General features: G+C 56.4%; 57 protein-coding genes, 1 tRNA gene, 1 other RNA gene, 2 pseudogenes and 1 riboswitch (2 of these 62 only partly in view). Of the genes and pseudogenes, 44 read left to right on the forward strand and 17 right to left on the reverse strand.

Annotated elements, in window-relative coordinates:
• The 8 genes from AC0L7S_RS07690 to AC0L7S_RS07725 form a co-directional block, all read left to right on the forward strand.
• Positions 1-300, forward strand: the end of a protein-coding gene (locus tag AC0L7S_RS07690; RefSeq protein WP_473474222.1) for a S41 family peptidase. The gene continues 1,026 nt to the left of window position 1, outside the view; 300 of the gene's 1,326 nt are visible here — the last part of the coding sequence; its start codon lies beyond the left edge, outside the window; it ends in the stop codon at positions 298-300.
• Positions 301-406: 106 nt separating this feature from the next.
• Positions 407-1,594 (forward strand): divergent polysaccharide deacetylase family protein, encoded by a 1,188-nt coding sequence (locus AC0L7S_RS07695; RefSeq protein WP_473473789.1) that lies wholly within the window; start codon positions 407-409, stop codon positions 1,592-1,594.
• A gap of 3 nt (positions 1,595-1,597) precedes the next feature.
• Positions 1,598-2,119, forward strand: a complete 522-nt coding sequence (locus tag AC0L7S_RS07700) for an RNA pyrophosphohydrolase (protein ID WP_473473790.1) — start codon at positions 1,598-1,600, stop codon at positions 2,117-2,119.
• A gap of 83 nt (positions 2,120-2,202) precedes the next feature.
• The gene (alr, locus tag AC0L7S_RS07705; RefSeq protein ID WP_473473791.1) at positions 2,203-3,201 is read left to right on the forward strand and encodes an alanine racemase; all 999 of its coding nucleotides are present in this window, start codon (positions 2,203-2,205) and stop codon (positions 3,199-3,201) included.
• Between the two features lie 50 nt (positions 3,202-3,251).
• On the forward strand, positions 3,252-3,335 hold the full coding sequence (locus AC0L7S_RS07710) for a hypothetical protein (RefSeq protein ID WP_473474223.1): 84 nt from the start codon (positions 3,252-3,254) through the stop codon (positions 3,333-3,335).
• 339 nt (positions 3,336-3,674) lie between these two features.
• Positions 3,675-4,094 (forward strand): nucleoside diphosphate kinase regulator, encoded by a 420-nt coding sequence (rnk, locus tag AC0L7S_RS07715; protein WP_473473792.1) that lies wholly within the window; start codon positions 3,675-3,677, stop codon positions 4,092-4,094.
• Entirely contained in the window at positions 4,091-4,663 is a 573-nt protein-coding gene (locus tag AC0L7S_RS07720) for a GreA/GreB family elongation factor (RefSeq protein ID WP_473473793.1), read from the forward strand. Before rnk ends, AC0L7S_RS07720 begins: the two co-directional genes overlap by 4 nt.
• A 20-nt stretch (positions 4,664-4,683) precedes the next feature.
• A complete protein-coding gene (locus AC0L7S_RS07725) occupies positions 4,684-5,937 on the forward strand; it encodes a D-amino acid dehydrogenase (protein ID WP_473473794.1) in 1,254 nt (417 codons plus the stop codon).
• A gap of 296 nt (positions 5,938-6,233) precedes the next feature.
• Here the strand turns inward: AC0L7S_RS07725 and AC0L7S_RS07730 are convergent, their stop codons facing one another.
• Positions 6,234-7,115, reverse strand: coding sequence for an HpcH/HpaI aldolase/citrate lyase family protein (locus AC0L7S_RS07730; protein WP_473473795.1), 882 nt, complete (start codon positions 7,113-7,115; stop codon positions 6,234-6,236).
• 98 nt (positions 7,116-7,213) lie between these two features.
• On the opposite strand from AC0L7S_RS07730, the gene AC0L7S_RS07735 reads away from it, so the two are divergent.
• Entirely contained in the window at positions 7,214-8,383 is a 1,170-nt protein-coding gene (locus AC0L7S_RS07735; protein ID WP_473473796.1) for an NAD(P)/FAD-dependent oxidoreductase, read from the forward strand.
• 31 nt (positions 8,384-8,414) lie between these two features.
• Here AC0L7S_RS07735 and AC0L7S_RS07740 read toward each other — a convergent pair whose 3' ends face one another.
• The 4 genes from AC0L7S_RS07740 to AC0L7S_RS07755 form a co-directional block, all read right to left on the reverse strand.
• The gene (locus AC0L7S_RS07740) at positions 8,415-9,239 is read right to left on the reverse strand and encodes a TIGR00282 family metallophosphoesterase (protein ID WP_473473797.1); all 825 of its coding nucleotides are present in this window, start codon (positions 9,237-9,239) and stop codon (positions 8,415-8,417) included.
• Positions 9,240-9,299: 60 nt separating this feature from the next.
• Positions 9,300-9,890 carry a 5-formyltetrahydrofolate cyclo-ligase gene (locus AC0L7S_RS07745; protein WP_473473798.1) on the reverse strand — a complete coding sequence of 197 codons (591 nt, stop codon included), beginning with the start codon at positions 9,888-9,890 and terminating at the stop codon, positions 9,300-9,302.
• A gap of 114 nt (positions 9,891-10,004) precedes the next feature.
• Positions 10,005-10,159: non-coding RNA, 6S RNA (gene ssrS / locus AC0L7S_RS07750), on the reverse strand.
• 28 nt (positions 10,160-10,187) lie between these two features.
• Positions 10,188-10,598, reverse strand: coding sequence for a DUF4345 domain-containing protein (locus tag AC0L7S_RS07755; protein ID WP_473473799.1), 411 nt, complete (start codon positions 10,596-10,598; stop codon positions 10,188-10,190).
• A gap of 187 nt (positions 10,599-10,785) precedes the next feature.
• Here AC0L7S_RS07755 and AC0L7S_RS07760 point away from each other — a divergent pair, with 187 nt between their 5' ends.
• The 4 genes from AC0L7S_RS07760 (at position 10,786) to msrB (ending at position 13,880) form a co-directional block, all read left to right on the forward strand.
• Positions 10,786-11,625: an AAA family ATPase gene (locus AC0L7S_RS07760; RefSeq protein ID WP_473473800.1), complete on the forward strand. Its 840-nt coding sequence runs from the start codon at positions 10,786-10,788 to the stop codon at positions 11,623-11,625.
• A gap of 110 nt (positions 11,626-11,735) precedes the next feature.
• Positions 11,736-12,182 carry a GNAT family N-acetyltransferase gene (locus AC0L7S_RS07765; RefSeq protein WP_473473801.1) on the forward strand — a complete coding sequence of 149 codons (447 nt, stop codon included), beginning with the start codon at positions 11,736-11,738 and terminating at the stop codon, positions 12,180-12,182.
• Between the two features lie 5 nt (positions 12,183-12,187).
• A complete protein-coding gene (locus tag AC0L7S_RS07770) occupies positions 12,188-13,378 on the forward strand; it encodes a vWA domain-containing protein (protein WP_473473802.1) in 1,191 nt (396 codons plus the stop codon).
• Between the two features lie 100 nt (positions 13,379-13,478).
• Positions 13,479-13,880: a peptide-methionine (R)-S-oxide reductase MsrB gene (gene msrB, locus AC0L7S_RS07775; RefSeq protein ID WP_473473803.1), complete on the forward strand. Its 402-nt coding sequence runs from the start codon at positions 13,479-13,481 to the stop codon at positions 13,878-13,880.
• Positions 13,881-14,419: 539 nt separating this feature from the next.
• On the opposite strand, the gene AC0L7S_RS07780 is transcribed toward msrB, so the two are convergent.
• Positions 14,420-15,466 (reverse strand): lysozyme inhibitor LprI family protein, encoded by a 1,047-nt coding sequence (locus AC0L7S_RS07780; RefSeq protein ID WP_473473804.1) that lies wholly within the window; start codon positions 15,464-15,466, stop codon positions 14,420-14,422.
• Positions 15,467-15,922: 456 nt separating this feature from the next.
• Between AC0L7S_RS07780 and AC0L7S_RS07785 the strand changes: the two genes are divergently transcribed.
• From AC0L7S_RS07785 to AC0L7S_RS07825, 9 genes are all read left to right on the forward strand, one after another.
• Positions 15,923-16,369 carry a YtoQ family protein gene (locus AC0L7S_RS07785; RefSeq protein WP_473473805.1) on the forward strand — a complete coding sequence of 149 codons (447 nt, stop codon included), beginning with the start codon at positions 15,923-15,925 and terminating at the stop codon, positions 16,367-16,369.
• A gap of 697 nt (positions 16,370-17,066) precedes the next feature.
• Positions 17,067-18,941 carry a S1C family serine protease gene (locus AC0L7S_RS07790; RefSeq protein ID WP_473473806.1) on the forward strand — a complete coding sequence of 625 codons (1,875 nt, stop codon included), beginning with the start codon at positions 17,067-17,069 and terminating at the stop codon, positions 18,939-18,941.
• A 445-nt stretch (positions 18,942-19,386) separates the two neighbouring features.
• Positions 19,387-19,602 (forward strand): hypothetical protein, encoded by a 216-nt coding sequence (locus tag AC0L7S_RS07795; protein ID WP_473473807.1) that lies wholly within the window; start codon positions 19,387-19,389, stop codon positions 19,600-19,602.
• A gap of 187 nt (positions 19,603-19,789) precedes the next feature.
• The gene (locus AC0L7S_RS07800; RefSeq protein ID WP_473473808.1) at positions 19,790-19,993 is read left to right on the forward strand and encodes a hypothetical protein; all 204 of its coding nucleotides are present in this window, start codon (positions 19,790-19,792) and stop codon (positions 19,991-19,993) included.
• A complete protein-coding gene (locus AC0L7S_RS07805; RefSeq protein ID WP_473473809.1) occupies positions 19,990-20,358 on the forward strand; it encodes a DNA-primase RepB domain-containing protein in 369 nt (122 codons plus the stop codon). Before AC0L7S_RS07800 ends, AC0L7S_RS07805 begins: the two co-directional genes overlap by 4 nt.
• Complete coding sequence (locus tag AC0L7S_RS07810; protein ID WP_473473810.1) at positions 20,355-21,980, forward strand: virulence-associated E family protein; 1,626 nt, start codon at positions 20,355-20,357, stop codon at positions 21,978-21,980. The genes AC0L7S_RS07805 and AC0L7S_RS07810 overlap by 4 nt, the downstream gene beginning before the upstream one ends.
• A 1,017-nt stretch (positions 21,981-22,997) precedes the next feature.
• On the forward strand, positions 22,998-24,056 hold the full coding sequence (locus AC0L7S_RS07815) for a hypothetical protein (protein WP_473473811.1): 1,059 nt from the start codon (positions 22,998-23,000) through the stop codon (positions 24,054-24,056).
• Positions 23,987-24,235 carry a tyrosine-type recombinase/integrase gene (locus tag AC0L7S_RS07820; RefSeq protein WP_473473812.1) on the forward strand — a complete coding sequence of 83 codons (249 nt, stop codon included), beginning with the start codon at positions 23,987-23,989 and terminating at the stop codon, positions 24,233-24,235. Before AC0L7S_RS07815 ends, AC0L7S_RS07820 begins: the two co-directional genes overlap by 70 nt.
• 273 nt (positions 24,236-24,508) lie before the next feature.
• A complete protein-coding gene (locus AC0L7S_RS07825; protein WP_473473813.1) occupies positions 24,509-24,670 on the forward strand; it encodes a hypothetical protein in 162 nt (53 codons plus the stop codon).
• A gap of 184 nt (positions 24,671-24,854) precedes the next feature.
• Here the strand turns inward: AC0L7S_RS07825 and AC0L7S_RS07830 are convergent, their stop codons facing one another.
• On the reverse strand, positions 24,855-25,415 hold the full coding sequence (locus AC0L7S_RS07830; RefSeq protein WP_473473814.1) for a hypothetical protein: 561 nt from the start codon (positions 25,413-25,415) through the stop codon (positions 24,855-24,857).
• 67 nt (positions 25,416-25,482) lie between these two features.
• The gene (locus AC0L7S_RS07835; RefSeq protein ID WP_473473815.1) at positions 25,483-26,214 is read right to left on the reverse strand and encodes a hypothetical protein; all 732 of its coding nucleotides are present in this window, start codon (positions 26,212-26,214) and stop codon (positions 25,483-25,485) included.
• Between the two features lie 155 nt (positions 26,215-26,369).
• Here AC0L7S_RS07835 and AC0L7S_RS07840 point away from each other — a divergent pair, with 155 nt between their 5' ends.
• Positions 26,370-26,555 (forward strand): helix-turn-helix domain-containing protein, encoded by a 186-nt coding sequence (locus AC0L7S_RS07840; RefSeq protein WP_473474224.1) that lies wholly within the window; start codon positions 26,370-26,372, stop codon positions 26,553-26,555.
• A 125-nt stretch (positions 26,556-26,680) separates the two neighbouring features.
• On the opposite strand, the gene AC0L7S_RS07845 is transcribed toward AC0L7S_RS07840, so the two are convergent.
• From AC0L7S_RS07845 to AC0L7S_RS07855, 3 genes are all read right to left on the reverse strand, one after another.
• Complete coding sequence (locus tag AC0L7S_RS07845) at positions 26,681-27,520, reverse strand: DUF6615 family protein (protein ID WP_473473816.1); 840 nt, start codon at positions 27,518-27,520, stop codon at positions 26,681-26,683.
• A 55-nt stretch (positions 27,521-27,575) separates the two neighbouring features.
• A complete protein-coding gene (locus AC0L7S_RS07850) occupies positions 27,576-28,307 on the reverse strand; it encodes a hypothetical protein (protein WP_473473817.1) in 732 nt (243 codons plus the stop codon).
• Positions 28,308-28,592: 285 nt separating this feature from the next.
• Positions 28,593-28,667 (reverse strand) — tRNA-Gly (locus AC0L7S_RS07855).
• A 220-nt stretch (positions 28,668-28,887) separates the two neighbouring features.
• Between AC0L7S_RS07855 and AC0L7S_RS07860 the strand changes: the two genes are divergently transcribed.
• From AC0L7S_RS07860 to AC0L7S_RS07875, 4 genes are all read left to right on the forward strand, one after another.
• The gene (locus AC0L7S_RS07860) at positions 28,888-29,385 is read left to right on the forward strand and encodes a prolyl-tRNA synthetase associated domain-containing protein (protein WP_473473818.1); all 498 of its coding nucleotides are present in this window, start codon (positions 28,888-28,890) and stop codon (positions 29,383-29,385) included.
• An 86-nt stretch (positions 29,386-29,471) separates the two neighbouring features.
• The gene (trxA, locus tag AC0L7S_RS07865) at positions 29,472-30,449 is read left to right on the forward strand and encodes a thioredoxin (RefSeq protein ID WP_473473819.1); all 978 of its coding nucleotides are present in this window, start codon (positions 29,472-29,474) and stop codon (positions 30,447-30,449) included.
• A gap of 108 nt (positions 30,450-30,557) precedes the next feature.
• On the forward strand, positions 30,558-31,229 hold the full coding sequence (locus tag AC0L7S_RS07870) for an LON peptidase substrate-binding domain-containing protein (RefSeq protein ID WP_473473820.1): 672 nt from the start codon (positions 30,558-30,560) through the stop codon (positions 31,227-31,229).
• Between the two features lie 212 nt (positions 31,230-31,441).
• Entirely contained in the window at positions 31,442-32,644 is a 1,203-nt protein-coding gene (locus tag AC0L7S_RS07875) for an aromatic ring-hydroxylating oxygenase subunit alpha (RefSeq protein WP_473473821.1), read from the forward strand.
• A 144-nt stretch (positions 32,645-32,788) separates the two neighbouring features.
• Here AC0L7S_RS07875 and AC0L7S_RS07880 read toward each other — a convergent pair whose 3' ends face one another.
• Entirely contained in the window at positions 32,789-33,007 is a 219-nt protein-coding gene (locus AC0L7S_RS07880; RefSeq protein ID WP_473473822.1) for a DUF3329 domain-containing protein, read from the reverse strand.
• 139 nt (positions 33,008-33,146) lie between these two features.
• On the reverse strand, positions 33,147-34,565 hold the full coding sequence (locus AC0L7S_RS07885; protein ID WP_473474225.1) for an aminotransferase: 1,419 nt from the start codon (positions 34,563-34,565) through the stop codon (positions 33,147-33,149).
• Between the two features lie 260 nt (positions 34,566-34,825).
• Between AC0L7S_RS07885 and AC0L7S_RS07890 the strand changes: the two genes are divergently transcribed.
• Genes AC0L7S_RS07890 through AC0L7S_RS07900 form a run of 3 tightly spaced genes read left to right on the forward strand, consistent with a single transcriptional unit; the run spans position 34,826 to position 37,663 of the window.
• Positions 34,826-35,743 (forward strand): ABC transporter permease, encoded by a 918-nt coding sequence (locus AC0L7S_RS07890; RefSeq protein WP_473473823.1) that lies wholly within the window; start codon positions 34,826-34,828, stop codon positions 35,741-35,743.
• Positions 35,740-36,567 carry an ABC transporter permease gene (locus AC0L7S_RS07895; RefSeq protein ID WP_473473824.1) on the forward strand — a complete coding sequence of 276 codons (828 nt, stop codon included), beginning with the start codon at positions 35,740-35,742 and terminating at the stop codon, positions 36,565-36,567. The genes AC0L7S_RS07890 and AC0L7S_RS07895 overlap by 4 nt, the downstream gene beginning before the upstream one ends.
• A 22-nt stretch (positions 36,568-36,589) precedes the next feature.
• A complete protein-coding gene (locus AC0L7S_RS07900; RefSeq protein ID WP_473474226.1) occupies positions 36,590-37,663 on the forward strand; it encodes an ABC transporter ATP-binding protein in 1,074 nt (357 codons plus the stop codon).
• A 157-nt stretch (positions 37,664-37,820) separates the two neighbouring features.
• On the opposite strand, the gene AC0L7S_RS07905 is transcribed toward AC0L7S_RS07900, so the two are convergent.
• Positions 37,821-38,690, reverse strand: coding sequence for a LysR substrate-binding domain-containing protein (locus tag AC0L7S_RS07905; RefSeq protein WP_473473825.1), 870 nt, complete (start codon positions 38,688-38,690; stop codon positions 37,821-37,823).
• A 111-nt stretch (positions 38,691-38,801) separates the two neighbouring features.
• Between AC0L7S_RS07905 and psrA the strand changes: the two genes are divergently transcribed.
• The 7 genes from psrA (at position 38,802) to phnY (ending at position 46,212) form a co-directional block, all read left to right on the forward strand.
• Positions 38,802-39,908 (forward strand): iron-containing alcohol dehydrogenase PsrA, encoded by a 1,107-nt coding sequence (gene psrA, locus AC0L7S_RS07910; protein ID WP_473473826.1) that lies wholly within the window; start codon positions 38,802-38,804, stop codon positions 39,906-39,908.
• 69 nt (positions 39,909-39,977) lie between these two features.
• Entirely contained in the window at positions 39,978-40,874 is an 897-nt protein-coding gene (locus AC0L7S_RS07915; RefSeq protein ID WP_473473827.1) for a phosphate/phosphite/phosphonate ABC transporter substrate-binding protein, read from the forward strand.
• A 93-nt stretch (positions 40,875-40,967) separates the two neighbouring features.
• Positions 40,968-41,720 (forward strand): phosphonate ABC transporter ATP-binding protein, encoded by a 753-nt coding sequence (gene phnC / locus AC0L7S_RS07920; protein WP_473473828.1) that lies wholly within the window; start codon positions 40,968-40,970, stop codon positions 41,718-41,720.
• A 3-nt stretch (positions 41,721-41,723) separates the two neighbouring features.
• The gene (gene phnE, locus AC0L7S_RS07925; RefSeq protein WP_473473829.1) at positions 41,724-42,545 is read left to right on the forward strand and encodes a phosphonate ABC transporter, permease protein PhnE; all 822 of its coding nucleotides are present in this window, start codon (positions 41,724-41,726) and stop codon (positions 42,543-42,545) included.
• Positions 42,546-42,555: 10 nt separating this feature from the next.
• Positions 42,556-43,401 (forward strand): phosphonate ABC transporter, permease protein PhnE, encoded by an 846-nt coding sequence (gene phnE / locus AC0L7S_RS07930; protein ID WP_473473830.1) that lies wholly within the window; start codon positions 42,556-42,558, stop codon positions 43,399-43,401.
• A 93-nt stretch (positions 43,402-43,494) separates the two neighbouring features.
• The gene (gene phnA / locus AC0L7S_RS07935; RefSeq protein ID WP_473473831.1) at positions 43,495-44,745 is read left to right on the forward strand and encodes a phosphonoacetate hydrolase; all 1,251 of its coding nucleotides are present in this window, start codon (positions 43,495-43,497) and stop codon (positions 44,743-44,745) included.
• Between the two features lie 9 nt (positions 44,746-44,754).
• On the forward strand, positions 44,755-46,212 hold the full coding sequence (gene phnY, locus AC0L7S_RS07940) for a phosphonoacetaldehyde dehydrogenase (RefSeq protein WP_473473832.1): 1,458 nt from the start codon (positions 44,755-44,757) through the stop codon (positions 46,210-46,212).
• 84 nt (positions 46,213-46,296) lie between these two features.
• Here the strand turns inward: phnY and AC0L7S_RS07945 are convergent.
• Positions 46,297-47,668: pseudogene (locus AC0L7S_RS07945) on the reverse strand (HD-GYP domain-containing protein).
• 258 nt (positions 47,669-47,926) lie between these two features.
• Positions 47,927-48,135, forward strand: a riboswitch (cobalamin riboswitch).
• 241 nt (positions 48,136-48,376) lie between these two features.
• Here AC0L7S_RS07945 and AC0L7S_RS07950 point away from each other — a divergent pair.
• The 5 genes and pseudogenes from AC0L7S_RS07950 (at position 48,377) to AC0L7S_RS07970 (ending at position 52,889) form a co-directional block, all read left to right on the forward strand.
• On the forward strand, positions 48,377-48,805 hold the full coding sequence (locus AC0L7S_RS07950) for a TonB-dependent receptor (protein ID WP_473474227.1): 429 nt from the start codon (positions 48,377-48,379) through the stop codon (positions 48,803-48,805).
• A 29-nt stretch (positions 48,806-48,834) separates the two neighbouring features.
• Positions 48,835-50,199, forward strand: coding sequence for a TonB-dependent receptor plug domain-containing protein (locus tag AC0L7S_RS07955; RefSeq protein ID WP_473473833.1), 1,365 nt, complete (start codon positions 48,835-48,837; stop codon positions 50,197-50,199).
• Between the two features lie 104 nt (positions 50,200-50,303).
• Positions 50,304-51,125 (forward strand): ABC transporter substrate-binding protein, encoded by an 822-nt coding sequence (locus tag AC0L7S_RS07960; RefSeq protein WP_473473834.1) that lies wholly within the window; start codon positions 50,304-50,306, stop codon positions 51,123-51,125.
• A complete protein-coding gene (locus tag AC0L7S_RS07965) occupies positions 51,122-52,123 on the forward strand; it encodes a FecCD family ABC transporter permease (protein ID WP_473473835.1) in 1,002 nt (333 codons plus the stop codon). Before AC0L7S_RS07960 ends, AC0L7S_RS07965 begins: the two co-directional genes overlap by 4 nt.
• Positions 52,120-52,889 (forward strand): annotated as a pseudogene (locus AC0L7S_RS07970) (ABC transporter ATP-binding protein). The gene AC0L7S_RS07965 and the pseudogene AC0L7S_RS07970 overlap by 4 nt, the downstream one beginning before the upstream one ends.
• Before the next feature lie 25 nt (positions 52,890-52,914).
• Here AC0L7S_RS07970 and AC0L7S_RS07975 read toward each other — a convergent pair.
• Both AC0L7S_RS07975 and AC0L7S_RS07980 read right to left on the reverse strand, forming a co-directional pair.
• Positions 52,915-54,051, reverse strand: coding sequence for a patatin-like phospholipase family protein (locus AC0L7S_RS07975; RefSeq protein WP_473473836.1), 1,137 nt, complete (start codon positions 54,049-54,051; stop codon positions 52,915-52,917).
• 59 nt (positions 54,052-54,110) lie between these two features.
• Entirely contained in the window at positions 54,111-54,893 is a 783-nt protein-coding gene (locus AC0L7S_RS07980; RefSeq protein WP_473473837.1) for a 3-hydroxybutyrate dehydrogenase, read from the reverse strand.
• Positions 54,894-55,159: 266 nt separating this feature from the next.
• Between AC0L7S_RS07980 and AC0L7S_RS07985 the strand changes: the two genes are divergently transcribed.
• Positions 55,160-56,167: an iron ABC transporter substrate-binding protein gene (locus AC0L7S_RS07985; RefSeq protein ID WP_473473838.1), complete on the forward strand. Its 1,008-nt coding sequence runs from the start codon at positions 55,160-55,162 to the stop codon at positions 56,165-56,167.
• A gap of 144 nt (positions 56,168-56,311) precedes the next feature.
• On the forward strand, positions 56,312-56,454 hold the beginning of the coding sequence (locus AC0L7S_RS07990) for an ABC transporter permease (protein ID WP_473473839.1). 1,444 nt of this gene lie beyond the right edge of the window; 143 of the gene's 1,587 nt are visible here — the first part of the coding sequence; its start codon is at positions 56,312-56,314; its stop codon lies off the right edge, out of view.

Consider the following 56,454-nt stretch of genomic DNA (forward strand, 5'->3'; position numbering starts at 1 on the left):
GCACTTTATTACACGCCGTCGGGAAAATCGATTCAGGGCAAGGGTATCACGCCTGACATCAAGGTGGACCAGCCATTGCCAGCCGAGTTGCAGGGGCGTGACCTTACCCGCGGCGAGTCGGATCTCAAGGGCCACATCAAGGGTGCAGATGAAAGCTCGACCGGTTCCGGTTCGGCAGCTTATGTGCCACCCGAACCGAAAGACGATCTGCAATTGATCTACGCCGAACAGCTTCTTCGCGGTGAAAAGACAGACCCCGCTTTTCCGCCAAATCCAGACAAGGCGGTGCTGAACCAGTAAGCGGATCGAATTGTGTAGCTGTCTGATTGAAGCAATGCGATGCTGCCGGGGTCTTAAGATCCCGGCAGTTTGATTCGGGAACCAAGACATTTGGCGGAGATGCGGCTTGCCTGATGCCCAAAATGAGATCGAACGCCCGCTTGGGCAAGGGAAGCGTCCGTCTAGCGATCCTGGCCGCAGGTTTGGTTTTGGCGCAGGCTCGATTGTCGTAAGCGTGATAGTGCTGGCCGTGCTTGGCGCATCTGGTGCGATAGCCTTGCGCGAAAGGCCGTTTCGCAAACCCGAGATTGTTGCCGTTTCGACGCCAAAAATCGTTGCCACGGCGCAGCCAGCCGGGACTTCTGCCGCAACCGCACCGACGACGCCCAACGCCACAACCGCGCCAAAGCGGGACGGACCGAAGATCATTCAGGTTCAACCCGGCGCGGCAGATACGTCCGAAAGCGGTGGCATCGTGATTCACGATCCTTCCACGGTTGGCCAGAATTTGCGCATTGCCCATCTTCCCGACAAGGCGCTGATCGAAAATAGCCAGACGGGGTCTTTACCCATCCGAGCTGCCGATGGCCGGCGGCCGTTCGATGTTTATGCGCGGCCCTGGTCTGGCGGGCGCGGCGCACGGGTAGCAATCGTCATTGGTGGCCTCGCCGTATCGCAAACCGGAACACAGGCAGCCATTGCCAAACTACCACCCGAAGTGACGCTCGCTTTTGCCTCGCAGGGCAACAGCATTGGCCGCTGGATGGAAGCGGCGCGGCGCCAAGGCCATGAAATCGTCATGCAGATGCCGCTTGAACCGTTCGATTATCCGAACGTCAATCCCGGGCGCAATACGCTGACAGTCGCAGCTACGGCCGAGGAAAACCTCAAGAATTTACGCTGGGTTCTGTCACGCACGACGAATTATACAGCCGTCATGAATTATATGGGCGCGCGTTTTTCTGCCGATGCGGAGGCTATGGGTCCTGTCATGGCTGAACTTGGCAAGCGCGGGCTCGGCTACCTCGATGATGGTTCGTCGGCTCGCAGCCTGGCACCTGAACTGGCTTTGAAGGATGGAGTGCCGCTTGCGGTTGCCGATACCCAGATCGATGCCGTTGCAGACCGCGGTGCCATCTTGAAAAAGCTCGACGAGCTGGAGGCAACCGCGCGCGCCAAGGGCTTTGCTATCGGTACCGGGTCAGCGTTCGCACTCACTGTCGATGCAGTTACATCATGGGTCAGTGAAGCCAAGAAGCGCGGTATCGAGATCGTGCCTATCTCGGCTGTTTCGAGCGACCCGGAGAAGCGGTGAGGAATGCCCAAAAACAAACCGGCCGATCCTGAAATTTTGCCCTACCGGCCATGTGTCGGCATTGTGGTGTTGAACCACGCCGGACTTGTCTGGACCGGGCATCGCATTGCCGAGGCCGATAGCGAATTTGCCAACACTGACAAGCTTTGGCAAATGCCGCAAGGAGGTATCGACAAGGGTGAAGACCCAATGCCGGCGGCACGGCGTGAGATCTTTGAAGAAACCGGCATGGAAAAGCTGACATTGGTCGCCGAGGCGCCGGACTGGATCAATTACGATCTGCCGTCTGACCTCGTTGGCATCGCTTTGAAAGGAAAATATCGCGGCCAGACACAGAAATGGTTCGCCTTTCGCTTTGACGGCGACGAAAGTGAGATCAGGATCAACCCACCGCCCAACGGCCATACGGCAGAGTTCGATCAATGGGAGTGGCGACCAATGCACGATCTCCCGGAACTGGTGGTGCCGTTCAAACGCAAGGTATATGATCAGGTAGTGGCTGCTTTTGGGCATTTGGCGGCGTGATCAGCCGATACCTTTTACCGCATTGCAGTCATTGCCAGAAATCGTCCCAATAACGCGACGTTATCGGAGCTAGACCAACCGAATTGAATACGAACGCGGCAACCCTCTCTATTGAAACGACGCCCGACGCTGCCGAGGCTGGTGCTGTCCTCACGATAGATCTCGCAGCGATCCGCATGAACTATCAGCGTCTTTGCAAAGAACTGGGCAGCACACGCTGCGCCGGTGTGGTCAAGGCCGATGGCTATGGGCTTGGTGTGGCGCAAGTAGCTCTGGCCTTGCAGGCAGAGGGTTGCGCTACGTTCTTCGTTGCACATATCGGCGAGGGAATCAGGCTGCGCGCAGTTCTTGGCCCGTCCGCAGCAATTTACATCTTGAACGGAATACCGTCCGGCGCGGAAGACGATGCCATTGCCGCCGACCTTGTAGCTGTCGTCAATAGTACGCAACAACTGACAGCGTGGTGCGTGGCGGCGGGCCGCATCAACCGACGCTTGCCAGCGGCGATTCAAGTTGACAGCGGCATGGCACGGCTGGGGCTGTCCTCCGTTGAGGTTGAGACAATCGCCGCAGATCCCCAGGCATTCGATGGCATCGAAGTGGCGATGGTTATGAGCCATCTGGCGTGTGCCGATGAACCGGGCCACCCTGCCAACGAAGCGCAGCGGCTTGAATTCGAACGCTTGCGCAAACTGCTCCCCGATGCGCCAGCCTCGCTTGCGAATTCATCCGGTATCCATCTGGGCCCGGCTTATCATTACGATATCGCCCGACCGGGGGCGGCGCTCTATGGGATCAATCCGGTTCCCGGAAAGACAAATCCGATGCTGCCGGTGCTGCGTCTGGAAGCCAAGGTTATCCAAACCCGCTTGGTTGGCAGTGGTTCGGGAGTGGGTTACGGCCATACGATGGTCACGCGCGCGCCACTGACCACCGCAACCATCGCCCTCGGATATGCCGATGGCTGGCATCGACGCGCCTCGGCGGCCGCCTATTTTGACGGCGTACGACTACCCTTTGTCGGGCGGGTGTCTATGGACACCATTATTCTCGACATTTCTGCATTGCCCCTAATCGCCTGAAAGCCGGCGATCTTGTCCAACTCATTGGACCATCGCAAACACTCGACGACGTGGCGGGTATCACCGGCACGATAGGCTATGAGGTATTGACCAGCCTTGGTCGCCGGTTCCACCGTGTTTATGCGAATCAATGAGTGTTTTGGCCACGCTTGACAAGCAATGCCTTGTCAGCGAGGCTTGGCTCATGAGAAACCTTGCTCAAATCCAGGCCTGCTTCAGGGTGTGCCCAATCGCGGGATCTTAGCCCCGGTTCGACCGCTGAATGCGATCGGGCGGTGCGGGGCATTTCTTCAAACATATTGAACGCCAGAGTGGCTTCGCATCATGTGAAGCGCTCTTTTAGCGCGTCGCCATCACTCAAGCTTCCAGCAAGCCGCCCATAAGGTTTTTCCCATGCGAATGAACCCGGCAGGCTGAGGTTGAATGATGATGAGGCGCGCATCACACACTAAAATTGGAAGAGGTTCACGCACATGAGTGCAGCAACCAAGCATCGCTCGCAATTCGAAATTCTTATAAGTGCCGTTGATCATGACAGGCTTACAGGACTGGCGCATACGGCATTGGAACGCCAACCGGGCCCCGCCGAAGATCTGCTGTCGGAACTGGATAGGGCAACAATTGCCACGGCTAAAGCCATGCCATCTCATGTTGTGCGCATGGGATCGACGGTTGCGTTTCGCGATGGCGAAGGCGACAAGAAACGCATTACGCTGGTCTATCCCGGACAGGCCGATATCACCGAGAACAGGATCTCTATCCTGACGCCTCTTGGTACGGCACTGATCGGGTTGGCGCAGGGTCAAACGGCAGTCTGGACAACCCGCGACGGAAAGGAACGTCTGCTGGAAATCGCGTCTGTCGAACCCCCTGTTTCAGAGGTGCAATCATGACGTCGCGACTGGAAACTGATGAGCCGACATGCCAACTGACGACAAAAGACTTCGCGATTCTGGAGGTCATGCACCAGCGTCGGGTGGCGTCTGGCGACCCGATCCTGCCATTGCTTGAACGTAAAATTGCAGCCGCCACGGTGATTTCGGCCGATGCCATCGAGCCCAATGTGGCAACGCTGAACAGCAGGGTCGTTTTTCGCGTTAACGGGGGATCGGCCGAGACCCGTACACTTCTTCAAAATGAGGTGCGCGGCTTTGTCGGTTTCGGTTTACCCATCACCAACATGCGCGGCCTTGCCATGCTTGGTCTGAGCGAAGGGCAAACGATTTCAACCGAACGTCAGACAGGTCAGACCGACCTGATTTTGCTCGAGAAAATTCTCTATCAGCCAGAAGCGACAAGGCGTGAGTACGCTCCGCAAAAGGTAGAGCCAAAGACCCCGACACGACGTCCAGCCTTGAAGCTGGTCCACAGCGTTGCAGATCTTGCCCCAGCCCTTGGCGAAAAGCAGGAAATGCGGCAGAGAAGACCATACGATGACGACCCCGGGCCATCTGCGGCCTGACGGGCGATGGAGACCATCCGATGAAAATACTGGTTCTGGGTAGCGGCGTCATTGGCGTGACAACGGCCTATTTTCTGACCGAAGCAGGTCATGAGGTGACGGTTATCGATCGCCAGGAAGGCCCGGCGCTGGAAACCAGTTTTGCCAATGCTGGCGAGGTGTCACCGGGCTATTCCTCGCCCTGGGCCGGGCCCGGCGTTCCGGCAAAGGCGGTCAAATGGCTCTTGATGAAGTATGGTCCGCTGGTCGTGCGACCGGCATTTGATCCGCATATGTGGAGCTGGTTGGTTCGCATGCTTCGCAACTGCACGGCAGAGCGCTATGCGATCAACAAGTCGCGTATGGTGCCGATTGCCGAATATAGTCGTGATACGCTAAAGGCGCTGCGCTCATCGACCAACATCGCTTATGATGAGCGCGCCAAGGGCACGCTGCAGCTTTTTCGTACCCAGAAGCAACTGGACGGTATCGGCGGTGACGTCGAGATATTGAAGCAGTATGACGTGCCTCATGAGGTGCTCGACGCTGAAGGGTGCGTCGCAGCCGAACCGGGGCTTGGTGCCACGCGTGAAAAAATTGTCGGTGGCTTGAGGCTTCCGGGCGATGAAACTGGCGATTGCCGGTTGTTTACGCAGCGATTGTCCGAGATTGCCACTGCCAACGGCGTCAAATTCGAATTCGGCGTAACGATAAATAGCATTAATGTTGAAGGTGGCCGGATCGCGGGCGTCTCCACCAGTGCGGGCAATAAGGTTGCCAATGCCTATGTGATGGCGATGGGCAGCTATTCGTCCATCTGGATGCGCAAGATTGGCCAGTCCATTCCTGTTTATCCGGTCAAGGGCTACTCGATCACAGTGCCAATCGCAAATGCTGACGCGGCACCGGTATCGACCGTGATGGATGAGACCCACAAGGTCGCGATCACGCGCCTTGGCGAGCGAATCCGCGTTGGCGGCACGGCGGAGATTTCCGGCTACGACCTCGCATTGCATGAAAGACGGCGCAGGACATTGGAGCATTCGGTCAGTGATCTCTTTCCGGGAAGCGGCGATATTAAGGCGGCGACTTTCTGGACCGGGTTGAGGCCGATGACGCCGGACGGGCCACCGATTATCGGCTCGTCAAAATACCCGAACCTCTATCTCAACACCGGGCATGGCACACTTGGCTGGACCATGGCCTGCGGCTCCGCCAAAGTGCTCACCGACATCGTTTCAGGCCGCAAACCGGAGATCGATGCCAGCGAACTCGGGCCGAATCGCTATGTCTGAAGACGATTAGAGTATTTCCAGCAAAAGTGTGAAACGGTTTTGCGTCCGGAAATGCGGCTAAAACAATGAGATAGAGCGGTTCTGCCGATTCATTAAAAACCAGAAACGCTCTCGGACAGGAGCAAACCATCCAATGTGACACTTTCTCTTCTAAAGCGCGTTGCGTCTAAAAGGATTCATGCAGCGCTCTTTAAGCCTTTGTTTTTGTGCATGTCGTTGTCCCAAAACCGCTGCACACTTTTGGGCGACATGCACTGGCTGCGGGAAAGTTTTCGCCTTTTGCGATCATCGGGAAATCAAGTGTTGATAGCGGCTGCCTTTGCCAGAAGTTTCCGGGCTTGAACCAGATGCAATCGTTCAACCATCTTGCCATTCAGGGCGATGACGCCCTTTGCGCTATTTTCAGGCAAAGCAAACGCATTGGCGATCGCCCTGGCTTCCGCCAACTCTCGCTGTGACGGTGAAAACGTGGCATTGGCAGTGTCGATCTGTACCGGATGAATGATGGTTTTGCCGTCAAAACCCATCGCCGCTGCCTCGCTACATTGATGCGCAAATCCGGCAGCATCGAGGAAATCGTTGAAAACGCCATCGATCAGGTCGATGCCACCAGCGCGTGCCGCCAGCACCATCTGCATCAGCCATGGAATCAGATAACGCCGGTCAGGCGTTGCAAGAACCCTGGTTTCCTTTACCAAATCATTCGTTCCGGCTACGAAACAAGCTAGGCGAGATGCCGGGTCGCGGCCCAGTTCTGCGATAGCGCCAACATTCATCAGAGCCTTGGGCGTCTCGATCATACTCCACAATTTTACCGTGTCTGGAACAAACGAGGCATCAAGCGCATCACCAGCCTCGAGAATATCGCGGGCGGTGTTCACCTTGGGCAACAGGATGGCGTCGGGTTGGCAAATCGCGGCGGCGGCGAGATCGTCGCTTCCCCATTGACCAGACAGGGCATTGATGCGCACCACGATTTCGCAACGCCTGGTGGGCCGATTGGCGAAAATTTCCGAAAGCTTTGCCCGAGCGGCAGCCTTGGCTTCAGGTAGAACGGCGTCTTCCAGATCGATTATCACTGCATCGCAGGCCAATGACGCAAATTTTGCCAGCGCCTTGTCATTCGAGGCGGGAACATAGAGCACGGAACGGCGGGGCCGATACGAAATTTCAGTCATCTGGTCTTCATGCCCGGCAATGCTGGCCCTTGCAAGAGTGTGCGATAAAATGGCCGAAGCTGTTTTCTACGACCTGTACTCAATCCGGAAAGAGTGGCATGGCACATTACGACATCGTGATCATCGGCGGAGCAATCGTAGGATCGTCTGTTGCCTACTATCTGCGGGAAGAAGGTTTTGGGGGGTCGATTGCCCTCATCGAACGCGATCCGCAATTCACATTTGCGGCAACCACATTGTCGTGCGCCTCGATCCGCCAGCAATTCTCGATACGCGAAAACATTCGCCTATCGCAGTTTACACTGGATCTTTTCCGCCGTCTCAAGGACGAGTTCGGTGCGAATGCCGACATCGGCTTCAATGAAGGCGGCTATCTGATCCTTGCAGGCGAGCAGGGGTTGCCGATTTTACAAGCCAATCATGGCGTCCAAGTCGCAGAGGGTGCGGACATCATACTTGAAGACGCAACGGCACTGGCGCGGCGCTTTGCCTGGCTGTCAAGCGAAGGCATCAGCGCCGGAACCTATGGGCGCACTGGCGAAGGATGGTTCGATGCTCATGCTATGCTGGCGCTGTTCAGGAAAGCGCTGCGTGGCAAAAATGTGGATTTTATAACCGGCACCGTTGTGTCGATGGTGCGCGAGAATAATCGCGTCACAGCGATTGAACTCGACAATGGCGAGAGACTTGACACAGGACTTGTCGTCAATGCCGCCGGATCAAATGCCGGGAAAGTGGCGGCATTGGCTGGTCTGGACCTGCCGGTCGAGCCAAGAAAACGTAATGTCTTCGTATTCGAAGCTCGTGAGAAATATACGGACATGCCGTTGCTGGTCGACCCGAGCGGCATCTATGTCAGGCCGGAGGGTTCGGTTTACATAACGGGAGGTGCCGAAGACGAGGAAAGCGAGCGCCCGGCTGATCCCGGCGATTTCGAACCAGACTGGAATCTATTCGAAGAGGTCATCTGGCCGACGCTGGCAACCCGCATTCCTGCCTTCGAAGCAATCAAGATGACGCGCGCCTGGGTTGGCCATTATGATTACAACACGCTCGACCAGAATGCAGTGATAGGCCCGCATCCGGACGTGCGGAACTTCATTTTCGCCAATGGTTTTTCAGGTCACGGGCTGCAACAGGCCCCTGCGGTCGGCAAGGCTTTGTCTGAACTCATCGTTCACGGCAATTATCGCACGCTGGATTGCGCTGTCTTCGATTACAGTCGGGTGGCTGAAGGACGCGCGTTTCGCGAATTGAACGTGATCTGAAGCCCAAAGGGTTTGGGACAATTCCAGGCAGCTATCCCCAGAAAGCGGGAACGGTTTCCTCCAGACGCGGCCCACGCCGAAATGGTGCGATCTTCTCGGCAAGACCGGTCCGGTCGGAAATCTCGACACCCACGCCGCATAAAGTCGCTGGCCCGCGCGCCGCCTCGAACCGGCCTTTCGGCACTTTCGAAAGAAAGCGGCTGAGCGGTTCTTCCTTGTCGATGCCCAGCGATGAATCATAATCGCCACACATGCCAGCATCGGATATATAGGCAGTCCCGCCATTGAGAATTTGATGGTCAGCGGTTGGCTGGTGGGTATGGGTGCCGACAACCAGGCTGGCGCGCCCGTCAACGAAATGCGCAAAGCACATCTTTTCGCTTGTTGCTTCGGCGTGGAAATCAATCACCACCGCATCCACCTGTTCGCCGAGTGCGCAAGCCGTCAGTTCCCGCTCGCCGGCCTGAAACGGATCGTCCAGCTCAGGATGCATGAACACACGGCCCATTATATTGGCCACCATGATACGGGCACCACCTCGACTCATATAGACGCCTGATCCATTGCCGGGGGTCCCTTTCGGGAAGTTTGCCGGACGCAGGAAACGTTCTTCACGTGGCGCAAAGCCCAGCGCCTCGCGCTGATCCCAGACGTGGTTGCCAGTGGTGATGACATCGGCGCCAGCGGCAATCGTGTCGTGAAAGATCGCTTCGGTAATGCCAAAGCCGCCAGCCGCGTTCTCGCCATTGACGATGACGAAGTCGAGTTTGAAATCGGAAATCAGGCCAGGCAATTGCTGCTGCACGGCAGTGCGCCCCGTTTTGCCGACCATATCGCCAAGGAAAAGCAGTCTCACGAAATCACGCCTTTGAAAAATGCATGATTTCTTGCAGGAGATCACGCGGTTGCACTGTTGTTATTGACCAGTTGCGGTGAAACGGCGCAAGCCGATTTCGGTCAGCATTTCGGGCAGAATGACGTCATGGGGCTCGTCGGGCACATGGCTGACCTGCTGGCACTCGAAGGCCACTCCAATCAGCCTTGGCGAAAGTTCACGCGCATGAAGCCGGGCGATGGCGCGGTCATAATGCCCGGCACCATATCCGAGGCGGTGCCCCCGAAGATCGAAGGCAGCAAGTGGTATCAGCATGATATCGGGGTCGAGAACCCTTGCATCCGGTCCCGGCCCCGATGTGCCAAAGCCGGTGTCGACCATTGCCACGCCACGCACCAGTTCGCGAAAGACAATCGTTTCCCTGTCCTGAACGACGGGCAGGCAAAGGCGCGCGCCCCGCTCGCCCAACGCGAACATGAGTGGCCGCAGATCAATTTCCGAGCGGATGGGCAGGAAACCGGAAATGACGGTCCCAGGCTCAAAATCCAACGCAGGAGCACCCGTCTCCGCTACGCGAAGCGATATTTCGATGCGCCACGCCGGGTCCAATGCATCACGGCGACCAAGCGCTTCGCGACGTACGATATTCTTCTGCTCTCTGGATTGGGACATGATTGGCTCTTTTACTGGGCCGGTTTATTGGGCCGGAGAAAAAACCAAACGCCACAGCGCGTCAAGGAAAACTCGTTTCAGCGCGGGTCAGATTACCTAAAACCCCTCGAAAAGTGACGATCCACACAACCGGTGGAGAAGTTGATCCCGGGAACCTACAAAGTAGGTGGGCGCCATATACCCGAGCCCACGAGCCCGGACAGGGACAGCTCCCTAGGGATAATTAAGGCCCCGGGGAATGTCTCTCCTGCCGGGAAGCGCAGAACGTCACGACTGATATAGGCGCATGGCGTCCCATTAGCCAGATGCCTGCATGGTTGGTATCGCACTATTTGCAACCCGTGCCTGCCACCACACAAGCAACGGCACAGCAAGCAATTCGATGCCAAGCCCGAGCATGTGACCGGTCGAAGGTACACCCGCAATCATCAATGAAGAAAGCCGTGCCAACCCGCCCGTGAAGGTACATGCACCGAGCAGTCGGAAACGCTCCGTCTTTTGCTCAATATCGAGAATGCATGAGTACCAACCGATACCGGCTGCCAGAAAGAACCCGGACAGAAAACGAAAATGGCTATCGAGATCGAGTGGCCACGGCTGCACCAGATGGAGAAATTCAGGTCCGGAAAGAACGCCCTGAAGGCCAACCAGAACTGGCGTTGCCGCCAGGACAGCCACACAGGTTTGAAGTGCTAATCTGCTCGTCATAAAATATCCGACCGATCCCAATGCATCGCTTGACGTAGACCCTTTCCGTGCAGGGCACGAGAAAGGTACGGAACCGGCCAAGCCAGAGTTTCATCATGCCTTTTGCGACGCACCATTCGCAGCAATCGAACCACTTGCGCCCTGACGGACCGGTCCTTAGGTTCAGGCCGCAATAAAGGAACATGAGATGCGTTTTGAAGGCACGGCGGCCTATGTCGCCGACAAGGATCTGATGGTGGCAGTCAATGCCGCTATTGCGTTGGAACGGCCATTGCTGGTCAAGGGGGAGCCCGGCACGGGAAAGACCGAACTGGCCAGACAGGTGGCGGCGGCTCTCGGGCTTGATCTGATCGAATGGCACGTCAAATCAACAACCCGCGCCCAGCAGGGCCTCTATGAGTATGATGCTGTCTCACGCCTGCGCGACAGCCAACTGGGCGATGAGCGTTTCAACGATATCGGAAATTACATCAAGCGCGGCAAGCTCTGGGAAGCCTTTGCGGCGGGCAAAAAGGTCGTGCTCCTGATCGACGAAATCGACAAGGCCGATATTGAATTCCCCAACGACCTGTTGCAGGAACTCGATAGGAACGAGTTCTTTGTCTACGAAACCGGCGAAACCATTCGCGCCACCGTTCGACCCATCGTCATCATCACTTCGAACAACGAAAAGGAATTGCCCGACGCATTCCTGCGCCGCTGCTTCTTCCACTATATCCGTTTCCCAGAAGTTGAAACGCTCCATAAAATCATCGATGTTCACTATCCTGGTATCAAGCAGGCGCTGGTGCGGGCTGCACTGACACAGTTTTACGAAATCCGTGATGTTCCGGGACTGAAGAAGAAACCGTCGACCTCCGAGGCGCTGGACTGGATACGCCTGCTGGTGACCGACGATATCGACCCTGCCGACCTGCGTGCCGATCCCAAGAATGCGCTGCCGAAACTGCATGGAGCCCTGTTGAAGAACGAACAGGACGTGCATCTGTTTGAGCGTCTTGCTTTCATGGCGCGAAGGCAAGGGTAAGGCAAACAGCATGGATGGCAGGCGGAGGCCTTTCACTGCCCCAATCGCAGCTATGAGAATAGAAGTTACACTTCGCATCACACGAAGCTTGAAACCTTATCGGAGGCTCCATGACTGACATCATTGTTCGCCCACTGGAAAAATCTGATCACGCAGACTGGCACCGCTTGTGGGGTGAATACCTCACCTTCTATGAGACCGCGCTGCCCGAAGATGTTTACGCGACCACATGGGAACGCCTTTTTACGCCCACTGAATTCGAGCCGAAGGGCTTCATCGCCCATCTTGATGGTAGGGCCGTTGGCTTGACCCACTTTCTCTACCACCGGTCCGGTTGGTCAAAGGTCAATAATTGCTATTTGCAAGACCTCTACACCGACCGGAATGTACGTGGCAAAGGCATTGGCGCGGCATTGATCGAGGCGGTGAGACAGGAGGCCGCCAGGATCGGCGTCAGCAATGTCTATTGGATGACACAGGAAACCAACACCACTGCGCGTCGGCTTTATGACCGTGTGGCGCACCGCACCGGCTTCATCGAATACGATCTCTTGTAAACGATATGTTCATTCCCTTTTTTCTCGAACTGAAGGCCGCCAAAATTCCCGTTTCGCTACGGGAATATCTTTCGCTGCTGGAGGGCTTGGAAGCGGGGCTGGTCGATTACGACATCGAAGGATTTTACTACCTTGCCCGCTCCGCTTTGGTGAAGGATGAACGCTACATAGATCGTTTCGATCAGGTATTCGCTCACGCATTCAAGGGAGTGGATGCACTAGCGGCCGACAGCGCGCTCAACAGTACCGAAATTCCGGAAGAATGGCTGCACAAGCTCGCTGAAAAGCATCTGAGTGACGATGAAAAGAAGCTGATCGAGGCGCTAGGTGGCTTCGACAAGCTAATGGAAACCCTCAGGCAAAGGCTGGAAGAACAAAAGGCCCGCCACCAGGGTGGTTCGAAATGGATCGGGACGGCCGGAACATCGCCATTCGGGGCCTATGGTTACAATCCCGAAGGCGTGCGCATCGGGCAGCACGAAAGTCGCAACAGACGCGCTGTCAAAGTCTGGGACAAGCGCGAATTTCGCAATTTCGACGACAGCGTTGAACTGGGTACACGCAACATCAAGATTGCACTCAAACGCTTGCGTCGTTGGGTTCGGGAAGGTGCGGAAGATGAACTCGATCTACCCGGCACCATTCAGGCGACGGCCGAACACGGCTATCTCGATGTCCAGACGCGACCAGAACGGCGCAACGCGGTCAAGCTTTTGATGTTCTTCGATGTCGGCGGTTCGATGGACGATCATATAAGATCGGTGGAGGAATTGTTTTCTGCTGCGCGGGCGGAATTTCGCCAACTCGAATATTTCTACTTCCATAATTGTATCTATGAAGGCGTCTGGAAAGACAATCACCGTCGGCGCTCGCAGACGGTTTCGGTCTTCGACCTGATCCACAAATATGGTCCCGACTATAAGGCGATATTTGTCGGAGACGCTTCGATGAGCCCTTATGAAATTACATATCCCGGTGGTTCGGTTGAACACTGGAACGAGGAGGCTGGATCTGTCTGGCTTGGCCGCGTGCTTCAACAATGGCCAAATGCCATCTGGCTCAATCCGACCAGCGAAAAACACTGGATGTATACCCATTCGATCGGCATGATTCGGGATCTGCTCGATGGCCGTATGTTTCCGTTGACGCTTGCCGGGCTGGAGGCCGCCACGCGACAATTGTCACGCAAGCATTAATTTCATGGAGCCCATACGTTGCTGGGAAAGCATGTAACGAACACCTATCTTCAAACGAACAGGGTTTGAAAAACAACAGCCGCAAAGGCAGGAGAATATCATGGATAGCCAGGCATACCCCGTAACCCGCACTGATGCCGAATGGCGTGATCGGCTGACGCCGGAGCAATATGCAGTGATGCGCAATCACGGCACTGAGCGGCCGGGAAGCTGTGCGTTATTGCATGAACACCGGGCGGGTGCTTTCACCTGCGCCGGCTGCGATAGCAAGCTCTTCGAAGCGACGTTGAAATTTGAAAGTGGAACGGGTTGGCCCAGTTTCAACGATCCGGTTGCGGGCTCCGTCGAAACCACAACCGACCGCACCCACGGTATGGTACGAACCGAAGTTCATTGCGCAACCTGCGGCAGCCATCTGGGCCACATTTTCGACGATGGCCCTCCGCCAACTGGCCTGCGTTACTGCGTCAACGGTGTGGCGCTGAACTTCCAACCGGCCTGATTTTCCGCCTCTTGGTTTCAAACTTTTGTTTTCAGACAACAATTGCTTGAGCATGGCATTCAAGACCATACGACTGTGGCCCAAGCGTCGTCTTCTAACGCCAAACGTTCGCGTCGAAGTTTGAACTCGGTGAGCGGCGGCTCGACGTGGCCGAATTTGTAACCGTCAGCAGAGCAACAGGCGCCGACCCTTACGCCACAATGCGCGCGGCAGAAACCGACAAGCGTTGAGCGCCGGAAGCAGACTCCGGCCCCGCGATAAGCGAACGTCAGATTCCGACCTCAAGTAAGCCGTCCCGGGCTTAGCGCGCCAAATCCAGAAGTAGTCATTCACAGACTAGGGGCCGCAACAGCAATGCCCCTCAAATCAGACAATGAGATCAGTTTTTTGTCGACTGAGAGCAGACACAGTTGGAGGTCACCGTTGCGCGTCATCGCTAACAACCCGCAAACACTGCGCGCGTGATACCCGCTCGTGCCGAATACGGATTCGAGAGGGTCCGCGCTATTATGAAGTTGGCAGGGATGGCCTCGCATCGATCAATTGACCAAGCTCTGCAGAAATTCGGTTCGCAGTTCCGTGAGGTTTGATTTGAGCGCCAGCGTATCGACTTTTGGATAGCGTATCTCGGCGAAGAATTCCCAAGCATCACGGTACTTGATCCATTCACGCTCGGCCAAGCGTATGCCGTCTCGTGTTACCCCTCCGGGCATGTCGGCGTATGGCATCGGTCTCGCCATGATGCGCTGGTAAACCTTGTTCAGTTCCTTGTCAGACAAGGCCAATCCTGCTTTCGAGCGAACTGCCTGGCCATTTTCCAAAGCCATCAAGAGCTTGCTCCAGGCAGAGCGGATCTCGTCCTTCCGCGCACTGACGAATACGCCGCGCATCGATCCGGTTTGGTCTACCTCGTTCGACGCGCTCATTTCAGCGTAATTATCCATGGCAGAACGGAGCCGGAAAAAAGCAGCCTGCTGCGCGCCGCTCATTTTTACCAGTATCTTGCCGATACGCCCATCCAGCGCTGCATTGGCGATGCGCTCCTCGTGGAAAGCGCAGCGCCCTGCCAAGTAGCCACTGGTGGCATCGTCACAAACCGAAAATGCATTGCCCCCGGTCTGTCCTGCACGGATATTCATCAGATGTTCAATTCGTCCCGCCATCTCGAAAGGCGCTCCCTCCATGTAACACGCGAAATGGATCGCCAGATCGAGGTCCTTTCTAGCGCCTGTTCCATTCGCATAGACCATTGACAGCAACCCCGCGCCGTCGAACGGATCAGTTCCGTCTCGAGGCTTCAGCATGGCACAGTCGCGTGCCTCTTCTTGCTGCGCGCGAACGCCGATCCCGAAATAGAGCTTCTCCGCGTCACACCCCTCAAGTGCCGCTCGGGTCTTGTTGTTCACATGATCAGAAGCTGGCGGAGACAAATCACGAACGCTCCGGCACTCCGACTTCGATGCCTGATATGCCGTGCCGCTTGTCAGTTCGTCTTTTCGATCTCCCCAATACTGCGTGTCTTGCGCCGAGGCTGGGGCTACAGGCACGATGAAAAGGAAAACACTGAATATCAAAGTTGACTTCATGGTGAATTACCTTCCGGTGATGAATTCAATAATATAACCTTATTCTTCAGCTCACCATACCGAATTTCCAGCCGAGAAAAATTAAGAACATATCTTTCTGGAATGGTAAGAATAACCACCAGATCATTCTGTGGTACTGTCCGATCAGGGGCTTCTGCTAAATGTCAGCTTGCTGTCCCATATTACCAAATCCGGACGGTCTGATATCGGCCCCAAAGTCGGCAATCGGAGGAACGTCTGCTTTCTCAAATGTCTTTCCAAAAGTAGCTGGGTAGGAATCCACCCACTTACAGCTATTGGGTACCGAGTTGAGGGCGTCCGTATTGTTGCGCACCCCTTCGACTTTGCGATTTCACGCTGCGTCGAATCCGCAAAGTGGTATGTCCTGACAACGTCCCCGCTGGCTGAAGCACGAAAGTCGAGTGACGGGACGCCCGCAACAAAAGGAAATATGTCATGACGCTGAAGGTCTATCTGTCCGGTGAGATTCATACCGATTGGCGCGACCGGATCATAGAAGGCGCAAAAGATATGGATGTCAGCTTCGACAGTCCGGTGACCAACCACGAAGCAAGTGACGATTGCGGTGTTGCGATCCTGGGCTCTGAGGACAGCAAGTTCTGGCATGATCGCAAGGGTGCTCAGATCAATGCGATCCGCACCCGGCGCGGCATCGCCCAAGCCGATGTCGTGGTCGTTCGCTTTGGCGAGAAGTACCGGCAATGGAATGCGGCCTTTGATGCAGGTGTTGCATCGGCATTGGGAAAGTCGCTGATCGTGCTGCACGGACCCGATCATCAGCATGCACTGAAAGAGGTCGATGCGGCAGCCCTTGCGGTTGCGGAACGTCCCGAACAGGTCGTCCAAATCTTGCGCTATGTTCTGACCGGCGCGCTGCCATGATATTGCTAACCCCTGCGCCACCCGGCTTTGTTTTTTCGAGAGGCGCGTCGGCGAACGGCCTTGAACCCCTTCGACATTGCGATTTCACGCTGCGTCGAATCCGCGCACTGGTAACCCAGCGGTAACCCTGGCCTCTTGCGCCGTTTTTGCGCACAGTGACTTCAACTTGCCTGAAACGCGAAAAAGCCGCGGAATTCCGCGGCTTTTCGTTGCTTGAATTATTGGAGCGGGTGAAGCGATTCGAACGCTCGACCCCAACCTTGGCAAGCAAGAAATTACGCCGTCTAACTAGTTCAGCAGAATCGCGAGCAATACGTTCCAGTATGCGAGAATGCGCGTTCTTCCGGTATTTGGTGAATTGGCGGCTTGTGGACTGACCAAGACTCGTTTGAAATACCGCGAACTACAGAGGAACACGGAACGCGTAACCACGCAGTGACCGGAGCCGTTAAGCCGCAGCCAAGTATTCGCGTTCTTTGACGAACTGGCGACCATCCAACCCCAGTCCTGCTAGTAAGCTACCTCAGAGCCAATCCTGAAGAGTGGTTGAGATTCTGGGTGCTTGCTGCCTCACAGTGTGCGGGAGCCTCGGATAAAGCGCGGCGAGCACTCTCCGATCCCGATTCGCACTAACTCACCAACGCCATTGACGCCGATTAGTTTGTCAGTTCATCATCCTAGGCTTGGGGAGCGTTAGATGTTCAGACTTCGGGTACTACTATGGGCCGTCGTATGCTTTTGCTTCATTGCATCGGATGCTTCTGCAGAAGTACCTAGCGGCCCCACTTCGCGTTGGGTGGTCTTAGCCAGCAGTAAAAGCATTGATGATGCAATCGGCATTGCTTCGTTATACCAATGGCGTTTCGATGACGTCCGGGTAGTCAGGTCATCAAATGGCTGGCTTGCCGTTGTTGCTGGTCCTGTCCCCGTGCCCAATGGGATAAAGGCCGCCAAGGAAGATCTGCTCGTTAAAGGAGGCCTGCCGAGGGACCTGTTCATGTCCAACGGCGCGGAATTTCAGACGACGCTTTGGAAACCAGAACGAACGGTTTTTCCTAAATGGCAGGCAGATTCTTCGGGCATGGCACGCTTCGACACTTCCGGCCTGCGGGTGACGATAGACACGGTTCCCGCAGACTCCGATATGTATTCACCACGGATAATAGGCACTAGGAACGGGGAGGTCGCCTTCTCCTCTGTCATGTCAACCGTCTCCACCAGCAACGGCCAGTCCTCTGCAATGGCCGTCCACCTTGATCCAGCGTCAAGCGAACCGGAGATTGTCTTTTCCGCCTTCTGGGGCGGAGCTCATTGTTGTACCGTAACCGAAATTTTCAGCCCGGTAGGCAACTATTGGGTCAGGACGGAAGCTTCCACACTTGATGGCGGGGGCTATGCATTCCATGACGCCGATGGTGATGGAAGCATGGAGTTAATCAGCTCCGACAACAGCTTTCTCTACGCATTCGCCCCCTACGCATATTCTTGGGCGCCGACGACTATCGAGCAGCTACGCGGTGGTGTGCTTTCGAATCAGAGCCACAATTCCAGATTCGCCACCTACTTCCGGCGGGAACTTGCGGGGATGGAGCATCTTGCTCGGAACGACACGGCATTGTGGAATTCGAATGGCTTCCTCGCGGCCTGGGTGGCTACTAAGACCCTTGTGGGGGAATTCGACGATGCCTGGCCTAAGATGTTGGCCTCATTCGACCGTGCGAGCGATTGGCAATTGCAGGTGTGCAGCCAACCCATCAAGTTCTCTGATTGTCCCGACAGCGCCAAGATCAACGCCACCTTTCCTGTAGCACTGAGAACCCATCTTCAGGAGCGGGGATATCTTCCGAGCGCTACGAAAGATGGCGTGGTCGCGGCCGCCAAAACGCCCGATTCGGAGACAGAAAACTCCCCGGAACGGCGGCAGAGCGATGATGGGTCACAAGCGGCATCGTCTGGAACTGGCTTCTTCGTAACCACCGACGGAGAAATCATTACAAACTTTCACGTCATCGACGGATGCCGAGCCCCACTCGTATTTCACGGCCGATCGCCATCGTTACCCGCCGCCATAGTAGCACGGGACAAAACAAACGACCTCGCGCTGCTAAAGGTCGAGAAGCGGGTTGATCAATTTGCGCACTTCAACGTGAAGGTGAGAATGGGTGAGCCAGTCGCTGCCTTTGGCTATCCGCTCTCCTCGATCCTTTCCAGCGGAGGGAATTTTACTTTAGGAAACGTCACCGCCTTAAGTGGGCTACGTGACGATTCCCGCTACCTACAGACCTCAGCGCCGGTTCAGCCGGGCAATAGCGGCGGCCCTTTGGTCGACTATTATGGGAACGTCACCGGCATCGTGACCGGGAAATTCAATGCGCTCGCCGCAATGGTGGCTATGGGCGACATTATACAAAACGTAAATTTCGCTATCCGCAGTTCTACGGCGGTGTCTTTTCTCCTTGCGAATGGTGTCGACGCGGCGATTGCGGATGGGGCTATCGCTCAAAATCGACTGGAACCGCCGGACTTGGCTGATTTTGTCACGAACATGTCCGTTGCCATACGGTGTGACTGAACCGCTTTCATATTCTGATAGTTTGGTTCGCCGGACTGGTTCGTCACCTCGTTTGCCGCACATATACCCTGTACCCGCCATGCCCATGCCGTTCCCCTATACGTCGCTTTTCCGCAGCGGCGCAGCTACGCGTGCGGGCAGCAATGAAAGCGACCACATTCCGTGAACGGTTCCGAAACAAAGCTGGGGTGGACGGTGCGCGCTGCGCAGCTATAATGATACCGCACCGATGAGAACGCTGACGCGCAGCTAGATAATGCCTCATGACGTAGTGCTTCAGACGTAACAACCGACGCCCAAACCGGTTAGTGGCCGTTTCGCAAGGTTGAAAAGTTCTGCAGAGCGCTGCCGGTTGCATTTAACCCCCAAAATAGAAACGGGGCGGAGATGCACGGCGCAGCGTTCTTCTGGTGTCCCCAAATCTCTGCTCCCAATGGAGAAAGAGATGATTCGGATTTTTAAACATCATGCGTCTCCTCTACAGAGGCTTTTAACAATCAAGCAGGCTGCCGCGGAACTCGGTTGTCACGTTTGGCAGCTTCAGCGCGCGGTGAAGCGCGGTGACATCCCTAGCTACAGGCCTTTCAATTCGCGAAAGCTGGTCAAGCTGTCCGAGGCGGTGGCGTACATCGTCGCCACCCGGCAAGGAGGCGTGCTGTGAAAAACAAGCGTCAACTGGAACCGAATTTAGACGATCCCGCCGAATACCTAGCTCCACCCACGTACCTTGAAGGAGTTATACGATACGTCGAACATAGCTCGTACCAGGAAGTAGTCGTTCACACCGAAATCAACACCACGATCAACATTGTGATTATTGGCCCGGACACCTCCGGCAAGGAGGGGGCATGATCAACCTCGATCTCAAATCGGATACCGCTTCAGCCATCGATTTTCAGAAACGGTTGTTCCCGGATCAACGATGGGATTTTGCCGCCGTCCCGCCCGACGGCGGGAAACCTGAGTTCCGCACTTTTTACCCGACGAACACGACCTGGCGTACGACTGGGTCGAAGACGGACAGGGAAAGACGGGCCTCTACTATCACGTGAACCTGCTGCAAGCAGACGCCCGCAACATCAAGGCGAAAAAGTCGGACATTGCGGCGGTACGGGCCCTTCATGTCGACGTCGATATCAACGATGACGCCACCCTGTTGGCGTTGCGAAGATTTGTTCCAACGCCCACGGTAATTGTCTTTTCCGGCGGTGGTTACCAAGCCCTTTGGCGGCTGACAGAACCGTCGACCGAGTTCGACCGGGCTGAACGGAGCAACATATGGATCGCACAACAGCTCGGCGGCGACAATTGCCACAACATCGACCGTCTGCTTCGTTTGCCGGGAACCATCAACCTTCCGAACGCGAAAAAGCGCGCTGCTGGCCGCGTTCCCGTAATGGCGAGGATAGTCGAATGAACTCGGATCTTTCGTATTCGCTTGACGACTTCTCTGTGGGCGACGGACTTAAACCTGCCGGACCGAAAGGCGCAATTACAAACGTCGGCGATTTGACGCCCCTGAACGTTGACGATCTGCCCGAAGGCGTGACCCACACAACGCTGCTGCGGCAACTCATCGTGTCCGGTGACGACCCAGAGCGACCGCGCTCGGAGCCAAACCCGCGCCACCCAAGCCGCAGCCATTCTGTCTTTGCCGCCGTCCACGCCTTGGCACGGGCGGGGTGTGACACGGCACAGATCGCCGGCATTCTGCTCAATCCCGAGTATGGTATCTCGACTTCGGTATTGGACAAACGTAACCCTCGGGCTTACGCGCTTCGGCAGGCGACACGGGCTCTGGAAGCCCTCGAAACAGGCTGGGCCGATGCGGATCGGTCAGGCAAACCTAGGCCAACGATGCCTAATACTTTGCTGGCTCTCGGACGTCTGGACCTCAGCTTTGCTTATGATCGTTTCCGCTACCGCAAGATGGTCAACGGAAACGTCCTTCAGGAATTCCAGGGCGAGTTGAGCGACGATGCCGTGACCATGATCCGGGCGTTGGTCCTTGAAACGTTCAAGTTCGACCCACGGGCGGAAAATGTTCGTGACGCGGTCAACCAGCTTTGTTTGGAGAATTCATTCCATCCGGTACGGGAAATGCTCGGCAGCCTAGTATGGGACGGCCAGCCTCGCCTCGACAAGTGGCTTGTTACCTACCTTGGCGCAGCCGACACAGACCTCAATCGCGTGATCGGAGCCATGGTGCTGATCGCCGCTGTCCGCCGCGTCAGGCGGCCGGGCATCAAGTTCGACCAGATCTTGATCTTGGAAGGGCCACAAGGTTCGGGGAAGTCGAGCGCGTTGCGCATTCTTGCTGGTGACGGCCTTCACTCCGATCAGGAAATCTTGACCCAAGATGCCCGTGCCCAGATGGAGCTCATGGAGGGCATATGGATTTACGAGTTAGGAGAAGTTGAGGGGTTTAGCCGTGCGGAGGTGAATAAGATAAAGGCCTTCGCTTCCCGCCAGGAAGACCGCTCGCGCATGGCTTACGGCCGCTTCGTCGAATCCCGGCCTCGACAGGCGATATTCATCGGCACAACCAACGAGACGACCTACCTTCGCGACCAGACCGGCAACCGTCGCTTCTGGCCTACGAAAACGAGCCGGATAGACTTGGAGACGCTGCAACGCGACCGGGACCAACTTTTCGCGGAGGCGGCGGTGCGTGAGGCGCGCGGCGAATCCATAGTACTGCCGCGAGAACTTTGGGAGGTCGCAGCCGACGAGCAGGCTGAGCGCCTAGAGGAGGACCCTTGGCTTGAGGTGTTGAGCAAGGTTCGCGGGTACGCGGCGGGCAACGTCGTGCGTGTCGAAACCCACGACCTACTACAGCGTGTGCTTGGCCTTGACCTCGAACGTCAACACCAAGGTCAGACCAAACGCGTCGCGACGCTCATGCGAAAACTTGGCTGGACGCCCACAAAATTCCGTGCGGGCAACGGAACTGTTCGCGGCTACGAGCGCCCCAAACCGGAGAACCACGACGACGACGACCCAAACCTTCCGCCTGGCTACAACAAGCCCAAATTTTAGCTGTGGCACTGTGGCACGTGTGGCAGGTGCCAGGGGCGGGGCCGGCAGCAGGCAGGCTTCGGGAGGGTGGGCAGCGCACAGGTGCCGCCGGCAGGCCAGCCGGCTGTGGCGTGCCACACACGCCACGCACACCACGTTTGCACCTCGCCCCGTGACGTGCAAACGCCGGAACCCACTGGGCTTCCTGTGTGGTGCAGCAGCGGGCCTGTAGCTGGTGCGTGGCGTGCCGGAACACCCACACAGTTAAGCGGCGATTGTGTGTTTCGGAGCGGCAGTATGGAAGTGGACCAAGTTCTGTAAGTCCCCAGATCAGCGTTGGGTGGTTTTGTTTGGGCGTCCTGTTTGGGTGTCGCGTTGCTGGCAGCCTGCACAAGGTGTCTGTACTGGCCGTTGACGCGGCCAAGCTGGGCCTGGAAGTTGCTCAGCACACCGCCTCCGGAACACTCGGGCGCTGCGCGGGCCACCGCTGCGGTGACCTGTGTGTGCTGGCCGGCACTGTCAGAACACCCGGCGCAGCCTTTTCGCGGGCCACTGCGTCCCCGTCGTCACTAGTGTTAGGACGGCTGGAACACTTGGTGGTTTGGGTTCCGTCACTTCGCGGAACGCTGCTGTGTCACCTCGGCTGTTTGTTGGGCCTGTGTTGGGCGTGCCGGACCTGTGTTTCTGGGGCCGGAAACGTTGCTCCGTCATTTTTGTGGGTGCTGCGTGCGTTGTCGCTTCAGCCAGTTGTACAGCTTGGCAGCGCCGTCGCCAGCGTTGCCGCCGTACCGTTCGTTGCTTTCGTCGTTCCCCTGTCAGGGTGTTCCCTGACTGCGATTTCAACCTCGGTGGGCGTGGAATCCAGAATATTCGAGACCGCGTCGCCGCGCGGCTTCGATATTCACCGACGCCCCGAGGTTACACGTCTGGTTACGATTTGGGCCGTTTCACGGGCCTTCTGGCCGCTCTGGCGATTACTTGTGCCGGTTACGCGCGCGTGTTTTCCTTCCGATTTTTCCTTTTTGACAGGTAAACGCCATGAATGATTTCACCGTTTCCATCACCACGACCACCCGCCGCCGCAAGCTGACGGGCGGCAAGGTTGCCCTCTATCCGCAATATTACTGTGAGTACCGGGAGCCGCTAACGCGAAAACGCCGCCGCCGTGCCTTCAACCGCAAGAAGGACGCCGAGGCGTTTCGGACAACGTTGTTGGTCAGGGTGGCTGAAGGTAGTTACGTCGACGAGCGCCAAGCTCCGAACGTGGCGCAGGCCCTTGAGCATTGGTTGGCGACCAAGGAAGGCAATGTGAAGCCTTCGACCCTGAAAGGCTACAAGGTGGTGGCAAACGGTGCCATTCGTGGGCCGCTGCTTATTGGGACGCGGCAGGAGCGGGCTGACTATACTGAGACGGGCATTCAGCCCAAGAACGCGCGCTTCATCAAGCTGCTCGGCCACGTCAAGCTGACCGACCTGACCACCGCCATGATCCGTGTCTGGCACCGGACTGTCACCGAGCAATGTGGGAGCTACACCGCCAACCGGGCGAAGTCGCACCTGAAGTCCATTCTGGCACTGGCCGAGGAAGATTTTGCTATTCGCGCCCCGTCAATGCCGACGGGCCTTTCAAGGGCGCGCCACAAGCCGAAGAAGACCATCCTGACCACCGAGCATATTGCCAAGCTTGTAGCAGCAGCCAAGGACGACGCCGAGCACGGCATCTACTATGCCTTCGCTTTCCTTGCTGGAACGCGCCCCTCCGAGCAGTTGGGGTTGCTCTGGTCCGAGGTGGACTTTGACAAGAACACCCTCCGTATCCGCCGCATTCAGGAACGCGATGGAACGCTGACCGAAATGACCAAGACCGAGGCTGGCACCCGCGACATTCCAATGAGCGCCGTGCTGCGCGAGTTGCTTTGGCGTGGCGGGTTCGCTGCCCGCGCAAGGGCAGGGAACTGCACCGCGTCTTTCCCGGCCCCGGAAGGCTGCAGGAGTGGCCAAAGCAGCGCATTGGCGGCGGCGGACCGTTGCTTTACCAAAACTTCCGCAAGCGCTATTGGGCACCGGCCTTCAAAGCGCTCGGGCTTCCCTACGTGACGCCGCACAGTGCCCGCCATTCCTTCATCTCGACCTTGCAGGCGCAGGGCATCGAGATCGGGCTTGTTGCCCAGATCGCCGGCCACGCCAACCCGACCGTTACACTCGGCCACTACACCCAAGCCGTGCGCGACGGCAGCGCTGCCATCGAGGCGCTCGACCGGGCTTACGGCGGGTAGCCGAACTTCACAGTGGCGGTGCAGGGCTGTGCGCCGGCCCCGCCGCGTCACGTGTACGCCGCGCCACCCTGGCCGTACGCCCGTGGCCGCTGACACCTTCCCCGGCCCACAGCACCGGCCAGCAGTAGCGCGTGCCCCGTGCACGGGCGGCGTCGGGAACACATGTGGCACGGCCGTACCCCGCGAAGCCGAGCTAACCAACGGAAAGTGTACGGATAATTGTGAGCCGATTCCCGCCGTGTTCCCCTGTCCTGTTGAACAGGAGACAACGCCATGCACATCATGGTCAGGGACAAGCGGACCGGAACTGAGGAATGGATCAGGATTGAGCAGGCAGCGGAATTGATGGATATGACTGCCGACGACATCGAATGGGCGCTGGCAGAGTTCGGCGAGTGCGACTCTGAGAACTACATCGCACTCGAACCAGAATAGCAGTCACCTTACAAGCGACCCGACCAGACAGAAAGCGAGCGCCCGCGCTGCTGTAGGTCGCCGCTTCCGGGCGGCTTGGCTCGACCCTCCCCCTTCAGCAGAAATACCCAGATTAGGCCTAAGGGACCCGCTCGGGCCTGGAATGGGTTGGGAGCAAATACGTCGTACGCGGCGTCAGGCCGTCTCAGTCAATCCGATATTCAACTGAAGTGGGCGAAACGCGTATGACCCGTAACCTCCTGCCGGACACCTTCACGTCTTGCCCCGCGCCTAGACTGAATTGGATTGGCCGGGACGTCGTAGCATACTGTGTGGAACCGCGTGGCGGGATGTATTGGTAGGAGGTCGAAGTGGCAGTCCCCGAAACGGGCGTACCGCCGACGCTTCCGCTCAGATAGGTGTTGGTAGTGTTGGGTAAGATGAGCGGCGTTTCCGTCATGGTGGTAGCGTCACTGTCCACCATAACGTCGTTTCGTTCAAATACAGCTTGTCCCCCGCGAGAACCGACATAGCGAACGGTTGTCCGTCCGGCATTTGTGGTGCGGCCGAACAGGTCTGCCTTGCCAAATGCATTGGGCAGCGAGCGGCGTGCCTTGAAGTCAAGAACAACATCACCGGGGCCAGCGGATAGGCTTGAACTGGAAGCGGGCGTTACCAGCGTGGTTTTCGTCTCGACCGGCGAACAGGCTGAAAGTGCCATCACGGAAAAGAGGAATGCGGTTTGTGTCCTCGTTGGCCTTGTCATGAGTTTACCCACCAAACATCCCGTTGAAAAACATCATTATTCGAAAAATCACGTGCGAAGTCCGTTGTCAATTTTTGACCTTGGTGCAACCGCTACCGAAATATTCGCCACGGACAAACGTTGGATCGAGTCGACCGCACGCCTCGAATGCAGATATTGCCAGCCGTGCCGTGCTTTCCGGGTGTACAAGCAAGAAGAACACCACATGGGCGGTGGTGAACGCCCAGATCGCACAGCCGGGCGCGACGGAATGAAGCTGCCCCGTCCGCTGAGCTAAGAAGACCGGCCGTTTGATATGAGGGAAGTGCTGGTAGATTAGCAGTGATTTACCGGCTTGGTAGAATGTCGCAACTTCGTCTAGGTAAAGATATTTGGACGAGTTCTTGCGACCTTTCGATAATGACACCTCCAGACCATTGTCGGGATCGAAGAACACCAGTTCGCAGTCACAGAACTCGGACGCGCAACGTTCCATGAAACTAGAACGCCCGGAAAGGTCATCGGGCAGCATATCCTTGTAATAGGTAGCGTCGGCAATCGCTCCGCTGTCCTCGATTGCCTGCAGCCGGCGACGATCCGGCTCGGCAGCAACGTGAGCTAGGGTGTCGTATAGTTCCGGGTCGAATTGACGACATCGTTCCGGTTGCTGAAGATAGGCAAGCTTATTTCCGTCCATGCTTCCATCCGAGGGCGTTAGCATCCAACACACGCCAACTCTGTTCGCGCCGCCTGCCGACAGCGCACGCAACAGTGCATATTTGCGATAATCGTTGATGTCCCCGACATATTGATGCTTCAAGTGCCCGCCCCGAATCTTAGTTCAGGGGAGCATGCCAGAATACCCCGATTTGGGGTACTCTAAATTCGGGTTCTATTGAAACGCTGGTCTTTGCACTGGCGCTTCCATTGTCCTCACTTCGTTCCGACCTTTACCAGCGAATAATCGAACTGCTTGTGCAGGCTCGGAAGGACGCGGGGCTAATTCAGGTTGAGTTGGGCAAGCGTCTCGGACAGCGGCAAACGTTCGTATCGAAGGTTGAACTAGACGAGCGTCGGCTCGATGTTTCTGAATTTATTGCAGTGGTGAGAGCGGTAGGTGCTGATCCGCACGCGATCATAGAAGCGGAGGAAGCTGACTAACGATAGGTGTTGGTTCCTCTGCAAACTGTCTGGGCCGGGAGCTCTCGTCGTTCACATTGCCGTAGTTGCCTTCCAGCAGACGGCACCGACGTTCTCTAATTTCCTTCTGGTTCTGTCTCGAATTGCTATTTGGCGTCTCGAAGCACAACTACACCAGCGATATTCGGTATGTCATCGGCTATGGGAAAGTCGCCACCATCAGCGCGTCGCTCCGCGAGACCCAGTGCGAACTCAACCATCGGATGGAGGCCCAACCGCAGGCCGAATTCGTTCAAATCACCCCCTTCATGCGATGACGCAATGCGGAGTCGCGCAAGTTGGGACGCGACTATCTCCGGCGTCCCGCTACTCCTGGGTCGCGTTTCGCTGCCTCTAGTACACAGCAGGCAATGAAGAGGTACCGAATGGTAGCGATGCACGTCGAACGTTTCGTCTGGGAGCGTTCGGGCAACAGTCGAGGCGTCCGCCAGACTGATACCGAAGCCGAACACCTGATCGGAGTCAGTGGGTTTTAGCGACCCACAATTCTGAGGGACACGGCTGACGTCAGTGACATGGTTATAGAATGCGTAGACGGCTGGTACATTTTGGCTTTGTGCGGTGGCGACCAGTTGGTCGATTTGACGAATTGGCGGGTTCCGTTTGCCGATATTACGATTTATGCCTTGATAAGATTTCTCGGCGTCTTCAAGCCGCTTGGCTTGGACGAGCATAGTTAGTGACTGGCTCACGTCAGCGTTTACGAACGACCATAGCCAGTCTGCGCCGGTCGTTGCCTCCTGCGCTTTGCTGAATGCGACGATCTGCACATGGCCTGGATAGGCAGTTTTTAAGTCGAGCAGAATCGTCTCGGTAATCGTCTCTTCATTGAACGGAAGGGCCGCAACCTTGGCCGCGCCGCGCCTTTTCCAGACCATGCGTGACAAGGTCAAGAGAAACTTCTGTTCTAGGGTGAGACCACTCATGCGAAGCTCCCGTAAAGTTGCCAATCTCTGTCAAATTTTCGCGAAAGTGGCCCAACTACGAGTCATTCTGCTCAGCGGCGAAGAGAACGCTCCACCGTTGTTGAATCTCTCCGATCCCAGCGTTGACGAGTGGTCCAAGAAAATTGGCAGAGTTGTTAACGATTCCCTCCGCAACCTGATCTGCGGCCTCGCCGATGACCTTTCTGCCTAGCGTTTTCAACGCCCCCTTGATAACCGCCTTCGCGCTATTATCGGGTGCGCCGGCATTGACCAGAGCGCCCTTGACCGCTTGGCGTTGACCCTCGGGGATGATGTCCAGGACCAAGTCTGTGATAGTATCCAGAGGTGCGCGGACTAGGGCCGAATTGAACGAAGTGTCGGAAAAATGCCCTATTTCCCGGATTCTATGTCGCATGTGCGCGAGTGTCAGCGGGTTCTCGATCTCCATGACGAAATAGTCGCCATCCTTCGCGAATTTAGTATTAATCAGCGCCTGTTTGATTAGTTCGTCGAGTCTACCCTGAGTATCTCCAGACCGACGTATTTCCAGATCGAAAATAAGTTGCGAGGCTTTTGTTCGAGTGACCTTAAGATCAGTCATAAGACTGTATATCGTCGCTTCCTTTTTTAGGATGCCCAGATTGCGCATAAGATCGAATATTCTCAATTCGCTCTCGCGTTTCGGAAGAGACCCAAATGCCGGTGTCATGAAGTCTTCGAGGAAGCTTGCAATTTCAGCCTTGAGTTCGACTTCCGTTACCTCGACAAGCGCTTGTGTGATGTTCATGTAGCTCCCTCTAAGCTTACCTTCTGCTACCAACTATCTGGTTTGAAAGACACCCAATAGTTAGTCCTGTTCATGAGGGGTAGCAACCCATATGAACAGGCGACAGGTTAAGCGTCCACCGCCGCGCACCCCTTCGACATTGCGATTTCACGCTGCGTCGAATCCGCGCACTGGTAACCCAGCGGTAACCCTGGCCTCTTGCGCCGTTTTTGCGCACAGTGACTTCAACTTGCCTGAAACGCGAAAAAGCCGCGGAATTCCGCGGCTTTTCGTTGCTTGAATTATTGGAGCGGGTGAAGCGATTCGAACGCTCGACCCCAACCTTGGCAAGGTTGTGCTCTACCCCTGAGCTACACCCGCTCGCACGGCCTTACGCCGCAAGCCGCGTTTATATGGCTGAAGAGTACGGCGAATGCAACAGGGAAATCACTGACATTCCAATGGAGGTAATCTAATTCGCCTGGGGCGGCGCTGCGGCAATGGAATTGGGCGCGTGGAGTGTCTTTCAGGCAAATGTCTTGTTTTTGCAGGGCATAGACCGTAAACGGCATGTACCCATTGCGATTCAGAAGGAAACAACATGCCGAAGACCGAAACCGACCTTCTTAATTTTCTTGCCGGTCTGGGCATCGCGGTTTCTACAAAGCGGCACCCTCCACTCCACACGGTTGCGGACTCGCAGGCCATGCGAGGCACTATTGTCGGCGGGCATACGAAAAACCTGTTCTTGAAGGACAAGAAGGATAATTTCTTTCTCGTTACAGTCGATGAAGATGCCGTTGTCGATCTCAAGCAAATCCATCATCTGATCGGTGCTGCCAGCCGGGTGTCGTTCGGCAAGCCTGAAATGCTCATGGCGCTGCTCGGCGTAATACCGGGGGCAGTTACTGTTTTTGGGCTCATCAATGACACCGCGCACAAGGTCAAGGTGGTGCTTGATGAGACTTTGATGCACAATGAGACCATCAACGCCCATCCGTTGACCAATGAGGCGACGACATCGATTGCCACGAGCGACCTCGTAACATTTATCAAAGCGACGGGCCACGAGCCGTTCGTCTTGAAAGTCGCGTCGTGAGCGCCACATTGGAATGTGGAGAGACGCGTATACCCGAACGAGGTTCGCTGAATTCCTGCGTTTGAATTGATTATGAGGGTGGCAATATGAGTGACAGCAATTCGTTTGGAGCGGGTAATCCCTATGCCACGACACTGAGCTATGGTGCCGCTGGCGCCGATGATGGGGCTTTGGTGGCGGGCGCTGTTCCAGCCGATGTGATCAAGGACACGACGACGGCTGATTTTACTGCCGATGTCATTCAGGAATCGCGCCAGCAGCCGGTTCTCGTGGACTTTTGGGCACCTTGGTGCGGACCTTGCAAGCAGCTCACACCGCTTCTTGAAGGCGCTGTCCGAGCCGCCGGCGGGCGGGTCAAGCTGGTCAAGATGAACATTGAAGACCACCCTTCAATTGCCGGGCAACTCGGCGTTCAGTCCATTCCGGCGGTCATTGCCTTCAAGGACGGCCAGCCGGTCGATGGGTTCATGGGCGCTGTGCCAGAGAGCCAGATTCGCGAGTTTATCGAGAAAGTCGGCGGCAAGGACGATGGAAAGTCGCAGATTGCCGAAGCTCTTTCTGCCGCGGAACAGGCGCGCAGCGGCGGTGGCGCGCAGCGGGCTGCAGATATTTACGAAGCAATTCTTCAGCAGGCACCGGAAACGCTGGAAGCCATTGCCGCTCTCGCCGACCTGATGTTCGAAGCGGGTGATAACGAAGGGGCAATCGCCACGCTGGCCCGTGCGCCGGATGACAAGCAGGATGTGCCTGAAATTGCGGCGGTGCGCGCGAAGCTCGCTCTGGCATCGCAGGCCGCCGCGCTTGGCGATCCCAAAGAACTCGAGCGACGCCTCGAACAGGAGCCGAAGGATCATCAGGCAAGGTTCGATCTGGCAATGATACAGAACGATCTGGGTGAGCGGATGGCGGCGGCAGAAAATCTGCTGGCGATTATCAAGGCTGACCGTACGTGGCAGGACGATGGCGCGCGCGCGCAGCTGTTACAATTCTTCGAGGCGTGGGGCATGACTGACGAGGCGACATTGGCGGCCCGCCGGAAATTGTCATCGCTGCTCTTTTCCTGAGTGGCTCGCCTGGCGATCTTGCGAACGCACGAGAATGCGCCAGTTTGCGGTTGCAGCAGCGGTCCTCGATGTTCAGGAGTTGAGTTGCAGGCGAGCGGAGAGTGAGGAATGCGGGCAGGAAATGCACATTACAACCGAGCATCGGATCTGCCGCATACGGTTGCGGTTTTTCCGCTGGAAGGTGCCTTGCTTCTGCCAGAGGGACGGTTGCCCCTCAATATTTTTGAACCCCGTTACCTTCAAATGATCGATCAGGTGTTTGCCGGTGGGCGGCTGATCGGATTGGTTCAACCCAGCCTGGACGGGGCGTTGCGTGACGATGGCGAGCCTGAATTGTGCAAGGTCGGCTGTTTTGGCCGGATCACTTCGCTTGCCGAGAGCGGCGACGGTCGCTATCTGATTGTCTTGCAAGGGGTTTGCCGGTTTCGTGTCGTTCACGAGCTTGCCGCGAAGACACCGTTTCGCCAATGCCGGGTCATGCCCTTTCTTGCAGATCTGGATGAAGTCCAATCCGCGACGGAGATAGACCGCCCTGCCTTACTCAAGGCGTTTCGGGCCTATTTGGAGGCCAATGATCTCGAAGCGGATTGGGAAAGCGTCAGCCGGGCCGACGATGCTATGCTGGTCAATGCGCTGTCGATGATGGCACCATATGGTCCCGCAGAAAAGCAGGCATTGCTGGAAGCGGCAGACCTGAAAACACGGGCTGAAACACTCATTGCCATTACTGAGATGGCTTTGGCGCGCAATAATGAGGATTTCGGGTCAAGTCTTCAATAGGCTGACGGCGCCGATGCGATCGAACCGGCAAAGATGTTGCAGCAGTTTCCACTTTTTGGGAGAGGCTCTAACGCCTGGATTCTGCGTGATATTTCCCGCTTGAACAGCCTCTTCTTCTTCTCAATATTGCATCGCAAATGTCGCAAGTTATTGCATTTGAATGCAAAATATGATTGTATTGAATGATTATTCAACAAAAATAGAGCCCAGCTATGAATTCGCACGCCCGTGATGTGACCGTTCCCGATGACTGGGATCGTCGAGGTTTGCCGGGATGGAGTTACCACAGCGACGCGCTTCTGGAGTTGGAAAAAGAGCACGTTTTTCGCAAGCACTGGCAGATCGTCGGTCATGTTTGCGACGTGCCGAACATTGGCGACTATCTGACAATGGATGTGGTTGGCGAGCGAGCGCTGATCGTGCGTGGCAAGGATGGAGTGGTTCGTGGATTCCACAATATCTGCCGTCATCGTGGCTCGCGTGTGGTGGCTGACAATCAGGGTTCGTGCAAGAATGCGCTTGTCTGTCCTTTTCATGGCTGGGTCTACAATCTCGACGGCACGTTGCGTGGGGCGGCGCGACCGGAATCTTTCCCGGACCTCGACAAAAATGATTTCGGACTGATGGCGCTCGATCTGGAAATCTGGATGGGGTTCATATTCATCCGGTTCCGCAAGGACGGACCGCAGCCGCCGGTGGCAAAATTGCTCGCGCCAATCGAAGCGGAATTTTCGCACTACAATGCTGGTGAGATGGTTCCGTCCTGGGGCATCTCGACCCAGAAAACGCCGGTCAACTGGAAGTCGGTGCGCGATGTCGATAATGAGGGCTATCACGTGGCGATGGCCCATCCGGCGTTACAGGATCTCTACGGATCGACCTATTATGACGAGCCGTTCGTCAGTGGCGTGTCGAGGTCTTACGCGACCTATAATCCGCATGCGGGCAGGCGCTGGAGCGTGCGCAACTATCTGAACATCTCGCCCACGCCGGAGCATTTGCCGGAGGAGTTGAAGAGAGCCTGGGTCTATTTTGGCATCTTCCCCAATGCCGTCTTGTCCGTGATGCCTGAATCCGTGCAGTTTTATCAGGAATTTCCGCTCTCGACAGGCGAAACCCTGTTGCGTGGTGCGGTATATCGCTACCGCAACGAAACGCGTGAACAGGCTGCGGCCCGATATCTCTCATATCGCATTGATCGCGATACGATGGCCGAGGATGTACAGTTGTCGGTGTGGTCGAACGAATCGATGTTGTCGGAGGCGTTTGGCGGTTTCTATCTTTCCGACCTCGAATATGGCGTGCGGACCCATCACGATCATCTGCGCGAAATACTACCGGTCCTGTCGATGGAGACTGCGCCGGATGAGAACAATATGGGGTTGGTGAACGATTCACTGAGGTCGCAAGGCTAGAGCATCGGGCCGAAAAATAATGGTGCCCGGTTTTCGGGATTAGCCGGCGTTCAATCAAAGTGATAGAGCGTCCTTTGTGCGGCTAACTGGACGCACGGCGCTCCAGGGCAATTCGATACCCGAGCGTTGCGAAATGTGAACGTGTCACTCCTCCGGGTTTGGATCGCCTTGAACCGTCGTTTCGTCCTCCGGCTTGTAGAGATAGAGGAACTGCCAGGCGGCATAGCAGGTGGCGGCAAGGGTTATGGTGCCCCAGAAGGGTTGGTTGTTCACCCATTCGATGACTGACCAGATGGCGCAAACGGCAACGATGGCAATTCGCAGCCAAAGTGGCCGATAAAACGGGTCCGAGCGGCTTTTCATTTCGTCGCCTCCATTCTGGCACCCGTGAACGGTTTGCATGAAAATCATGCGCTCACAAGCGTGTTGCCGCACGGAGAATACCACATCGCCGATGGTCTGGATGCGTAACTTCTTACGCGTCGCAAGCCATCTAGCCCGGCTACCCTTCCCACATCCCTTCGTTGCGCAGATCGTCCATCGTGCGCGATATGCCTTCGTGCAGAATTGACACCATATCGTCGATCTGGTCGCGGCTAATGGTGAGCGGTGGCGACATTACACACATATTGATGAGCGGGCGAACGAGTAGGCCGAGTTCATGACAATGCGCATCAATTCGGGTGCCGACATCCTTGTCCAGTTGTAGGCGGTCCTTGCTGTCACGATCGGCAACACATTCGACGCAAGCCATCATGCCCATGCCGCGTACTTCACCAACCAATGGTAACTCTTCGAGCGTCCTTAGCTGCGCCTGGAAATAGGGCATCACATCCTGAGTGTGGGCAAGCAGGCCGTCTTCGAGAATGTCGAGGTTTTTCAGGGCAACCACGCAGCCGATCGGGTGGCTGGTATATGTCAGGCCGTGACCAAATAGAGCATCGGGATGGTTGCAGCGGCGCAATTCCTCAAGCAATCTTTCCGAGATGACGACCCCGCCAAGTGGGAAGTAGCCAGAGGTGACACCCTTGGCAAAGGTAATCATGTCGGGTTCAATGTCGTATACCTCGCCGGAGGCGAAGACGTGACCGAGGCGGCCGAAAGCGGTCACAACCTCATCGGAGATATAAAGGATATCGTTGGCACGGCAGATTTCGCGGATGCGCTTGAGATAGCCGTCCGGTGGCACGATCACGCCGCCTGAAGCCTGAACGGGTTCGCCGACGAAAGCACCGATCTTGTCCGGTCCGATGCGCGTGACGGTATCTCGAAATTCCTCGACGAGAAAATCGCAGAATGCCTCAACGCTCATATCGTGTGGGCGGCGAAACGGATCGGGGCATGACAGCTTGACGACCAGTTCGTTCGCGCCATCCATCCAATCCCAATCGCGCGGGCGGCCATTAAGCGAAGCCGACAGATAGGTTGAGCCGTGATAGGCACCGCCCCTGCTGAGGATCAATTTCTTGTCGGGACGCCCACGCACATTGTTGAAGAACTGCATGAAACGGAGCGCCGTTTCCACTGCGGTGGAGCCGCCGGTAGTGAAAAACACATGGTTGAGATCCCCTGGCGCGTGAGCAGCGATCCGTTGCGCCAGTTCGGCGGATGGCGCGTTCATCGTGTACCAGGGCGTATTGTAGGAAAGCTGCATGGCCTGCTCGTACATGAGGCGTGCCAGTTCCTCGCGGCGATGGCCGACATTGATGCACCACATGCCGGCTGGACCGTCGATCAGTCGCTTGCCTGTGCTGTCGGTGATGTAGATCCCGTCACCCTTGCCGATCAGTGAGCGTGCTTCGGAGCCGACGGAACCGGCATAGGGCCAGGGCTGGATGAGGTGGCGCTTTGCCAGTTCCACGGCGTCGGCTTCGTGTGATCCATCTGTCTTCGATTTGACCAAGTCTCGTGCAGCCGCCATTGTCGCCTCGCCTTTGTAAATCATGATTTTTGCTACATGGTGCTGGTTTACCAAGCAACGGAAAAATCAAGCATCTTTGTCTTATATTGAATGTTCGTTCAATCAATATGACAGAGATTATGCTTGATTTCAATGCGAGAATGCGCTCATGATGGCGGAAAGCCGACAAGCCCGCGGGAACGGGTGGTGGCTCTCCAATGGGGCGGCGCAATGGCAGGACAGATCAAGCAGAGGACGGCATGGAAATCCGGAGCGCTGCAATGGTTGTGACTGCCGAAGGCTCGTCTCGTCGCAGAGACAGGCAAGCGCGAAGACACACGCTCTTCCAGTCCGAATCCTTTCAGGGATTGGCTTTGATCAGCCCGACATTTCTTTATGCGATGATCCTCTTGCTGATGCCGATCCTGGTCGTCATCGCACATTCGTTCTGGACCCAGCATTATCTCACCATAGATCACAGTCTGACGCTCGAAAACTACCGCATCGCGCTTACGGAACCGATCTACCGCGATCTTTTGGGACGCTCGCTCTACATCTCCTTGATGGTCAGCTTTCTGACTGTCCTCATGGCCTATCCGATTGCCTACTACATTTCCTTTTATGGAGGGCGCCACAAAGGGCTTTGGCTGTTCCTCATCACGATTCCGTTCTGGACCAGCTACCTGCTGCGCGTGATGGCCTGGAAGGTCATTCTTGGCTACAACGGTGTGCTGAATTCCGGCCTGCTGGGGCTGGGGATCGTAGATGAGCCCTCGACTGCGCTTCTCTACAATACCAATGCCGTTATCATCACGCTTACCCATGCCTGGGCGGCCTTTGCCATCCTGCCGATCTTCGTCTCGCTGGAAAAGGTGGACCGTACGCTCGTCGAGGCGGCAACGGACCTTGGCGATGGGCCGCTGCGTTCGTTTCTTCGCGTGACCTTGCCGCTTTCGGCTCCCGGCGTTATCTCGGCGCTGCTCATCGTGATGATACCGACCGTCGGGGACTATGTGACGCCCAAGCTCGTCGGCGGCAAGGATGGCGTGATGATTGCCAACGCCATTCAGGTGCAGTTCGGCAAGGCTGCCAACTGGCCGCTCGGCGCTGCTTTGTCGGTTACCACGATGCTGGTTGTCAGCCTGATGGCGCTGGCGGCGGTGTTTATCATTCGCTCTGCATCGAGGATGGCACGATGAGCACTATTCGAAGCAAGCTGCCGGGCGGAACGTGGCTTTCTGTATATGCGCTGATTTACATCGTCTTTCTTTATCTGCCGGTCATTTTCCTGCCAATCTTCTCAATCAATTCGGCCGCGACACCCAAGTTCCCGCTCAGCGGCTACACGCTGAAATGGTATGAGGGGTTGTTGCATACGCCAGCAATGCTCGATGCGGCGTGGAACAGTCTGGTGGTGGGCGTTTCGGCGTCGGTGCTGTCAACGGCGCTGGGCATTCTCGCGGCGCGGGCCATTACGCGTTATCGGTTTCCTGGGCGACGGCCCATTAACGGGCTCATCATGGCACCGCTGGTGCTTCCCGAGATCATCATCGCGATCTCCATGCTTCTGGTGATGCTGCAGCTTGGCCTTAGCCTGTCGCTGTTTACCGTCGTGCTGGGTCATGTGCTGATTTGCATACCCTATTCGATGACGGTCCTGACGTCGGGCTTTGAAGGCTTTGACCGAAGTCTTGAGGAAGCTTCTGCCGATCTTGGCGAGAGCGCTTTCGGCACGTTCCGGCGAGTGACATTGCCGATGGTTTCGCCGGCTATCATTTCCAGCTTGCTGGTTTCCTTTACGATCTCGCTTGACGAATTCATCATCGCTTTCTTCCTTACCGGGACCGATGCGACATTGCCGATCTACATCTGGGGTCAGTTGCGGTTTGCGGCAAAACTCCCCGGCGTTCTGGCGCTGGGCACGCTGCTTCTTGTCGGTTCTTTCTTCATGCTTTCGATTGCGGAAATCCTGCGGCGGCGCGCGGCGCGGCGTTCCAGCAATCAAGGAGGGGTCTATGCCTGATCAAACGATGCCCGAACGAGCCATGATCGATGTCAGAAACGTCACGCGCCGCTATGGGGCATTCAAAGCATTGGATGATGCGAGCCTGACAATCAGGGAGGGAGAATTCTTTTCGCTCCTGGGGCCTTCCGGCTGCGGCAAGACGACCCTTCTTCGTATGATCGCGGGCTTCGACAATCCGACAAGCGGCACCATCGTGGTGGATGGCCAGCCTATGGAGGGCATCCCGGCCAACCGGCGACCAACCAACATGGTCTTCCAAAGCTATGCGATTTTTCCGCACCTCAATGTCGAGCAGAATGTGGCGTATGGGTTAAAGCGCCTGAAACTCGATAATGGAGAAGAAAAGCGGCGGGTGGAAGAAGCACTGGATCAGGTGTCGCTGAGCGGCCTGGGCAAACGCGGTGCGGGAGAGCTTTCCGGCGGCCAGAGGCAGCGTGTGGCATTGGCCCGCGCGCTGGTTATGCGGCCAAAGGTGTTGCTGCTCGATGAGCCGCTTTCGGCACTCGACAAGAAGTTGCGAGAGCAGATGCAGGTGGAGCTGCGCCGTTTGCAACAGGCTGTGGGCATCACCTTCGTGCTTGTCACGCACGATCAATATGAGGCGCTGGCCATGTCGGATCGCATAGCCGTCATGTTCGGCGGCCGGATTGCCCAGATCGCATCACCCAAAGAAATCTACCAGCGTCCGGTCAACCGACAGGTCGCGGATTTCCTGGGTGGCATGAATTTCGTCAAGGCCGAGATCGTTGAAGAAAATGACGCGTCGCTGACTGTCGATACCTTAGGTTTCGGCAGGGTTACGACCGAGCGGCCAACTGCTTTCGCTGGCAGCGGAGAAGGCGCGACGCTGGGAATAAGACCCGAGCGGTTGCGCGTACTTTGGGATGACGACACCGCCGAATTCGAAGTGGCCGGCAAAGTGGTCGAGCGTCATTATTTTGGCGAAATCACCCATTTGATCGTTGAGATACCGGGGCTTGATAATCCGCTTTCCGTGACCGAGACGAATGATTTTGGTGCCGACGATATCCCTGTGGGCACGATGATCCGTCTCGCCTACGATCCTGAAGCACTCGTTGCCATGGCGGATTGAGGGCCGAACCGGCGGCACCTATCCAGAGCCTGATCCTAGTTCAAGCCGGGAGAACATGACCGCAGGAATCGAATCGCGCCTGGCCTTGAGGATCGCTTATCGGCGGTGTGATGAAATACGTGGTGATTCAGGGCGTGCGCCGTATTTCCGGGAACGTCTATGGCATGCTGACGCCGAGCGCCACTTCGCAGAATGTCTTGACCAGTCGAACATCGCGACGCTCGGCCAGAAAGGCGAGGTAATATTTCGTGCGGATATCTTCATCGATAATCTGGACAGTTCTCAGCCGGGGATGCGGCACGAACTCGAAATCGGCGACATAACCTATTCCCAGGCCCTGTTCGACCGCCTTCCAAACGCCTTCACGACTTCCGATCTCCAGCACCGGCTTGACGGTTACCTGCCGGAGTGACAAGGCGCGCTCCATAGCCATGCGTGTCGTTGAACCCTTCTCACGCAATATGACCGGTTGGCCCTCCAGTTCGTCAATCGTGATGCTGCTGCGTTCGAAAAACTTGTGGCCCTCGTGCACGAAAACGACGACCTTGTGCTGGCTATAGCCTGTGGTGGTTACACGCGGGTCGACGTTCACCTCGGCAATCAATCCGACATCTGCTTCATAAGCGACAAGCCGTTCGAAGCTTCTTTGCGAGTTTCCCAGTTGAACGGTGACATTGATGTTCGGATATCTCGCCTTGAACGCTGCAATCATGTCGGTCGCATGAAAGGGACCGACTGCGGCGATGCGCAATGTGCCGGTGTGCAGGCCCATGAACGAGTTCAGCAGCTCGTCAATCTCGGCTGCCTGTTGATGCAGCCTGGCGGTCAGCGAAAAGAGCTGCCTGCCCGCAATCGAAAGCTGCACGGTGCGCCCCGATCGATGGAACAATTCGACCTTGTAGCGCTCTTCAAGCTCTTTCACCTGCGTGGAAAGAGTTGGCTGGCTTACATTTTCGGCGCGCGCCGCTGCAGAAAAACCCTTGTGCAGCGCCACGGCATGGAAGGCGCGAAGTTGCGTTGTAATCATATACTCTGCCTATCGATATGATTGAGAATATATATTTGTTCAATATAATCCCGGGACCTACGGTGTCAACACGACAGCGAAAACTGTCAAGTCGACGCAAGGGAGCGTCCCATGTGGACATATGACAACCCGGTTCGAATTCGGTTCGGCGCACGCGCCCTGGACAGTCTCACCGACATGATCGGCAATCGGCGTTATGCACTCGTCACTTATCCTGATGCATATTTCCGCGAACTGGCCGGCACGCTTGCGCACAGTGCCGGTGCTCCCGCCATCGTTATAGATGACGTCGCGCCCAACCCGGATTTCCAACTCCTGGAAAAACAATGCGCCCGCTTCGCAACGCTTGCCGAGCAGCCGCAAGTCATTATCGCGCTCGGCGGCGGTTCCGTTATCGACTCGGCCAAGGTGTTTGCTGCTGCGGGCGGCGATTTCGCAAAGGTTCGGCGCTTTCTTGAAACCAAACAGGGAGAGGATGAACTTACGGCGACGCCCATCATCGCGGTCCCGACTACGGCTGGCACCGGCAGCGAGGTAACCTGCTGGGCGACAGTCTGGGATGTCGAACGCGCCAAGAAATTTTCACTGGCGAGCACCAGGCTCTATCCCGAGACGGCCATAGTCGATCCCGTTCTCATGCTCGGCAAACCGCTTGGCCTGACATTGCCAACCGCGCTGGACGCGCTCTCGCACGCACTGGAGAGTATTTGGAATGTCAACGCCAATCCGATCTCGGCGCGCCATGCTGTTGCTGCGGCTCGAATTATCCTCGACAAGCTTCCCAAGCTTGTCACGGATCTCGGTAATCTTGATCTGCGCACCGACATTGCGCAGGCATCGCTGCTGGCCGGACTTGCCTTTTCAAATACGAAAACAGCGATTGCCCATAATATATCCTATCCGATCACACTTGGATGGGGCGTGCAGCACGGCGTCGCCTGTTCGTTCACCTTGCCGATTGTCCTTCGTTCGGTCATCGGCATTGGCGGTTTCCGGGAAAGCTGCTTGCAGGAAATATTTGGTGCCGACCTGGAGCAGGGCGCAGAAGACCTCAAGGCTTTCCTTGTGGCTCTTGGCATCGGAACGCAATTCTCAGACCACGGAATACCGTCAAACCGTTGGCCTGGCATCATCGATGAGGCATTTGCCGGCGAGAGGGGCCGCAATTTCATCGGTAACAAGGACCGATTTCTGGCCGCAGCGAACAACTCTCGCTAGGCAATTACCAAGTAACAAGAAGAACGGTGGCACGACACACAAGCCGTCTCAATCCAATGGAGGAATAGCATGCTCAACTTGTTGAAGACATATAGTGTCGCCCTTATGGGGACCGCGGCATACGTACTCGCAGTGATCGGCTCTGCGCAGGCAGCCGAATGCAAGGATCCGGTCGCCTTGCGATTTTCGATGATCCCGACTGAAGAAACCACCCAGGAACTGGCGCTTTACAAGCCGATGGTCGACAAGCTCAAGGAAGCGACCGGCAAGAAAGTTGAGTTCTACCTTCCCACGTCCTATGCGTCGGTCATCGAAGCCATGCTGAGCGGCTGGGTCGATGTCGGCATGTTTGGACCCGAATCCTACGTGATCGCGCATGAGAAGGACCCGTCGATCGAGGTTTTCGCGACTTACTCGAAAAGCAAGGGCCATTTTCAGGAAGCAGGTCCCGGCTACAAGGCAGTGCTCGTTGCGCGTGCCGACTCCGGCTACAAGTCGATCGACGATCTCAAGGGAACTGTCCTCGGTCTGACGGACCCGGCGAGCACGTCCGGCAATCTGCTGCCAAGATCGCTGTTCACCAAGGAAATTGATGGCGCCAAACTTGAGGATTATTTTTCGCGTGTTGTCTATACGGGAGGACACGACCTGTCGGCTACGGCGGTGCTCAAGAAACAGGTTGATTCAGCCTTCGTAGCGACGCATCGGCTGGACAATGTAATTGATCGCGGGCTCGCCAAGGTGGAAGACTACACCGTCTTGTGGACCTCGCCGATGGTTCCGCTCGATCCGTTTGCCATGAGCTCCAAGCTCTGCCCGGATCTCAAGGAGAAAATCGCGAATGCTTTCCTGACGCTCGATAAGAGCGATGAGGGTCGTCAATATCTCAAGAACGTCAATGCTGACCGGTTCGTTGCGATGAAAGATTCCGACTATGACATCATACGGCAACTGAAGCCGGAATAAGTCGATCGAAAGCATGGCACACTGTGTCAGCTCACCGATACTTCCTGCGCCCGCTCCTGCTTCGGCAGGAGCGGGTAAACAAGGAGCCGAATAATGTCAGTGCTCTCCGTGGAGAACCTCCGGGTCCGCTATTCGGAAAAGCTGCCGGAAATTCTAAAGGGCGTCAGTTTCAAGGTCGAACGCGATGATTTTCTCGCGATTATCGGACCGAGCGGCGCAGGCAAGTCGACACTGATACGTTGTATCAACCGACTGGTAGAGCCCAGCCAGGGTTCGATCATGTTGTTTGGAAACGACGTTTGCACCCTGAAAAATCGGGACATGCGCGCATTGCGACGCAACGTCGGAATGATATTTCAGGAATTCAATCTCATCAACCGTATGTCGGTGATGGATAATGTGCTGTCAGGCCGGTTGGGATACACGGGAAACCTGCGCAGTTTCTTGCGCCAATTCCCGCGCAAGGATATCGAGCGGGCTCTTGAGCTTCTGGAGCGTGTCGGTCTCAGCGACCACGTGAACAAACGCGCCGACGAACTCAGTGGCGGCCAGCGTCAACGCGTCGGTATCGCTCGCGCGCTGATGCAGGAGCCAAAATTGCTCCTTCTGGACGAGCCAACCTCGGCTCTCGATCCGAAAATTTCGCGCGAGGTGATGGCCCTCATCAGGGAAATCGCCAAGGAACTGAACGTTCCCGCCCTGTGCAACATTCACGACGTCCAGCTGGCGAAGGAATTCTGCAACCGTATTGTCGGCTTGCAGGACGGCATCAAGAAATTCGACGGTGCGACGCATACGCTGTGCGACGAAAACCTCGAAGAAATCTACGCAATGGAGGTGCTTTGAGCCATGACCGCCTCCTTCATCGCCGCTGATCGCGCAACCCTTCAAATGGACATGGCTCGCAAGCGTCACTTGCGCATGGCCATCGCGGCTGCCGTATTTCTGGCCTTCACATTGTGGTGCCTGCACGGCACCATCATCGAGGACACCGACTGGTCGCGCATCGGTGGCGCTGACGGTGTTCTGGGTTCTGCTGCGCGCTACGCCAGCCTCGATCTTGGCCTTTTTCCAGAGCTGATAATTCCGACAATCGAGACCTTTATGGTCGCCTGCATCGGCACCTTGTTCGGGTGTCTGTTTTCGCTTCCCGTTGCCTGGTTCGGTGCGGCCAATGTTACGCCAAGCCGCTATTTTCTCTACCCGGTCGGTCGCTTTCTCATGGTGCTCAGCAGGTCGGTTCACGAAATCGTCTGGGCTCTCATCTTTGTCAGCGCCGTTGGTCTGGGCGCGCTTCCGGGCATTCTCGCAATCGCCATGCGCTCTGTCGGCTTTATTTCGAAGATCACCGCCGAAGCAATCGAGAATATCGATCGCAAGCCCGTCGATGCCATTCGAGCCGTCGGCGGCAATGATTTCCAGGTCATGTATTTCGGGATACTTCCGCAGATTTATCCTGTGGTGCTCGCCACTGTCATTTTCGAGTGGGACATCAACATACGCCGGTCGGCCGTCATGGGTCTCGTCGGTGCCGGCGGGCTGGGGCTGGCGTTCTTCCGGCAAATGAACAGCTTCAACTATGGTGGCGTCACGATGGTCATCCTGGCCATCCTGCTGTTGATCCTTATCGGCGAATTTGTGTCCCACTACCTGCGAAAAGCGGTGATCTGAGGAGGGGCAGATGGCAATGACAGATACAGAAAAATTACCAATAGCCCGCCCACAACGGACCTGGTCGCGCTACAATTCATCCGAAACGCTGATGCGTCAGGGAACGATACTTGTCGTCCTCACATTCATCGGTTACTCGCTCTACTTCCTGAACGTGGATCTGGGCAGGGTATTGGGTGCCTTTGGCGGCCTGTTCAGGGTCATATCTGACCGCTACTATCCGCCGGAACTCGATTACATTGCCGATCACGGATATCTTGCGTCAATTCTCGACACTCTGCAGATGTCATTTCTGGGCGCGACCATCGGTGTCGTCCTGGCACTTCCGCTCGCATGGTTTTCCGCACATAACGTCTCGCCCGACCGTCGTCTGCTTTTTCCGCTGGGGCGCCTGGGCGTCATCTCCTGCCGGGCGATCCACGAAACAATCTGGACAATTCTTTTTGTCTCGATCCTGGGATTTGGCATGCTCGCCGGTGTCAGTGCGCTGACGATGTTCTGCATCGGCTTCGCGGGGAAGCTGTTCGCCGACGAAATCGAAGCTGTTGATCCCGGCCCGATCGACGCCATGCGCGCGGCAGGTGCCAACAAGTTGCAGGTATTCTTGTGGGCGGTCATTCCGCAGGTGCGCGTCGCCTTCACGGGAATCGCCATCTACACCTGGGATGTCGCGTTTCGCGCGGCCACCGTTGTCGGCTTTTTTGGCGGGGGCGGCATGGGCCTGTATCTCAAAAAGAACATTCAGCAGCTCGAAACCACGAAGGTTTCGGCGATCATCCTGTCGATCATCGCCGTGGTTCTGGTTGCAGAATTCATTTCCGGCTGGCTCAGAGCGCGCGTCAGTCGCGCTGCCTAGCTGGCCTCACAGACCGGCTCATTCAATGCGGCCAACAACAGATCGCGTGCCGTCGGCTCTTCGCCGCACGCGTGAGAACAAGGGAAAATCGTTATGACCAAACAGACATCGAGCAGCGTCAACGCCAATGATCGCATCTATGCATGGCCGAAGGTGCCGGCGATTGCGATTTGCCTCGACGGGTGCGAACCGGCCTATCTTGACGTGGCCATTGCAGAAGGTTTGATGCCGACGTTGAAAAAGATGCGGGAAACCGGAACCGAACGTCGCGCTCATTCCGTCATTCCCTCGTTCACCAACCCGAACAATTTGTCGATCGCCACGGGCCGTCCGCCGATCGTCCACGGTATCTGCGGCAACTTTCTCTATGATCCGGACACCGGTCAGGAAGTCATGATGAACGACGTGCGCTTCCTACGTGCGCCAACGGTTTTCAAGCAGTTCTACGAGGCCGGTGCCAGGGTTGCCGTCGTCACGGCCAAGGACAAGCTGCGCGCACTCCTCGGAGCCGGGCTGTCCTTTGATGAAGATCGTGCAATCTGCTTTTCGGCTGAAAAATCCGATACCACGACTGTCGCGGAACACGGCGTCAACAACGCCTCCACATGGCTGGGGCGCGCTGTTCCCGAGGTCTATTCGGCCGAACTCAGCGAGTTCGTCTTCGCTGCCGGCGTAAAGCTTCTGAGGGAATGGAAGCCGGATGTCATGTACCTGACAACCACCGACTATGTGCAGCACAAATACGCGCCTGAAGACCCGCAAGCCAAAGCTTTCTACGCAATGTTCGACAAATATCTTGCCGAACTTGATGCGCTGGGCGCGGCCATCGTGGTGACGGCAGACCACGGAATGAAGCCGAAACACCTGGCTGATGGGTCGCCAGCGGTGATCTATGTTCAGGAACTGATGGATGAATGGCTGGGCAAAGGTGTTGCCCGCGTCATTTTGCCAATCACAGATCCCTATGTGGTGCACCACGGTGCCTTGGGCTCGTTTGCGACCGCATATCTGCCCGAAGGCGTCGACAAGTTACAAGTGATGGAGAAGCTGCGGGCAATCCCCGGAATCACCGACGTTCTGGACAAGCAGGACGCCATTCATCGTTTCGAACTTCCAGGCGACAGAATCGGCGATATCGTGATGCTCTCCAGCGCCGGACTGGCCATCGGCACCTCGGCGGATCGCCACGATCTGGCGGCGCTGAAAGAACCGTTGCGCAGCCACGGTGGCCTTGCCGAGCAGGAAGTTCCATTCATCGTGAACCGTGTGATCGATCTGCCTTCGGCACCGAAGTTGCGCAATTTCGACGCGTTTTTCTATGCCGTCAGCGCTGCTGCATCGTGAGGGCGTGACATGCTGACAAAATCGTCCCCGATCGAAATCAGACATGAGACCATGCGCATTGCTGGCCGCAAGGTTGACTGCAAGGCCCGTGTACCGGTCCACCATCCCTACACCGACGAGGTGATCGGTTCGGTCCCCGCAGGCACGAGCGAACATATATGCGAAGCTTTCGAAATCGCCGCAATCTACGTGCCGAAACTGACCAGGTATGAGCGTCAGAAAATCCTGCTGAATGTTGCGAAGATCATCGACGAACGAAAATCGTCACTGGCTCCGCTCATCACTGCGGAACTGGGGATCTCGCTCAAGGACAGCCTGTATGAGTGTGGGCGCGCTTTCGATGTGTTCACGCTGGCAGGCCAGATGTGCATCCATGACGATGGTGAGATTTTCTCCTGCGATCTGACCCCGCACGGCAAGGCGCGCAAGATATTCACGACACGCGAGCCGCTTCGTGCAATCTCTGCGATCACGCCCTTCAACCATCCCCTGAACATGGTCAGCCACAAGATCGCGCCGGCCATCGCGACCAACAATTGCATCGTCGTGAAACCGACGGAACTGACGCCGCTGACAGCATTGTGGCTGGCGGATGCGTTGTACGAGGCGGGGTTGCCGCCGGAAATGCTTTCGGTCGTGACCGGCTGGCCGCAGGACATTGGCGATGAAATGGTCACCAATTCGAATATCGACCTCGTAACCTTCACCGGTGGCGTTCCGGTCGGCAAAATGATTGCGGCCAAGGCGGTTTACAAGCGACAGGTTCTTGAGTTGGGCGGCAACGATCCGCTCATCATCTGCAATGATCTGTCGGACGATGATCTTGCCCGGGCCGCCGATCTGGCCGTGGCAGGCGCGACCAAGAATTCCGGCCAGCGCTGCACTGCGGTCAAACGCATATTGTGCCAGGAAAGCGTTGCTGACCGGTTCGTGCCGCTTGTCGAGGAGCGCGCCCGAAAGATCACTTTTGGAAACCCGTTCGACGCTGCCGTGGATTTGGGTACAGTGGTTCACGCACTAGCGGCTGAAACATTCGAAAATCGCGTTTACGCTGCGGAAAACATGGGCGCGAAGATCCTCTACAAGCCCGAACGGCAGGGCGCGCTGCTGCCACCGATTGTCGTGGATCATGTGCCGCATGAGAGCGAACTCGTGATGGAAGAGACATTTGGTCCCGTCATCCCGGTTATCAGAGTATCGGATGATGATGAAACTGTTCGACGCATCTCGAATTCGACGGCCTTCGGGCTCTCGGCCGGTGTCTGTACAAACGACTATAGCCGGATGCAGGCATATATCACCGGTCTCGATGTAGGCACCGTAAACATCTGGGAAGTGCCCGGCTACCGGATCGAGATGTCCCCGTTCGGCGGCATCAAGGACAGCGGTAACGGTTACAAGGAAGGCATCATCGAAGCGATGAAATCCTACACCAACATCAAGACTTTCTCGCTACCCTGGGGTTGAACGAAGGCCGCATCATGCTGGCGTAAAATCGAACCTCACCTGTCATTGTCTGAGAAACTGCTGCACACTTTTGGGCGACATGCACTAGGCGGCGGATTGTTCCAGATGCGCAATCGAACGCTGTAAAGCATCGAAGCATGCCGGATCAATTGCCGAGCCGACATCGCCAGCCATGATTTCAAGCGCTTTTGAAACCGGCATCGGACCTCGATATGGCCGCTCCGCTGTAAGCGCATCGAAAATATCTGCTGTTGTGACGATCCTGGTGTCGAGATCGATCGCGTCGCCTTGCAGGCCACGCGGATAACCTTTTCCGTCCAGTCTTTCGTGATGTGCGCCCGCAATGATCGAAAGCTCGCGAAATGCATCTATGCGCGAAAGGATGATCTCACCCAATGCGGGATGATGGCGTATGGCGGCCCATTCCGCATCATCCAGCTTGGCCGGCTTGTCGAGGATCTGGTTGGACACACCCATTTTCCCGATGTCATGAAGCAGTGCGGCGCGCTTGAGGCGCCTGCGTCGCTGGTCGTCCAACCCAAGCGCCTCGGCGATCATATCGGTGAACAGCGCGACCCGCTCGCTGTGGCCGTTGGTGAAAGGAGATTTTGCGTCCACTACCTTGGCGAAGGCGGCTGCGATATCGTCGAGATAATCGTCGTCTATCGCCAAACGGTCGTCGGATGGAGAAAGGTCCACCACCGCCAACCCCAGTTCGGGAGAGTCGAGCATGGTCCAGAAGTTCGGCGCTTTTGCCGCGCGCTCGCATGCCTCGACGAGACGTGGATCGAACCAGCTATCGGCGCGTTCGCGCAGCTCGCGAAGCGCACCGGCGCTGCCGCTATTTGCATAAAAGACATCGGCTATCTGGGCAATCAGCGCAATGCGCGCCAGAATGGATATGTCCTCTCCCTTAAGTCCGGCTGGATGGCCGGCACCGTTCCAGTGCTCATCAAGGTCCATTACACCCTGCGCCACCGGCTCGGGAAACCGCATCTGCCGCACTGATTTCTGCGCCTGTCTGGCAACGTGTCTGGAATAGTTCGTTGACGATGGTGCCGCCATTCATCGCGATGTTGAGCAGCGCCCTGAAGCGCTCAGCCAATTTCGCCTTCATCCCGGTTTGTGACAATACGAACCGCAATATCTGCGGCAGGCTGTCATTTACCAGATGAAAATCCTGTTTGAGTGCGATGTCGTCAGCGAGATAAAGACGGCAAATACGTGCAGCGTTGCTGCTGCACCCGACATCTTTCAAAAGAAGCGTGTAGTAGAGGTGCGATAACTGCTCTTCGGGAAGCCCGATCTCGCGGCCAATGTGGAAACCGATCCAGCAGGCGCGGACACAATGGCCGGTCGGATGTCCTTCGCTAATGTCGAGCGCATAACTCAGTGCACTGACGAGTTCGGAAAGCCCGATGCCTTCTTTTGGCGATATCTTGTTCGATATTCGCATATCATTGCCACCCTGACACCGTCGGATGAAGCACGTAACCACTTAATTTTCTGTTTCGGCCTCGAGAACAGGGATGTTCGCTCCCTCTCTGAAGGTTAGCGCAGAATCAATCGACAAAGTGGCAAAAAGGCCCAATTCCTATGAACCAACGGCATTGCGTGGCCGCTTGGTCGCGCCGCTGGCTGACAAAATCATGCTTGACGCAAACGGACTATTTTCGTCCGCGTCCGGAATTGACAGGCAGTACCGGGAATCTGTAGCGTCTTTCTCGGAACTGGTTCTGCCGAAAGGTGGATGAAAAGGGAACACGCGACTGCCGCGCAATCGGCACAAGCCGTGACTGCCCCCGCAACTGTAGCCGTTGAGCCTTCTTCCAAGATGCCACTGACCGCGCTTAGCGCGACCGGGAAGGCGGGAGAAAGCAACGACACGCAAGTCAGGAGACCTGCCAATTCCAGTCACCCATGCTTGGTCACGGGGTGTGATCAGGCGCGGTCGTCCGTCGCGGTGACACGGAAGATGTGTTGCCGCGCGCGGGGACGGCCGAGGGGTAGGTTGCATTTCCAGCTTCCTCTTTTCGCCCAATCAGCTTGCGGTCCATGATGAAACAAGGGCGATGGATTTCGCCCACAAAGCTATTGGGGGCAGATTGTGAAAAGAAATTTCATAGCGGCTGGAGCTTGTGTGCTGGCGATGACCGGCAGCACGATGGCACAGGAAAATGCAGCCGATCAGGACGGGGCAACGAAGCTTCCACGACTTGTTGTGTCTCCCAACCGGACACCTACTGAACAAAGTAAAATTGGGTCGAAGGTTGAGCAGGTCACGCAAGACGAAATAAAACAAAAGTCGCTGCCTTTGGTTTCGGACTATCTGAGGCTATTGCCTGGCGTGGCAACAAGCGCGACCGGAGGTGCTGGAGCGGAGAGCGGGCTTGCCATACGGGGGTTGCCGCGCCGCTACATCAAAACCCTTTATAACGGAATCGATATATCGGACCCTACCGCCACGCAGGTACAGACTTCATATCAATATCTTCTTACCGGGGGGTGGATAACATTGAGGTACTCAAAGGCTCGCAAGGTACACTCTATGGTTCCGATGCGATTGCTGGCGTTGTCAGCATATCGACTTTAGGTGGGCTCGATACTGGTGTTCATCACTCTTTGGAAGCCGAAGGTGGGTCCTTTGGCACCGTGCGCGGGCGCTATGGGCTGAAGGCCGCCAGCGAAGCCTCAAAGCTTGCCTTGAATGTAACGGGATTTCGTACCGATGGTATCTCGTCTGCCGATTCTCGTGCTGGAAATACCGAACGCGACGGATTCGAAGAAGCCATGTTCGATATCAATGGCGAACATCGTTTCAGCGATGCATTTTCGATTTTTGGCTCTGCCATCTATCTGAAGGGGAATGCGGAATATGATGATGACTTTCCATCGGTTCAGGACAATCCCTACAACCACAATCTAACCAAGCAACTTGCGGGTCGATTTGGGTTCAATCTGGACCTGATGGACGGCAGGTTGAAAAATACAGTATCCGTGCAAGGGTTTCAGGTGAATCGCGGCATTCGCTCGGTTTCGATGTTCGGTCCGTTTGACGCTGACTATCATGGCACGCGCACCAAGGTAGATTATCAAGGTTCATTCGAGGCCACAGATCGTGTTCTTCTTCAGTACGGCGTCGATCACGAACGGCAGAAGGCGCAAGTTACAGACAATTATGGCGCGAACAGCGATGATCATTTTTCGCTAACCGGAATCTGGGCGCAGGCAATCGTCGAACCAGTGGACGATCTCGTGCTTTCTGCAAGTGTGCGTCATGATGAACATTCGGAGTTCGGTGGTTATACAACGTATCGTGGATCCGCATCCTATCTGCTCGATGCAACAGGCACCCGGTTCCATTCCTCATTGGGAACCGGCTTTCGCGCCCCCAGTCTCTATGAGCTTTATGGGCCTTTTGTCGGAAATACCGGACTCCAACCTGAAACCAGCGTCAGTTTCGACGTTGGTGCTGAACAATCGTTTCTCGATGGTCGGCTTACAGCGGACTTCACTTATTTCCTGCTAAATGTTGACGACCTGATCGAGTTTCCCGGAGGTAGCTACAATCAAGTTCCAGGCACTTCCCATTCACGCGGAATAGAAGCGTCGCTTTCTTATGCTGTGACTGATTGGCTCGATGTCAGCAGCTCATATACGCTGACCGACTCCACAGATAAGGACAACAAACGCATTGCCCGGGTTCCACGTAATGCTTTTGTGCTTTCAGCAGTCGCCCGGCCTGCCGAAAAATGGACAGTATCAGGTGATGTAAAAATTGTTTCGGATGTGGTTGATGTGGTGAAGAAGGTAGAGGTCCCGTTGGATAACTATGTTCTCGTCAACGCGAAGGTCGCGTACCAGCTAACAGATTCGACGCAGGTCTACCTCAGAGGCGAGAATTTGTTGAACGAGCGGTATCAAACCGCTTCAGGCTTCGGTACCCCGGGTGTCTCTGTCTTTGCCGGTGTAAGGGCTCAGTTCTAGTGCTGGGTTGGCCACATATAATGGTTATGTGGAAACCGGACAGGAAGCACTATTGCGTTTGTGGGTGTCTCTACTGGAGTATTGTGGCATTGGCGTTGTCGGCCATGCCACTCATGCTAATGGTTCCATCTCACGTGGTTGCGGCGGAGATACCCAAGCGCGTGGTGTCGATGAATGTGTGTACCGATCAGATGGCGATGCTGATCGCGGGTGACGATCAACTCTATTCGGTATCGGACCTCGCTTTCGACCCGAAAGTTGCGGTGATGGCTTCGAAAGCAAACCGTTATGTGCTCAACCACGGTCTTGCCGAGGAAGTCTTCCTGATGCAGCCGGATCTGGTATTGGCAGGCACCTATACGACGCCGGCAGCGGTCTCCCTGTTGCGCCGGCTTGGCATTCGGGTCGAACAGTTTGCGCCGCAAAATTCCTTCGATGACATTCGTTCAGGAATGATGCGCATGGGTGAAGTGCTTGGGCGCCAACAGCGGGCCGGCGAACTGGTTGGCGAGTTCGACCGGGAACTCAAGCGCCTCAAGACTGGCACGCGCCAACATCTCACTGTCGCGGCATGGGAACCCAATAGCTATACGTCAGGCTCCGGAACCCTTGTCGATGCGATTATCGAAGCGTCCGGTCTCACCAATCTTGCCGCGCGCCTGGGCTTCTCCGGTATGGCGAAATTGCCGCTGGAACTGCTCATTATCTCGCAGCCGGACCTGATAGCTGGAGAAAACCCGAACTATGGGGTGCCATCGGTGGCGCAGGATAATCTCGTTCACCCAGCCTATCGCGTGTTGGCTAAACGCAGCCACACCGTTGCCTTGCATGCCAGATACACGATCTGTGGTGCTCCATTCGTCACCGAGGCATCGCGCCTTTTGCAAGCCGCGGCCCATGAGTTGGAGCAAGGTCAAGAAAAATGAGCGCTGATGTGAAATATCGCGCTCTGCTTTGCTTGCTTGGCCTGGCAACAGCTGCGCTGTTTATTCTGTCGCTGACGGTCGGGCCTGCGGCCATCGGTTTTTCCAACAGCATCGCGGCACTGTTTTCCGACAAGGCCGGGGCCATTGCCCTCATCATGCAGGAAGTTCGCCTGCCACGCGCCTTGCTTGGTTTGATGATCGGGGCAACGCTGGGCCTTTCAGGCGCGGTCTTGCAAGGCTATTTGCGCAACCCTCTGGCCGAACCCGGCCTGATCGGCGTCAGCGCGTCTGCTTCACTGGGAGCCGTCATCGCCATCTACAGCGGTGCTGCGGCGATCTTTCCACTCGCCTTGCCGCTATCGGCGCTGGCAGCCGCCCTTGCTGCTGTCATTGTCGTGCAGGCGCTTGCCGGACTGCACGGCACGTCCCTGACCATCATTCTGGCAGGTGTCGCGGTATCGAGCTTTGCCGGTGCGATGACCTCTCTGGTGCTCAACCTGTCACCGAATCCGTTTGCAGGCCTGGAAATCATGTTCTGGATGCTCGGCTCGCTGACCGACCGTTCCATGACACATTTCTGGCTGGCGGCACCGTTCATGGTCGTCGGTGGTGCAATGCTTGCCACGCTTGGCCGTTCGCTTGACGCATTGACACTCGGGGAAGAAACGGCAGCCAGCATGGGCATCAATATGCGCCGGGTCCAGTTCCTTGCGGTGTTTGGAACGGCCGCTTCGGTGGGGGCGGCAACGGCGGTTGCCGGTGCCATTGGTTTCGTCGGCCTTGTCGTGCCACACATCTTGCGCCCACTGGTGGGTGCGCGCCCGTCGCGCCTGTTGCCCGCAAGTGCGCTCGGCGGTTCCTGCGTCGTTCTTGCTGCCGATATTCTGGTGCGCATCATCGCACCGGAGAAAGATTTGAAGCTCGGGGTTTTGACGGCAATCGTTGGCGCGCCGTTCTTCCTGTGGCTTGTCTACCGCACCCGCTGGAGGATGGTGTGATGTTGTTGTCGGTGGATGATCTTGATGTTGCTCTTGGTGGCAAGCCGGTTCTGAAAGGCGTTTCACTAAGCATCGAGCCTGGCGAGTTCGTGGGGCTGATCGGCCCGAACGGCGCTGGCAAATCGACGCTTTGCGCTCCATCCTTGGCCTGATCCCGTCGCGTGGCTCGATCCTTCTGGATGGACTTCCAGCGCAATCACTGGATGCCAGAAGCCGTGCCGCAAAAATCGCCTATCTGGCACAGGATCGCGAGATCGCCTGGGCCGTTCCCGTCGAACTTGTCGTATCGCTGGGGCGGACACCGCACAGAAAGAGTTTGGCAGCTCTTTCAAAGGCTGACCGCAGCGCAGTCGAGCAAGCCATGCAGCGCATGGACATAGATCGTTTTCGAGACCGGATCGCGACCACCCTTTCTGGTGGCGAACGGGCGCGCGTGTTGATTGCACGCACACTTGCCCAAAATACACCGCTGCTTTTGGCCGACGAGCCGACGGGCGGTCTTGACCCGTCCCATCAGATCGGCCTCATGCAGCTGTTTGGTGAGTTGGCTAATGATGGCAAGAGCGTTGTTGCTTCGCTGCATGATCTTGGCCTTGCGGCGCGCTGGTGTTCGCGCCTGCTGCTTGTCGATCACGGCAGAATTGTTGCCGACGGACCGCCAGATGCTGTTCTGACACCTGAGCGATTGCGAGATGTCTATGGAATTGAAGCCTTCTTCGGTAATTTCAATGGCGGCCGCGTCGTTCACCCGCTTGATCTCGCATAGACCGGGCGGAATGTGCTTCTTGTGATTATCGGGAGTGACCGCCAGCGAGAGCGGAAGGCTTCTTGCGTTGTGCCAAAAACTCCTTGACCCGCCGGCCCATCTTCGGGCGGGGTATGAATTCGAGACCGTCGCCCAGTTCGCTGGTAATGTCGAGTGTCGGGCGTTGGCCGACAGCTTCGTAATTCTCATCAAGCCAATCACTGGCAGCGGTGCGGCCAAGATCACGCAGATATTCAAGAAACGCCCATTCTGCATTGACCTTCGATGAAGCCGACAAGTCCTTGAACGCCTCGTCGGCATCAATGCGATGCATGCGGATATCGCGGTATTCGCCCTGCGGCAGACGGCCAGCTTCGATCAATTCCTTGACGAAGGCAATCGCGCGAAACTCGCGCAACAGGCCAGAATTGAAGGTTATCTCATCAATGCGGTTCTGGATTTCGATGGCGCTCGTCGGTGTGCCTTCGCGGATCACCGGGTTGATCTGGATGAGAAGCACATCTTCGGTGGCGGTTGTCTTGAAAAACGGAAAAAGTGCTGGATTACCGCCATAGCCGCCATCCCAGTAGGGCACGCCCTCAATCTCGACTGCCCGAAAGAGTTGAGGCAGACAGGCCGACGCCATCACCGTATCGAGGCCAATTTCGCCGTCGGAGAAAACGCGCACCCTGCCTGTTTCAACATTGGTGGCCGAGATGAAAATCTGCATCGCCTTGCAGGCGCGCACCTTATCAAAGTCGATTTCCTCCTCCACCACATCCCTGAGCGGATTGAGATCGAGCGGGTTTGTGACATAGGGCGAAAAAACCCGTGACATCGTGTCGAACCAAAGATAGCCGGGCGTATTTTCAACCGACCAATTGCCCCATAAAACATCCCAAGGCGAGCGCTGCACAGGGCTGAAGCGGCCTTTTCGCGCAACCGCACGCCAGAAATCGGCCAGCTTTTCTCTGGCGCCTTCTGCTCCACCGCGCACGAAGCCGTCGGCCAGCGCCACGGCATTCATCGCACCGGCGCTGGTGCCCGAAACCGCCTCGATTTCGAGGCGGCCATCTTCCAGCAGGCGATCAAGTACACCCCAGGAAAAGGCACCGTGCGAGCCTCCACCTTGCAGCGCGACATTGATTTTCTTCATAGCATGTCCGCTTCCGTTGACTGTCATGGCACGACCTTCCTGTGACACAAATCCAGCTTCTGCCTCATATCGAAATCGGGCGCTGATTATTCCGCCGTCCAGCCGCCATCAACAGAGATGTGCGTGCCGTTGATTTCGGCTGCTGCGTCGGAGCATAAGAACAATGCGGTTGCCGCAATCTGTTCGACCGTGACGAACTCCTTGGTCGGCTGCTTGTCCAGCATGACCTCGCGGATGACTGTCTCGCGATCCATGTTGTGCGTCTTCATCTGGTCGGGAATCTGCGATTCCACCAGAGGCGTCAGCACGTAGCCGGGGCAGATGGCGTTGCAGGTGATCTTGTCGCGGGCAATTTCCAGTGCCACGGTCTTGGTCAGGCCCATGATGCCGTGCTTGGCCGAAACATAAGCCGATTTGAATGGCGAAGCGACGAGGCCGTGCGCGGATGCGATGTTGATGATGCGCCCGGCACCCTGTTTCTTCATCAAGGGAACGGCAGCCGCGATTGTGTGAAATGCCGATGACAAATTGATGGCGATGATTGCGTCCCATTTTGCGATGGGGAAATCCTCGATCGGCTCGACATGCTGGATACCGGCATTGTTGACGAGAATATCAACGGTGCCGAATTTCTGTGCGGCCTGCTCTATCAGGGCGCGGCACTGCTCACTCTTTGACATATCGGCTTGTATGTAGTGCGCCTTGACCTTGTGGGTTGTCGCGATTTCTTCGGCGATAGCATGATCTTGCGGTGTATCGGAAAAGGAATTGACGACGATATTGCAACCATCCGCCGCGAGCGCGTGGGCGATACCCAGTCCGATGCCAGAGGTAGATCCGGTGATGATTGCGGTTTTTCTGGTGGTCATGGCAAAAGTCCTTTCTGACAGTCTGCAAGAGTATTGCTGCAACGCAATATAAGTGTTGTGCACCGCGAAGCCACATTCGCGAAACCCCGCTTTCATGAAATTTTTGTCATGAAGCGGGATATTCGCCGCTATCGGTGGCAGATCGCGTAAAAGTGAACGCCACAAGCCAGTGTGATATATCACCCAATTTAATCTTGACTATTATAGTCATGTATGGCTACTGGCGGCCACATCGTTATGAGAAGCCCCAGTTTGAGGAAACATTCATGAGATCCGTTTTTACAGCTTTTGCCGGCACTGCCCTTATGGCCGCCATGCTGACCACCTCACCTGCCGCTGCGCAGGACAAGGAGATTGTGGTTTATAATGCCCAGCATGACAGCCTGACGGATGCATGGGCGGAAGGATTCACCAAGGAAACCGGGATCAAGGTTATCCTGCGCAACGGTGGAGATAGTGATTTCTCAAACCAGATCGTGGCGGAAGGTGCCGCCTCGCCAGCCGACGTATTTCTCACCGAAAATTCTCCGGCCATGACGCTGGTTGATTCAGCGGGTCTGTTTGCGCCTGTTGATGCAGAAACATTGGCGCTGGTGCCGGAAGCCTATCGGCCATCGGATGGCAAGTGGGTTGGCATTGCCGCACGCAGCACCGTGTTCGTTTACAACACCTCGAAGCTCACGGCTGACCAATTGCCCAAATCACTGCTCGACCTGGCCGATCCAAGCTGGAAGGGCCGCTGGGCCGCTTCACCTTCGGGCGCCGATTTCCAGGCAATCGTCAGCGCATTGTTGCAGCTCAAGGGTGAGGACGCGACAGCCAAATGGTTGAGCGCGATGAAGGAGAATGTCACGCCCTACAAGGGCAACAGCACGGTGATGAAAGCCGTCAACGCCGGTGAAATCGATGGCGGCGTAATTTATCACTATTACTATTATGGCGATCAAGCCAAGACTGGCGAAAACAGCAAGAATGTCGCCCTGCAATATTTCAAGAATGAGGACCCCGGTGCGTTTGTGTCGATCTCCGGCGGTGGCATCCTTGCATCGAGCAAGCATCCGAAGGAGGCGCAGGCTTTCCTGAAATGGATCGTTGGCAAGGGTGGTCAGGAAATCCTGAGAACCGGAACGTCCTTTGAGTATGCCGTCGGCAAGGGCGAGGACGCCAATCCCGCATTGGTGCCGCTGGCCGATCTACAAGCCCCTAAAGTGGACGCTGCCGGACTGAATTCGAAGAAGGTAACAGACATGATGACGGCGGCCGGCTTGCTTTAGCTGCTGTTCGTCCTAAAAGAGCAACGACAGCGCTCCCGCGGATTTTTCGCGGGAGCATTCCGTTTTCAAGGCGGCCTTAGCCATGACACCAAGCCGGGCCTTCGGCCTTTCGACGACACACAAAGCAATGCGGTTTCGCACCTGATGCAATCGTCGACCACCTACGCGCATGAGGCCGCGCCTGCCAGGCTCGGCGCACCCCGCTGGGTGCGTCGTTTTTCTTCGTCCTGGATCGTGGTCGCGGCCATCGTCGTGTCGATTTTTGCGCTGCTGCCGCTGGCCTTTAT

This window comes from Mesorhizobium sp. G2-6-1 (assembly GCF_055809095.1).

Bases quoted from the DNA above. Each gene is read 5' to 3' on its own strand.
- AC0L7S_RS07700 (WP_473473790.1), top strand. From the start codon at position 1,598: ATGCCCAAAAACAAACCGGCCGATCCTGAAATTTTGCCCTACCGGCCA.
- rnk (WP_473473792.1), top strand. From the start codon at position 3,675: ATGAGTGCAGCAACCAAGCATCGCTCGCAATTCGAAATTCTTATAAGT.
- AC0L7S_RS07720 (WP_473473793.1), top strand. From the start codon at position 4,091: ATGACGTCGCGACTGGAAACTGATGAGCCGACATGCCAACTGACGACA.
- AC0L7S_RS07725 (WP_473473794.1), top strand. From the start codon at position 4,684: ATGAAAATACTGGTTCTGGGTAGCGGCGTCATTGGCGTGACAACGGCC.
- AC0L7S_RS07730 (WP_473473795.1), bottom strand. From the start codon at position 7,115: ATGACTGAAATTTCGTATCGGCCCCGCCGTTCCGTGCTCTATGTTCCC.
- AC0L7S_RS07735 (WP_473473796.1), top strand. From the start codon at position 7,214: ATGGCACATTACGACATCGTGATCATCGGCGGAGCAATCGTAGGATCG.
- AC0L7S_RS07745 (WP_473473798.1), bottom strand. From the start codon at position 9,890: ATGTCCCAATCCAGAGAGCAGAAGAATATCGTACGTCGCGAAGCGCTT.
- AC0L7S_RS07755 (WP_473473799.1), bottom strand. From the start codon at position 10,598: ATGACGAGCAGATTAGCACTTCAAACCTGTGTGGCTGTCCTGGCGGCA.
- AC0L7S_RS07760 (WP_473473800.1), top strand. From the start codon at position 10,786: ATGCGTTTTGAAGGCACGGCGGCCTATGTCGCCGACAAGGATCTGATG.
- AC0L7S_RS07765 (WP_473473801.1), top strand. From the start codon at position 11,736: ATGACTGACATCATTGTTCGCCCACTGGAAAAATCTGATCACGCAGAC.
- AC0L7S_RS07770 (WP_473473802.1), top strand. From the start codon at position 12,188: ATGTTCATTCCCTTTTTTCTCGAACTGAAGGCCGCCAAAATTCCCGTT.
- msrB (WP_473473803.1), top strand. From the start codon at position 13,479: ATGGATAGCCAGGCATACCCCGTAACCCGCACTGATGCCGAATGGCGT.
- AC0L7S_RS07780 (WP_473473804.1), bottom strand. From the start codon at position 15,466: ATGAAGTCAACTTTGATATTCAGTGTTTTCCTTTTCATCGTGCCTGTA.
- AC0L7S_RS07785 (WP_473473805.1), top strand. From the start codon at position 15,923: ATGACGCTGAAGGTCTATCTGTCCGGTGAGATTCATACCGATTGGCGC.
- AC0L7S_RS07790 (WP_473473806.1), top strand. From the start codon at position 17,067: ATGTTCAGACTTCGGGTACTACTATGGGCCGTCGTATGCTTTTGCTTC.
- AC0L7S_RS07795 (WP_473473807.1), top strand. From the start codon at position 19,387: ATGATTCGGATTTTTAAACATCATGCGTCTCCTCTACAGAGGCTTTTA.
- AC0L7S_RS07800 (WP_473473808.1), top strand. From the start codon at position 19,790: ATGATCAACCTCGATCTCAAATCGGATACCGCTTCAGCCATCGATTTT.
- AC0L7S_RS07810 (WP_473473810.1), top strand. From the start codon at position 20,355: ATGAACTCGGATCTTTCGTATTCGCTTGACGACTTCTCTGTGGGCGAC.
- AC0L7S_RS07815 (WP_473473811.1), top strand. From the start codon at position 22,998: ATGAATGATTTCACCGTTTCCATCACCACGACCACCCGCCGCCGCAAG.
- AC0L7S_RS07825 (WP_473473813.1), top strand. From the start codon at position 24,509: ATGCACATCATGGTCAGGGACAAGCGGACCGGAACTGAGGAATGGATC.
- AC0L7S_RS07830 (WP_473473814.1), bottom strand. From the start codon at position 25,415: ATGACAAGGCCAACGAGGACACAAACCGCATTCCTCTTTTCCGTGATG.
- AC0L7S_RS07845 (WP_473473816.1), bottom strand. From the start codon at position 27,520: ATGAGTGGTCTCACCCTAGAACAGAAGTTTCTCTTGACCTTGTCACGC.
- AC0L7S_RS07850 (WP_473473817.1), bottom strand. From the start codon at position 28,307: ATGAACATCACACAAGCGCTTGTCGAGGTAACGGAAGTCGAACTCAAG.
- AC0L7S_RS07860 (WP_473473818.1), top strand. From the start codon at position 28,888: ATGCCGAAGACCGAAACCGACCTTCTTAATTTTCTTGCCGGTCTGGGC.
- trxA (WP_473473819.1), top strand. From the start codon at position 29,472: ATGAGTGACAGCAATTCGTTTGGAGCGGGTAATCCCTATGCCACGACA.
- AC0L7S_RS07870 (WP_473473820.1), top strand. From the start codon at position 30,558: ATGCGGGCAGGAAATGCACATTACAACCGAGCATCGGATCTGCCGCAT.
- AC0L7S_RS07875 (WP_473473821.1), top strand. From the start codon at position 31,442: ATGAATTCGCACGCCCGTGATGTGACCGTTCCCGATGACTGGGATCGT.
- AC0L7S_RS07880 (WP_473473822.1), bottom strand. From the start codon at position 33,007: ATGAAAAGCCGCTCGGACCCGTTTTATCGGCCACTTTGGCTGCGAATT.
- AC0L7S_RS07885 (WP_473474225.1), bottom strand. From the start codon at position 34,565: ATGGCGGCTGCACGAGACTTGGTCAAATCGAAGACAGATGGATCACAC.
- AC0L7S_RS07890 (WP_473473823.1), top strand. From the start codon at position 34,826: ATGGTTGTGACTGCCGAAGGCTCGTCTCGTCGCAGAGACAGGCAAGCG.
- AC0L7S_RS07895 (WP_473473824.1), top strand. From the start codon at position 35,740: ATGAGCACTATTCGAAGCAAGCTGCCGGGCGGAACGTGGCTTTCTGTA.
- AC0L7S_RS07900 (WP_473474226.1), top strand. From the start codon at position 36,590: ATGATCGATGTCAGAAACGTCACGCGCCGCTATGGGGCATTCAAAGCA.
- AC0L7S_RS07905 (WP_473473825.1), bottom strand. From the start codon at position 38,690: ATGATTACAACGCAACTTCGCGCCTTCCATGCCGTGGCGCTGCACAAG.
- psrA (WP_473473826.1), top strand. From the start codon at position 38,802: ATGTGGACATATGACAACCCGGTTCGAATTCGGTTCGGCGCACGCGCC.
- AC0L7S_RS07915 (WP_473473827.1), top strand. From the start codon at position 39,978: ATGCTCAACTTGTTGAAGACATATAGTGTCGCCCTTATGGGGACCGCG.
- phnC (WP_473473828.1), top strand. From the start codon at position 40,968: ATGTCAGTGCTCTCCGTGGAGAACCTCCGGGTCCGCTATTCGGAAAAG.
- phnE (WP_473473829.1), top strand. From the start codon at position 41,724: ATGACCGCCTCCTTCATCGCCGCTGATCGCGCAACCCTTCAAATGGAC.
- phnE (WP_473473830.1), top strand. From the start codon at position 42,556: ATGGCAATGACAGATACAGAAAAATTACCAATAGCCCGCCCACAACGG.
- phnA (WP_473473831.1), top strand. From the start codon at position 43,495: ATGACCAAACAGACATCGAGCAGCGTCAACGCCAATGATCGCATCTAT.
- phnY (WP_473473832.1), top strand. From the start codon at position 44,755: ATGCTGACAAAATCGTCCCCGATCGAAATCAGACATGAGACCATGCGC.
- AC0L7S_RS07950 (WP_473474227.1), top strand. From the start codon at position 48,377: ATGGCACAGGAAAATGCAGCCGATCAGGACGGGGCAACGAAGCTTCCA.
- AC0L7S_RS07960 (WP_473473834.1), top strand. From the start codon at position 50,304: ATGCCACTCATGCTAATGGTTCCATCTCACGTGGTTGCGGCGGAGATA.
- AC0L7S_RS07965 (WP_473473835.1), top strand. From the start codon at position 51,122: ATGAGCGCTGATGTGAAATATCGCGCTCTGCTTTGCTTGCTTGGCCTG.
- AC0L7S_RS07975 (WP_473473836.1), bottom strand. From the start codon at position 54,051: ATGACAGTCAACGGAAGCGGACATGCTATGAAGAAAATCAATGTCGCG.
- AC0L7S_RS07980 (WP_473473837.1), bottom strand. From the start codon at position 54,893: ATGACCACCAGAAAAACCGCAATCATCACCGGATCTACCTCTGGCATC.
- AC0L7S_RS07985 (WP_473473838.1), top strand. From the start codon at position 55,160: ATGAGATCCGTTTTTACAGCTTTTGCCGGCACTGCCCTTATGGCCGCC.